Here is a 43,039-nt window from a genome sequence, read left to right as displayed (position 1 = left end):
ACTCGAGGCACCGGGTCAGGCCGCCCCGCCCCGGCGGTCCAGGCCGACATCGGCCGCCGGAGCCTGCTTGCCGGCGCCACGGCGCTGTCGGGTGTCGCGGCCAGCGGCGCGGTCCTGCCCGCCAACCTGCGCAAGATGCTCGCGGCCACCCCGCGCGACCTGCGCGGCCAGCTGTCCGACATCCAGCACATCGTGATCTTGATGCAGGAGAACCGGAGCTTCGACCACTATTTCGGCACGATGCCGGGGGTGCGCGGCTTCCGGGACCCGACCGCGATCACGCTGTCCACCGGCAATTCGGTGTTCTACCAGCCGGACCCGAGCCACGCCGACGGCTACCTCACCCCGTTCCACTACGACACCAAGAGCACCAGCGCCCAGGCGACTCCCGGGACCGACCACACCTGGCCGACCCAGCACGAGGCCTGGGACAACGGGGCCATGGATCAGTGGATCAAGGCCAAGGGCGAGTACACGATGGGGTACTTCACCGCCGGCGACATCCCGTTCCACTGGGCGCTGGCGCAGGCGTTCACGCTGTGCGACAACTACCACTGCTCGGTGTTCGGCCCGACCAACCCGAACCGGCTGTACATGTGGACCGGGATGATCGACCCGGCCGGCACAGGCGGCGGCCCGGTCATCGACGACACCCCCGCCTACAACAACGCGTACCTGTCCTGGACGACCTACCCCGAGCGCCTGCAGGCGGCCGGCCTCAGCTGGCAGGTCTACCAGGAGGAAGACAACTACGACGACAACGCGCTCGCCTGGTTCAGGCAATTCAGCAACGCGCCGGCGTCGTCCCCGCTGTGGCAGCGGGGCATGCAGAAGCGGGCCGCCGGCTGGTTCGAGAGCGACGCGCGGGCCGGCCGGCTGCCGCAGGTCTCCTGGCTGGTCGCGCCGACCGCGCAGTCCGAGCACCCGGACTACTTCCCGGCGGCGGGCGCGGAGTACATCGCGAGCAAGCTCGACGCGATCGCCGCCAACGAGGACCTGTGGCGCACGACGCTGTTCATCCTCTGCTACGACGAGAACGACGGCATGTTCGACCACGTGCCGCCGCCGACCGCGCCCGCGGGAACGGCGGGCGAGTTCGTCGACGGGCTGCCGATCGGCCTGGGCTTCCGGGTCCCGTGCACGATCATCTCGCCGTGGACGGCCGGCGGGAACGTCTACTCCGACGTGCTCGACCACACCTCGCTGATCCGCATCATCGAGGCACGGTGGGGCGTGCTCGAGCCGAACATCAGCGCCTGGCGCCGGCAGACCGCCGGCGACTTCACCAAGGCGCTGCGCTTTTCCGGCGTCCCGGCGGACTGGCCCCGCGCCAACCAGGCGATCAGCCTGGCCGCGGCCGAGGCCGGCTTCCTCACCGCCCAGCAGGAGGTCTTCAACAACCCCGCCCCGGCCATCCCCGCGGTCAACGAGCCCGTCCCGCAGCAGTAGGAAAACCATGATCACCCCGAACGGGCAGTGGCGACTCCGGCCGCCGCCCGTTCGGGCCCACTTGGGCGGGACACGCCCGGCCCGGCCAGGTCCTCGTCGAAGGCCATGACGCAGCGTAAGGTTGTCGACCGTAACTCGGGGACCGGGCCGGTCGCGATTTGGGGCTGTTACCGAGGCGCCACGGAGTGTTACCGTCGGATTGGGACACGACAGATTCGGGGGGTCTGCGCATGGTTGTCGCCGAACTAGTCACCCTGCGCGCTGAACGCCTAGCTCGGCGCGATTGGAGGACGTCAGCCGCTTGCCGGACCGCGGATCCGGAGCTGTTCTTTCCGGTGTCGTCCTTCGGCCGCGCCCAGGACGACATCGCCCAGGCGAAGGCGGTCTGCGGATCGTGCGAGGTACGCCGTCAATGCCTGCAGTTCGCGCTGGCGACGCACCAGATGTACGGGGTGTGGGGCGGCACGACCGAGGAAGAACGCCGCGTGCGGGTCCGTGAGCAGCGGGAACGTGCACGGAGCACGGTAGGCGCAGGCACCGGCCGTTCCGTATAACCCGGATCCGTATAACCCGGATGGGTGGAAACCGGCGGCGGACGGGGGACCGCCGCCGGGCTTGCGTCCGGTGGCGATGGCAGGGGGCGCCACCGCCACCGGACGCCCCGCAACCAGGCCCCCGGCGCCGCCGGCCAGACAACGGGAAAGATCCTCGGCCCCCCGACTCCGACGATCCTTCCCGATAATTGCCCCTGTTATGGAATGTAGTACAAGTGCTATCTTCCATATGAGGTGTCTGATCTAGTTGCCGAAGTGCGCGACCTGAGGATGCGGTACGGGACCAGGGAGGTCCTGGCCGGCCTCGACTTCGACGTCCGCGCCGGCGAAGTGGTCGCCATGCTCGAGCCGAACGGCGCGGGCAAGACCACCACGATCGAGATACTCGAGGGGTTCCGGATGCGGTCCGCGGGGCACGTCAGCGTGCTCGGGACCGACCCGGCGCACGCGGGGGAGCAGTGGCGGGCCCGCGTCGGCCTGGTGCTGCAGTCCTGGCGGGACCACGCGAAGTGGCGGGTGCGGGAACTGCTCGCGCACGTGGGCGGGTACTACGCGCGGTACGCCACGCCGGAGATCCCGCGGCCGTGGGATCCCGATGAGCTGCTGGACCTGGTCGGGCTCAGGGCGCAGGCGGCCGCCAGGATCGGACGGCTGTCCGGCGGGCAGCGGCGGCGCCTGGACCTGGCGATCGGCATCGTGGGCCGCCCGGAACTGCTGTTCCTCGACGAGCCGACGACCGGTTTCGACCCGGCGGCGCGGCGCGAGTTCCACGACCTGGTGCACCGGCTGACCGACAGGGAGCGGGCCACCGTGCTGCTGACCACGCACGACCTGGCCGAGGCGGAGAAGCTCGCCGACCGGGTGCTGATCCTGGCCGGGGGCCGCCTCGTCGGCGACGGCTCGCCCGACGAGCTGGCGCTGCGCATGTCCGGGCAGGCGGAGGTGCGCTGGAGCCGGGACGGGCAGCGGTTCGTGCACCCGACCGACGAGGCGACGAGGTTCACCAGGGAGCTGTTCGCGCAGTTCGGCGAGTCGGTGGAAGATCTCGAGTCGGTGGAAGATCTCGAGGTGCGCCGGGCGAGCCTGGAGGACACGTACATGTCGCTGGTGCGGGAGTACGAGCAGTGCGGGCCGTGACGACCGTGCGGGGCACGGGCCCGGTGCGGCTGGGTATCGCGCGGGGCCGGATCGAGCTGAAGCACAGCCTGAGCTACTGGCCGGACATCGTGCAGACGGTGGTCTTCGCCGCCGTCTCGCTGCTGGTGCTGTTCCTGCTGCGCGGCCATCACGTGCCAGGCACGTCGTTCTCCCTCGGGTCCCTGACGCTGCCGAGCCTCATCGGGATGAACCTCGCGTTCAGCGGGGTGCTCGGGGTGTCAGTCACGTTCACGTCGTGCACCACCGTGATCGCCCTCGCGATACTGCTTGCCGTGGGGCGGCTGGCGTTCCCCGGCCTGTCCGTGACCGCCGCCGGCTGGCTGACGATGGCGTGGGTGGTGGCGCTCAGCCTGCTCGCGACGATCCCGATCGGGATCGCGCTCGGCTCGCTGCTCCCCAACCCGCAGTACATCCCCCTGGTCATGCTGCCGTTCGGCGCGCTGACCGCGATCTCAGGGATCTTCTACCCGATCACCCACCTGCCCGGCTGGCTGCAGGGGATCGGGCAGGTGTTCCCGATGTACTGGGCGGGTCTTGGGATGCGCTCTGCGCTGCTGCCGTCGTCGCTGGCCGCGGTGGAGATCGACGGCTCGTGGCGGCACTGGCTGGTGCTGCTCGTGCTCGCCGCGTGGGCGGTCGCCGGGCTGCTGGCCGCGCCGCCGATGCTGCGCCGGATGGCGCGGCGCGAATCCGGGTCGCGGGTCGCGGCGCGCCGCGAGCGGGCGCTGGTGCGGCCCAGGTGAGGCCCAGGTGAGCGAGACCGTCTACAACCGGATCGCGATGCTGCGCGCCGAGCGCGGCGTCTCCAGGCGCGAGCTCGCCGACGCGCTCGGCGTGCACTACCAGACGGTCGGCTACCTGGAGCGCGGCGAGTACAGCCCGAGCCTGTACCTGGCGCTGCGCATCGCCGAGTACTTCGAGGTAGCGGTCGGGGTGATCTTCTCGACCACGCCGTTCCCGCGGCTCGGCGCCGCGGACCCGGCGGACCACCGCAGCGCCTGAGGCGGACCCCAGTACACCGGCGCTTCACTCATAGGCCGATAAATCGCGATCAGACAGACTGCTCAGATCTACCGTCAGGCAACCTTCCGTTCAATGTCCTTCGCCACCATGCACTTGTCTAGCCAAGATGACAAGTCCGTCCCCCACCAGGCGGGCGGCATGGGAGGGCAACCTTGCGCGCAACCAGGGCGATCGTGGCGCTCAGTGCCACGGTCGCGACTATCGTTCTCGCCGCCGGCTGCAGCAGCTCAAGCAGTTCAAGCAGCTCAAGCCCCAGCGCGAGCACCACTCCGGCGTCCAGCAGCTCCGCCGCCAGCACGACGAACTGGGCCACGTGCACCTCGGCCGCCGCCTGCGGCGGGATGAACGCCCTGATCGCCGCGGCCAAGAAGGAAGGGCAGCTGAACGTCATCACGCTGCCGAGCAACTGGGCCAACTACGGCACGATCATGGCCGACTTCACCAAGCTGTACGGCATCCACATCACCGACGCGAACCCAGAGGGCTCCAGCCAGGACGAGCTGAACGCGATCGCCCAGCTCAAGGGGCAGAGCCGCGCGCCTGACGTCGTCGACGTGGGCGGCTCGTTCGCCGTCACCGGCGAGACGGACGGCGACTGGGCGCCGTATGAGGTGGCGACCTGGAGCGACATCCCGGCCGCGGCCAAGGCGGGGAACGGCGACTACTACGCCGACTACGGCGGTTACGTGGCGATCGGCTACAACCCCAAAGAGGTGAAGGTCGCACCGACAAGCTTCAAGTCCCTGCTCAACCCGATCTACAAGAACCAGGTGGCGATCGACGGCAACCCGACCCAGACCGGCTCGGCGTTCGCCGCGGTGTACGCGGCGGCGCTCGCCAACGGCGGCTCGCTGTCCGACATCGCCCCTGGCGTCGCCTACTTCAAGCAGCTGCACTCGGTCGGCAACTTCGTGCCGGTCGAGGGCACCCCGGCCACCGTGGAAAGCGGCCAGACCCCGATCCTCATCTGGTGGGACTACCTGCTGGCCTCCGAGGTCAAGGCCGTCGTCCCCGGCCTGAAGATCGTCATCCCGTCGGACGCCCAGTACGCCGGCTACTACTACCAGGCGATCAGCAAGTATGCGCCCGACCCCGCGGCCGCCCGGCTGTGGGAGGAGTTCCTGTACTCCACGCAGGGCCAGAACCTCTGGCTGCAGGGCGCGGCACGGCCGATCGAGATGAGCGCGATGATCGCGTCCGGCACGATCAACAAGACCTGGGAAGCGGCGCTGCCCGCGGTGCCGGGCAGCGGCACGCTCGTGCTGCCCACCGAGGCGCAGGAGACCACCGCGGAGAACGTCGTCGCCCAGCAGTGGCCGAGCGTCACGAGCTGACGACGTGGCAAGGACCGACACGGTCGACGTGGCCCCGGGGTCCCTCGCGGACCCCGGGGTTACCCGCGTCAGGACCGTACGCACTGTCGGCCGGGGCATCACCAGGCTCGCCGGGATCGTCCCGTTCGCCGTCTACATATCCCTCGGCCTGCTCATCCCGATGATCGCCATCGCGGTCGGCGCGTTCAAGAACCCGAACACCGGCGCCTTCACGTTCTCCAACGTCGACATCGCCACGCACGGGGTCTACCTGACCGGGATCAGGCAGTCCGTCATCTTGTCGGTGCTGGCCTCCGTCATCCCCGGCATCTTCGGGGCGCTCGTCGCCTACGCGATCTTCACGGCCAAGCGCGCGTCGCTGCTGCGGCAGGTGGTGATCACCGCGTCCGGGGTGTTCGCCAACTTCGGCGGCGTGCCGCTCGCGTTCTTGTTCATCGCCTCGTTCGGCTCGAGCGCGCTCGTCACCGGCTGGCTGAACGACATCGGGCTCAACATCTACAACGACGGCTTCAGCCTGTACACGCTCAGCGGCGTCGCGCTCGTCTACATGTACTTCCAGATCCCGCTGATGGTGCTGGTCATCCTGCCCGCGCTTGAAGGGCTGCGCCCGGCGTGGCGGGAGGCCGCGGAGAACCTCGGCGCGCGCACCTGGCAGTACTGGCGCTACGTCGGCGGCCCGGTGCTGATGCCCTCGTTCCTCGGGTGCGTGCTGCTGCTGTTCGGCAGCGCGCTGTCCGCGTACGCCACGGCCGAGGCCCTGACCGCCGGAACCATACCGCTGACCTCGATCCAGATCGCCTCGTTCCTGAACGGCAACGTGATCGCCGGGCAGGAGAACGTCGGCAAGGCGCTCGGCCTTGGCATGGTGATCATCATCGCGATCGTCATGGTGTTCTACGTGCTGCTGCAGCGGAGGGCCGCCAAATGGCTCCGCTGAGCGCGCTCGCGGTGGGCCGCAGGAAGCCGGGCGCGGGCGGCGGCGAAAGCGCCGGCAGGCGCCGCCGGACCAGCTTCCCCGTCTGGCGGTGGATCATCCTGCTCATCGCCGGCGTGTACTTCCTGCTGCCGCTGTACGCGGCGCTGCGGTTCGCCGGCATCCACGCGTTCGGCACCGTGTTCGTCCAGCCCGGGTTCTGGCCCGCGCTGTGGCTGTCGGCCCGGCTGGCGATCATCACCACGGCGATCACGCTGGCGCTCATGGTGCCGACCGCGGTGTACGTGCACCTGCGCCTGCCGGGACTGCGCCGGCTGCTTGAGGGGATCACGATCCTGCCGATCGTCATCCCGCCGGTCGTGCTGATCGTCGGCGTGCTGCAGGTCTCGCCCGGCGCGCTGAAGGCCAGCCCGTGGCTGCTCGGCCTGGAGTACGTGATCCTGGGCATGCCGTTCGCCTACCGCGCGATCGACGCGGGGCTGCGCTCCCTTGACCTCAAGACGCTGACCGAGGCGTCGAGCTCGCTCGGCGCGGGCTGGCTGACCACGCTGTGGCGGGTCCTGCTGCCGAACCTGCGCACCGCGCTGCTGTCGGCGACCGTGCTGGTCGTGGCGCTCGTGTTCGGCGAGTTCACCATGGCCAGCCTGGACCTGTTCGTGACGTTCCCGGTATGGATCGTCCTGTTCGACCAGCTGAACGCGAACATGTCGGTGGCGGCCTCGATCTTCGCGCTGGTCGTGGTCTGGCTGCTGCTGATGCTGATCGTCGTGGTCGGCACCCGCCAGTCCCGCCGCACCGGCGGCGGCCAGGTGAACCTGTTTACCGCAGCCCGCACTGACACGAAGGGGAACTGACGGCATGGCAACCAACGCCGCCGACGCGGCCACGAACGACTCGGGCGTCGCCGGGATCGGGGGCGCCGCGCCCGCGCGCGCCGCGCGCGCCGGGACGAGCGTGTCGCTGCGGAACCTGACCCGGGTGTTCGGCAAGACCAGGGCGCTGGACGGGATGTCGCTGGAGATCGCCCCCGGTGAGCTCGTCGCGCTGCTCGGCCCGTCCGGCTGCGGCAAGACGACCGCGCTGCGCATCGTGGCCGGGTTCGAGACCGCCGACCACGGCGAGGTGCTGATCGAGGGCAAGGACGTCTCCCCGGTGCCGGCCGCCAAGCGGGACATGGGCATGGTGTTCCAGAGCTACAGCCTGTTCCCGAACATGAACGCCCTGGACAACGTGGGCTTCGGGCTGCGGATGCGCAGGATGGGCGCCGGCCGCCGCCGCCAGCGCGCCGCCGAGCTGCTCGAGATGGTGGGCCTGTCCGACCAGGCCAGGCAGTTCCCGCACCAGCTGTCCGGCGGCCAGCAGCAGCGGGTCGCGCTCGCCAGGGCGCTGGCCATCGAGCCCCGGGTGCTGCTGCTCGACGAGCCGCTGTCCGCCCTCGACGCCAAGGTCCGCCTCCAGCTGCGCGAGCAGATCCGCAACCTGCAGCAGCGGCTGGGCACCACCACGCTGTTCGTCACGCACGACCAGGAGGAGGCGCTGTCCATGGCCGACCGGGTCGGGGTGATGCGCGGCGGCAAGCTGGAGCAGGTCGCCGCGCCCGACGAGCTGTACTCCCGGCCGGCCACCGCGTTCGTCGCCGAGTTCGTCGGCACGATGAACCGGCTGCCCGGCGACCTGACCGGCCGCGGAACCGTCACGGTCCTCGGCGGCACCGTTCCCGTGCAGGACGGCGCCCCTGAACCCGGCCCGGTCGACGTGCTTGTCCGCCCGGAAGGCCTGACGATCACCCCCGTCCGTGACGGCAACGGCATCGTGTCCAACCGCACGTTCCTCGGCGCGAGCACCCGCGTGACCGTGCTGATCTCCGGCGACACGGAGATCCAGGTCGACGTGGCGAGCACCGCCGCCGCCGCGATGGTGCCTGGCACGGCCGTGCAGGTCGCGCTGCCGCCCACGCCGGTCCTCGTCGCGCCACGGAACACGTGAGCCTCGGGTTCCCGGCGGTCTGGCTGCGGCACAACTGCCCGTGCCCTGACTGCCGGGATCCGGGGACTGGCCAGCGGTTCATCGAGATAACCGATATCCCGAACGGGATCGCGGCGACTGTCACGGCGCAAACGTCGGACGCGGTGGAGGTGACGTTCGCCCCGGGCGGGCACCGCGGCGTGTTCAGCCGCGCCTGGCTGGCGGCGCAGGCACGAAAGGAGCCGGACCCGCGCACGTGGTGGCGGCGGTCGCCGAGACGCTCGGGTACGTGCGGGAGACCAACTACGGGCGGGTGTTCGACGTCCGGGCCGAGCCGTCCCCGGCGAACCGGCGTTCACCAGCCGCGAGATATCCCCGCACACGGACAACCCGTACCGGAACCCGGTGCCGACCCTGCAGCTGCTGCTCTGCCTGCGCGACGCCGCCGCGGGAGGCGAGACGGGCCTGCTGGACGGGTTCACGCCGTGGCCGTTCGGATATAGCGATGACGACACGGAGCTACGGGCCTGCCAGCCCCTCATCGGCCTCAGCCCGCGCGGCCGGATCCGCGAGGTGCGGTTCAATCACCGGTCGATGCTGGCGCTCCGGCTGCCTGCCGCCGAGGCCGGGGCCGCGTACGCGGCGTACCGGGCATGGGCGGAGCTGCTCGCCCGGCCGGAGTTCCTGCTGCGCCTTCGGCTGGCGCCTGGCGACTGCCTGATCCTGGACAACACCCGGGTGCTGCACGCCCGCTCCGCGTTCTCCGCCGCGGGGGAGCGGCACCTGCAGGGCTGCTACGCCGACCTGGACAGCCTGCTGGGTACGCTCGCCGTCCTGCGCCGCCGAGGCCGGTAACCCCTGCGCCGGCTTGAGCGGAACGTAGGCGTTGGCTTCCCACGAGAAGATGAAGAACTCTTCCGCCGGCCGGGTCCGCGCCCAGCGGATCACCTCGTCTCCCTCCCCCTCGAAATCCTCGACGCCTGCCCCCGGCTTCCCGTCGCTGACCTCCTTGTCCAGGTAGTCGTCCTGCCACGAGGCCGACCACTCGCCGTAGCGGTCGCACAGTACGAAGACGCGGCCGTGCCCGGGTCGCGGGTTGCCGAGAAGCTGTTCACCCATTGCTGTATCCGCTCCCCGCCGGGTCTTTTGCCGACGTCGTCGAACTTAACGCTCTTCGCCCAGAAGTACCAGGTGCCAGGATAGTCCGCCATGTTCCAGCTCCACTCATGCCACACCGGACTGCTCAGGAGCCTTGTTGTAGAACGCCTTATAGCCGTTGGGCGTCCACTGGACCGTTTCCCCCGCCGGGACGTTGCCGGCGAGGTGGCTGTTGCCCGCTCCGCCGACGGGGAGCCCGGCCGGGTATTTCTGGTGTATAGGAGCCGGTTGCCTTCGAAGATTAGGTTTACGACGGCGGCCGAGGACTCGAACCTGACCGGCTTCGATCTGGACTGCGCACCCTTCAGTGTCACCTCGAAGTAGAGGTGCACCTCGCCGAGCAGCGTCTCGCCGTATCCGAAGTAGCCGCTAGCACTGTAGCCAGATGCTTCTACTGCATAGACGTACCAGCAGCCTTGTATCTTGCAGTATCCGCTCTCGGGTGTTGCGGTGCTAGCGGTGACCTGCTTAGCCGCGCACAGCCAGTTTCCGGTGCGTTCGGCCAGCGGCTACTGCTGAACTAGCGCTGAACTGCGGCGGTTCACTAGGCAAGGTCTTTTGGGACCACGCGGCGTAACTGCGGGCGTCCAGATTGGTAACATTAACCACCGGATGATTGCCGAGTCCGCTCGGGAAATTTCCGCCAGTCCAGTGCGGAGGCACATTATGGCCAGTGGCGTTTACGAATGCCGCGTAATCATTATTGGTTGTCGGGTAGACGTCGATGTAGAATGCCGACAGCCAGAGCGCCTGATTATTTGGCCCAGATAGGAAAGAGCCGCGTCTATTAACACCATTATCTTTCCGTCTATGGGATGAGTAATCCTGCGAGGATAGCCCGTCTCATTACTCGCACTAGGTGCACGCGGCTGGCTCGCCGCGGTACCCGGCCCGATACCGAGAAGTAGCTCGAACCGATCGCGCGCTTCCGCCGAAGCCCTTTCAAGTGCGGTATCCAGCATTGCCTGTGAACCTGGACGAGGGACCATCTTCTCGCCGTCGGCTTCCCATTTGGAGACGGCGCGGTCACTGACCCCAAGATGCGCGGCAAAACCCCGTACGCTCATGCGCATCGCCTCACGTAGCACACGAGCTTCGCGGCCGGTCCACTTCTGAATCGCTGTCACATCCGAAGCCCCTTGCGAACCGCGCAAGTAAAGTTGCTGAACCGTCTACGCCCGGTAATAGTACTGGCTACCTGCGGATCTTAGCGATGCTCCGCTGGGTTAGCTGACTGCCTCGTGGCGCCACCAGGGACCGGGCTGCCAGTCTAGGCCGTCCCAGGCCTCGCGGGCGCTGGCGAACGGGTCGGCGGCCAGCCGCGGGCCGTCGAGGCCGAAGATCATAGCCTCGCGCCGGTCCGTCGCGTACCGCGCCCAGCCGGGGTCGCCGGCGGTCGCGAACGCGCCCCAGGCGTCGTGCAGCAGCCGCGCCAGGCCGTCGCCGCCCTGCCAGATGCCGGTGCCGTCGCCGCCGTGCGCGCCGTAGAGCAGCTTCTCCAAGGGCGCGAACTCGGGGTCGTCGGCGATGCCGGTGTACGGGCCGTCGTAGCGGGACCGCCACACGGGCGCGTGCCTGCTCTGCGCGTCGGCGAGGCGGCCGACCCGGACGACGTACCGCTCGTCGGTCATGATCGCGACGCGCAGCGCGGCCTCGTCGAGTTCGGGGTGGCGGGCGGCGTAGGCGGCGAGCAGGGCGTCTTTCACCGCCCCGCCGAAGTACCCGGTGAGCACCCGGTCCGCCTGCTCGGCGGCGTCGGGGGCCATCAGCTGGTAGAGGGCGCACTCACGGGAACAGGTCTGCGCGAGCAGCGGGATCCCGGCGGCCGCGCCCGCCTCGATCGCGCGCAGCGGGTGGCCGGTGAGCGCGGTCCCGTCGATGGACGGCCGCCAGGTCCACACCGAATGCGGCGGCACCCCGATCGCCTGCTGCGCCTGCAGCACGTCGTCCGCGCCGACCTGGCGGATGGCCTGCGGTGCGGCGCCGAGCTCGCGGAAGAACCGGGTGGCCAGATCGCGCGCCTGGGACTGGCTCTTCACGTGGTCGCCGCCGCTTGAGGACGCGGCGCGGCGGATCATGCCGGTGGTAAGCGGGGAGGCGAGCAGGTTCGTCACCGTCTTGCCGCCCGCCGACAGGCCGTACACCGTGATCTGCCCGGGGTCGCCGCCGAAGCCCGCGATGTTCTGGTGCGTCCAGCGCAGCGCCGCGATCTGGTCGTGCAGGCCAAGCGCCCCGGTCGGGTCCTCGCCGGGGACGTCGAGGAAGCCGAGCGCGCCCAGGCGGTAGTTGAACGTCACGACCACGAGGCCGTGGCTCGCGGCGAACGCCGCGCCGTCCCCCGCCTGGTCGGTGCCGCTGCCGGACTCATAGCCGCCGCCGTGCACCCAGAACAGGACCGGGCGCGCCTGCGCGCCGGCCGGGGCCGTGACGTTGAGGTACAGGCAGTCCTCGTCGAACGGCGGACCAGGCTCGGGGAACTGCGCGGGCGGCTGGAGGGACCGGTTGCCGTATTCGGCTGCGTCCCTGACGCCGCTCCAGGCCTGCGGCGGCTGCGGCGGCCGAAGCCGAAGCTCGCCTACCGGCGCCCGCGCGTACGGAATGCCGCGCCACGCGTAGACGCCGTCGGCGATTTCCGTGCCGTTAACTTGCCCATAAGCGGTGGCACGTACGATCACGCCATGATCATGTCACCGGTGGACCAGATCGCGGAACTGTTTGACTCCGCGGCGGCGCGCGACTACCTGGGGGAGCCGGTCACGGTGGCGGCGCACCTGCTGCAGGCGGGCGCGCTGGCGCGGGCGGCGGGCGCGCCGGCTGCGCTGGTGGCGGCCGCGCTGCTGCACGACGTCGGGCACCTGCGCGGCGCCGACCCGGCGGTCGCCGAGCCGAGCGGCCGGGAGCTCATGGCGGGCAGCGACAACCGGCACGGCGAGCGGGGCGCCGCGTGGCTGGCTCAGTGGTTCGGCGAGCAGGTGACCGAACCCGTCCGGCTGCACGTGGCGGCCAAGCGGTATCTGTGCGCGGCGGAGCCGTCGTACTTCGCGCTGCTGTCGCAGGCATCGGTGTACACGCTGTCGGTGCAGGGCGGGCCGATGAGCCCGGCGGAGGCACGCGAGTTCGAGGCGCTGCCCTACGCCGCCGGCGCGGTGGCGGTGCGCCGCTGGGACGACCAGGCCAAGGACCCGTCGGTCGCGGTCCCGGGTTTCGAGCACTTCCGCGCGCTCCTCGGTGAATTCATTCTGAACGGGTGATGTCTGCCAGATTACGGCGCCGGAGGATGCCCGCATCGGCCACGGTCAGACCAGGAGGTGGGGACCGATGACGGTGCAGGAAGCGCGGCGGACAGGGCGCCCGGACGTCGACGAGCGCCTGGCCAGGGGCAGGGAGGCGGCCGGGCTGACGCCGCCGTCGATCCACGCCGGCTGGAAACCCGCCGACGACCGTCCCGACCCGGTTGCCCTGCTCGAGGCGCAGGACCTGACCCGCGAGCCGGACCTGGTGCCCGTCAGGCACGGCCGGATGATGGCATCGCCGTTCACGTTCTACCGCGGCGCGGCCAAGATCATGGCGGCCGACCTGGCCGACACCCCGGTGGCCGGCCTGAACGTCCAGCTGTGCGGTGACGCCCACCTGTCGAACTTCGGCGTGTTCGCTTCCCCGGAACGGCGCCTGCTGTTCGACCTCAACGACTTCGACGAGACACTGCCCGGGCCGTTCGAGTATGACGTCAAGCGCATGGCGGCCAGCTTCACGATCGCCGCGCGGAACAACGGATTCGCCAAGGCGGACGCCCGCGCGTCGACGATCGCGTCGGTCACGGCATACCGGGAGGCGATCGCGAGCTTCGCGCAGATGCGGACGATGGACATCTGGTACGCGGCCCTGGACGAGGACACGATCATGCGGGCGATCCGCGGCGCGGTCGAGGAGACGAAACAGCCGAAAGACGACAAGGCGAAGAAGGGGAAGGACGCAAAGAACAAGACCGAGCGCAAGCAAGCGGAGCGGGCCGCGAAGACGGCGGCGAAGACCGCGGAAAAGGCGCACACCCGCGACAGCCTGCACGCGCTGAGCAAGCTCGCCGAGCTGGTCGACGGCAAGTACCAGATCGTCAGCCAGCCGCCGGTCATCGTCCCCGAGCGGGACCTGGCCGGCACGTACGGCCTGTCCGGCGAGGAGGCCGACCACGCGATCCGCGAGCAGTTCCGGGCGTACCGGGCCACCCTGCAGGACGACCGCAGGCACCTGCTTGAGAGCTTCGAGATCGTGGACGCGGCCCGCAAGGTCGTGGGCGTCGGCAGCGTCGGCACCCGGGCGTTCATCGTCCTGCTCGAGGGCCGCGACACGAAAGACCCGCTGTTCCTGCAGATCAAGGAGGCGACCGCCTCGGTGCTCGAGGAACACCTGGGCAAGAGCAAGTACCGCCAGCACGGCGAGCGGGTGGTGCAGGGCCAGCGGCTGATGCAGGCCGCCAGCGACATCTTCCTCGGCTGGACCAAGGGACTGGACGTGCGGCGCCACTTCTACTGGCGCCAGCTTCGCGACATGAAGGGCTCGGCCCTGGTCGAGGCCATGACCCCGATCGGGCTCGGCTTCTACGGGCGCATGTGCGGCTGGACGCTCGCCAGGGCGCACGCCAAGTCCGGCGATCCTGTCGCGATCGCCGGGTACCTGGGCGAGACCGCGGCGTTCGACGACGCGATCACCGACTTCTCCGCCGCCTACGCGGACCAGAACGAGGAGGACTACGAGGAGTTCGTGACCGCGGTCCGGGCGGGGCGCCTCACGGCAGTCGAAGGCGTCTGAACGGCCGCCCGGCTTCCCGGCACGGTCGCCCACCTCACTCCCCGCGGGGGATGCCCCCGGTGCTCGCCCGATCCAGCATTGTCACTGACAGCCAGACAACAGACGCACGGGGGGACGCCGATGGGCGCCGAAAGCGAGCGGGTGGCCGGGTTCGGCAAGCTCGAGGACGGGCTTCGCCAGGCAGGCGACTGGTACCGGTGGGGGCCGTACCTCAGCGAGCGGCAGTGGGGGACGGTGCGCGAGGATTACAGCGCCTACGGTGACGCGTGGGACTACGTGCCGTACGACCACGCCAGGTCCTACGCCTACCGGTGGGGCGAGGACGGCATGGCCGGCTTCAGCGACATCGAGCAGCGGCTGTGCCTGAGCCTGGCCCTGTGGAACGGCCGCGACCCGATCCTGAAGGAGCGGGCCTTCGGCCTGACCGGAGAGCAGGGCAATCACGGGGAGGACGTCAAGGAGTACTGGTGGTACCTGGACGCGATACCGAGCCACGCGTGGAACCGATGGCGCTATCACTATCCGCAGGGCCCGTTCCCCTACCAGGACCTCATCGGCGAGAACTCGCGCCGCAACAGGTACGAGCCGGAATACGAGCTGCTCGACACCGGGGCGTTCGACGACAACAGGTACTGGATCGTCGAGGTGCGCTACGCCAAGGCCGGCCCCGACGACCTGCTGATGGCGATCTCGGTGACCAACGCGGGCCCGGACGCCGACACGCTGCACGTGCTGCCGACCGCGTGGTTCCGCAACACGTGGTCCTGGGAGTCCGACGGGCACCGGCCCGCGATGGCGGCGACGAGCGACATATCCGTCGGGATCGAGCACCCGTTCACCGGGACACTCGAGCTGCTCGCCGACCAGGGCCCAGACGGGGCGACGCCGGAGATCCTGTTCTGCGAGAACGAGACGAACATGGAGCGCCTGTACGGCGTGCGGTCGGCCACGCCGTATCCCAAGGACGGCATCAACGACCACGTGGTCAGCGGCGCGGCCACCGTCAACCCCGAGCGCGCAGGCACCAAGTGCGCCTTCTGGTACAAGGTCACCGTCCAGCCCGGCCAGACCGCGCGGCTGCGGCTGCGGCTGCGGCCGGCGCAGACGCAGGCCGCGTTCGGCGACGCGTTCGACCGGGTGCTCGCGCTGCGCGAGGCCGAGGCGGACGAGTTCTACGCCGAGCTGACCCCGGCCGGCGCGAGCGCCGACGAGGCGATGGTGATGCGGCAGGCGTTCGGCGGGATGCTGTGGAGCAAGCAGCTGTTCGACTACGACGTGAGCCGCTGGCTGGACGGCGACCCGGCCGAGCCGAGGCCCCCGGACCAGCGGCTGACCGGGCGCAACGCTCGCTGGCGCCACTTCAGCGCCTTCGACATCATGTCGATGCCGGACAAGTGGGAGTACCCCTGGTTCGCCTCGTGGGACATGAGCTTCCACTGCGTGGCGCTCGCGCACGTCGACCCGGCCTTCGCCAAGTACCAGCTCATCTTGCTGTGCCGGGAGTGGTTCCAGAATCCGGACGGGCAGCTGCCGGCGTACGAGTGGGACTTCGGCGACGTGAACCCGCCGGTGCAGGCGTGGGCCGCCCTGGAGGTCTTCGCGATCGACGGCGGCCGCGACATCGACTTCATCAGCCGGATCTTCGACAAGCTGCTCGTCAACTTCACCTGGTGGGTCAACAGGGAAGACGCCGAGGGCAACAACCTGTTCGAGGGCGGCTTCCTCGGACTGGACAACATCGGCCCGATCGACCGCTCGCACCTGCCGGTCGGCGGCATCCTCGAGCAGTCCGACGCCACCGGCTGGATGGGCTTCTACGCGATCGCCATGGGCACCATGGCCGTGGTGCTGAACCGGTCCGGCCGGCGCCCCCACCAGGACCTGGCCCTGAAGTTCCTCGAGCACTTCGCCGCGATCAGCGACGCCCTGGAGGACCTGGGGCTGTGGGACGACACCGACGGCCTGTACTACGACCGGCTCAAGACGCCAGGCGGGGACACCGTGCCCGTGAAGGTCCGGTCGATGGTGGGCATCATCCCCGCGATAGCGGCGGCCGTCGTCAGCGAGGACGACGTCCGGCAGTCGCTGGCCCTCGGCAAGGGGTTCGCGGGCTTCATGATCAGGCACGAGATGACGGACCGGCAGAAGCTTGCCGAGCGCGGCGTGCTGCGCGGGGAAGCCGGCGACCAGCGGCTGCTGCTCAGCCTGTGCGGGCCGGACCGGCTGGAGCGGCTGTTCACCAAGCTGTTCGACGAAAGCGAGTTCCTGTCCCCGCATGGCCTGCGGGCGCTGTCCGCCTATCACCGCGACCACCCCTACCAGCTGCAGGTCGAGGGCCTCACGGCGACGATCGACTACGAGCCCGCCGAATCCACCACGCCCATGTTCGGCGGCAACTCCAACTGGCGCGGTCCCGTCTGGTTCCCGCTGAACTACCTGATCGTCAGCGCCCTGGAGCGCTACCACCGGTTCTACGGCGACGACCTCACGGTCGAGTACCCGGCCGGGTCCGGGCACCAGCTGACCCTGGACAAGGTAGCCGACGACCTGTCGGACCGGCTGATCTCGATCTTCACCGCCGGCCCTGATGGCCGGCGAGCCTGCTTCGGGGGGACGCAGATCATGCAGTCCGATCCGGCCTGGCGCGACAACCTGATCTTCAGCGAGTACTTCCACGGCGACAACGGCGCCGCGATCGGCGCGTTCCACCAGACCGGCTGGACCGGAGTGGTCGCCGACCTCATCCGCCGTCGGCACGGGGAGGTGCCGATGCTCGGAGACGTCATCAGGCGGATCGGGGCGCAGCCAGGGCACTGAGCACGCGGGCATAGGGCAGCGGTAAAGTTAGTTGCACAAAGCAAACTAATCCCCGTCCTGGAAGGGGTCCGCGCTGCCCGAACTGAGCCGCCGGCGCCGCTACCTGGTGCTGGCCATCTGCTGCCTGAGCCTGTTCATCGTCGGGCTCGACGTCACGATCGTGAACGTGGCGCTGCCGGCCATCGGCAGGGACTTCCGCGCGCCGGTCTCCGGGCTGCAGTGGACGATCGACGCGTACCTGCTGGTGATCGCCAGCCTGCTGATGCTGTCCGGGTCGACAGCGGACCGGATCGGCAGGCGGCGGGTCTTCCAGACCGGGCTGGCGCTGTTCACCCTCGGCTCGCTGGCCTGCAGCCTCGCGCCCGGGCTCGGCGCTCTGATCGCGTTCCGCGCGCTGCAGGCGGTCGGCGGGTCGATGCTCAACCCGGTCGCGATGGCGATCATCTCGAACACGTTCACCGACCCCGCCGAGCGGGCGCGGGCGATCGGGATGTGGGGCAGCGTGTTCGGGCTGTCGCTGGCGCTCGGGCCGGTCGTCGGCGGTGCGCTCGTCGACTCGGTGGGCTGGCGCGGCGTGTTCTGGGTGAACATCCCCGTCGGCGTGGCAGCGCTCATCCTGACCGCCCTCTTCGTGCCGGAGTCAAGGGCGGCGCTGGGCAGACGGCTGGATCCGTTCGGGCAAATATTGATCATCATGCTGCTGGGGACGGTCACCTACGGCATCATCGAGGGACCGGCGTACGGGTGGGGCTCGGCGCGGATCGTGGCCTGCTTCGCGGTGGCCGCCGCGGCGCTGGCGGTCTTCCTGTGGTACGAGCCCCGCCGCACCCAGCCGCTGGTCGACCTGCGGTTCTTCCGCAGCCTGCCGTTCTCGGGGGCGGCGGTGACGGCGGTCACTGGGATGTGCGCGTTCGCCGGCTTCCTGTTCCTCATGACGCTGTACCTGCAGGATGTCCGCGGCGTGCGGCCGTTGGTCGCGGGGCTGTTCCTGGTGCCGATGGCGGTGGTGATGGCCGCCTCGGCGCCGCTGGCGGGGCGGGTGATCGCACGGCGGGGGACGCGGATCCCGCTGCTCATCTCCGGCGCGGGGATCATCGGCGGCGGCCTGCTCCTTGTGTTCCTCACGCCGTCGTCGCCGGCCTGGTACGTCATTGCGTGCTGCCTGGTGTTCGGCGTCGGGCAGGGGTGGCTGAACGCGCCCATCACGACCAACGCGGTGGCCGGCATGCCGCTGTCGCAGGCCGGCGTCGCCGCGGGCATCGCGTCGACGGGCCGGCAGGTCGGCTCCTCGCTCGGCGTGGCGATCGTGGGTTCGGTGCTCGCCGCGAACCTGCACGGGCCGCTCGCGGCCGGGTTCACCGCGGCCACGCGGCCCGGCTGGTGGATCGTCACCGCCATGGGGGTCGTCGTGTGCGCCCTGGCGCTGGTCACCACCGGCCGTGCCGGGAAGGCGAGCGCGGCCCGCGCGGCCTCGCTGGCCGCCGGCGAGCAGGGACCGATCCCGGTTCGCGCCGGGTGAGCGGCGTCGCGGCGGCGCCCGGCCCGCCCGGGCAGCTGTGCGCCGGGCGGGCCCGTACCTGGACAGCAGTAATCCGGGCTTTAAGCGGCATTCCAGAAGTTCTGCTCGTAACGAGGCGGTAGCCAGGGGCTGGTCCAGGGCGCGGCGGTGTCGAGCATCTGGTCTGGTGAGCGGCTGCGGAAGAAGGAGTGGATCTGCCGTAGCCGGGCAGGCCAGCTGACGGCGGTGTTGGCCACGTAGTTCTTCAGCCCGCCCCAGATCCGCTCGACGGGATTGTCGTGCGGGCTGTACCGGGCGCCGTACAGCAGTTCCAGCCAGGGGTGCTGCTGCAGGTAGGCGGTGACCTTGCGGCGTGATGGATGCTGTCGTTGTCGAGATCATGACGATCGCCGGGGCGCGGGGGAATGCTGCCAGCACCTGCTCCAGCAAGGCGATGAAGTCCGCGGCGCAGCGGCGGCCCAGCCGGCACACCCAGACGCCGGCGGTCACCTCGAGCGCGCCGAATACCGTGACCTGCCGGTTTTTCCCCGGCGTGGGAACCTCTGGCCGGCTAGCGCGCAGCGCCCAGCTGGCCCGCACGTGCGGCAGCAGGTTCAGGTGCGTCTCGTCCTCGGCCAGCACCACCGCCTTGCGCGGCAGTTCGATCAGCCGGGCCACGATCGCGGCCACCACGTGGTCGTGGTGCGGGCCGCCGCACGCGGTCAGCCTGGGCCGCCGCCAGATCGCGACCAGCCGGACCCGCCGGTACAGCGTGCGCGGGCTGACCTGCGGCCAGCCCAGGTAGCGGCGGATCCGCGGCAGGGTCCACGGCCCGGGGCGGGCCAGCAGCCCGGCGATCCGCCCCGTCAGCCGGCGGCCGCCCAGCGCTGGCCACCCGGACCGCGGCCGGTCCGCCAGTCCCGCCATCCCCTCGCTGTTGAACCGGGTGATCCAGCGGCGCACCGTGGCCGGGTGGCAGTCCAACAGCTCCGCGATCTGGGCAGGTGGTAAACCATGCGCCGACAGCAGCACCATCACCGCCCGGGTGGCCTGCCGCCACCGGCCCCGCAGGCTGGCCTGCAGTTCCTCCATCTCGCGGCCGGGACGGTTGGCGAACACGCTGACCGGGCGCATACTGATCACGACCTCGCCCTGATCACGACCTCGCCGGCCGGGTGGATGATGTGCCAACTTCAATCCAACCCCCGGCGAGGCTGCTGTCAACGTGCCTTACCCGCTGGACTCACAGCAGCGTTACGCGTGGAACTTATGGATAGGCGCTTAACGTCACATGACGGGCTGGGCACTGCCCTACAGACCGGCAGATGAAGGCGCTGAACATCGTCATACGCAAGACGGTGTGGGACGCCGTTAACCAGCTCAGTAACCCCGGCAAGAACGCGGCGCCCATTGCCTTCGCGCTGCTCACGCGCAATGACTACATGGAAGCACCCGGCTCCCCGGAGCTGGACGCCGCGTTCGCGGCGGTTGAGGCGGGCAGGTTCGACCCGCCGGGGTCCGTGCCTGACTGCACGCGGGACAAGCCGTAGGCTGAGGCGACCGAGCCGCCATGGGCGAGAGCACCCGGCACACGGAGCGAGCCACTTCGGGAGGAGCGCACCTACTAGAGCAGCACCCCGCCGGGCAACCGGCGGGGTGCTCTGCGGCGAGCGCCGCCTGACGAACGTCCCCGTTCCCTGCCCGGCGGCGGCGCGCCGAGCTGCTGCTTGAGCTGCGGTTCTTCCGCAGCGCGCCGTTCAGCGGCGCCAGCGTGATCGCGGCGGCCTCGTTCATCGCGCTCGCCGGATTCCTGTTCGTCATCACGTTGTACCTGCAGCGGGTCCAGGACGACCCTCCGCTGCGGGCCGGGGCTGGCGCTGCTCCCCGCGACGGTGGTGATGGCGCTATCCGCGCTGGTGGCGGGGCGCCTGGTCGCGCGCCGTGGCCCGCGGGTTCCGCTGGTCCTCAGCGGTGTCCTGACCGCCGTTGGCAGCTACTTGCTCGTCGGCATCTCGCCGGCGACCTCCTACCCCCGGCTGGCCGTCGAGCTTGCGGTGCTCGGCGCCGGCCTCGGGCTGGTCAACCCGCCGATCACCAACATCGGCGTCAGCGGGATGCCGCCGGAGCAGGCGGGAGTGGCGTCCGCGGTGATCTCGGCGACCAGGCAGATCGGCAAGGTGCTGGGCGTCGCGGTGCTGGGCGCGATGCTCACCAGCGGCTACCACGCGCGGCTGGCCGCCGGGATGCCGACCGCCTGGGCGCTCAGCGCGGCCACGCGCGCCCCGTGGCTGCTCGCCGCGGCGTGCGGCGCGCTCGTCGCGGTGACCGGGTTCGTGACGACGGCCTCCTGGCGTCCTGCGCGACCGTGACCTGCGCCTGAGTCAAGAGGCGCGGCCCGGCGCTGCCGTGCCTGTTACGCCAGTGAGCGGAAGACCTGCGTGAGAGCTAGGTGGCTGTCGGCGGAGGTGGCTACCTCAACTGAGCAGAGAAGTTGGCCGGGGGCCAGTAGCTCCCACCACATCCCACGGACCTCGATCACAGTGGCGCTTGCGTTGAGCGAGCCCGGACGTACCGCTGCCTGGGCAGCCACGGTCTCCGCGGCCCGCCGGACTGCTTCGTATCCGAACAGCAGGAGAGGAACCCGGCGCAGGACCAGTGATTGACGCACCTGATCAGAACGGCCTTCCTCGTATGCGGCAACGACCGCCCGGCGGAGTCCGGTACGGTCGGCCAGTGAATCCCACTCAGGCGGGTCGAATGCCAGGTCCTGCCGCCGCGCTCTCGCAAGCGCCGGGCCAGGGCCATGCCCGGCTCCCTCTACTCCGGCCTCTAGCCTGATGACTGCTTCCCACCATCCGGCCCATTCGGCGCCCGCCTGTCTGCGTATAGCCGGGTCCAGCCGCTGCGAGAGATCAGGCACATCGCGCACGGGCCGCGGCGGGACCGCCTGCGACCCGGTCTCCAGCCTTAGCGCATCGCGGACGAACAGCGCCACGTGCGCAAAGGTAGGCACCGACTCCGCGAAACGCCAGGATTCCGTTCCAGCCTGCTGCGTGCCAGAGTCCCTTGCTACCAGCACCCGCGGAGATCGTCCGCCGTCAGGCAGAGCCGAACCGTTCGATCGAAGACCTCAGCCTGAACTACAAATCGGGTCCCTGCGACGGCTACGACGACAGCCTCGCGACCCTCGAACGGCCCGTTAGCGATCATCACGGAATCCCCGATTGTGAAGCTCATCGTGAAAGGTTAGTCACCTAGACGATCTGGGCGCCAGCGTTCTCACTGTCCGCGGCTAGTCCCACTGCCGGGGAGTTGAGGCAACTGGGCCGTTGGCGCAGCTGGCCCGATACAGCCGGGCCGTTGGCGCAGCTGGCCCAGTCAGGGAGGCCGGGGCAGCGGCCGCAGGCACCAGGCGGCCGGGTACCGCGCTCCGGCGGCCCGGCCTGCCCGCAACAGCAGACGCGGGCGCTGCCAGCGCTGTACCAGGCGCTGCGGATCGCCATCACCGGCGCCATCCAGGCCATCCCGGGCGCCGGCCCCGACCGGGCCAGCTGCCAGGTCGCCGCCGAAACCGCCCAGACCATGGTCACCGGCATCCGCACTGTCCCGTTATCTGCGCCAGAGCCCGACATTAGAGCTGCCCGCCGCGGGAGTCGTCTGCCAGATGACCGTCGGTGGCGGGAAGAGAACGGGTCCCGCCAATGGCGGCGCTGCGCGGTGCCACAGTAACGGGGCACGGGCAGGCGCCCCGGCTCGTTCGGGATAATGATTTCGATTTTTTCCTGAGCCGGGGGCGCGGGCGGCTTGTGTGCCTGGCGCGCCCGCAGCGGCGCCCGCACCACCGGCCGCGGCGCGGCAGTCGCGCCTGCGGAGCCGAATCATCCTGGCGGGGTGATGCGACGCGGCCGCGCGGCGGGCGACCGTGGCGGGGTAAGCGCGACGCAGCGGCGAGGAGATAGTCGTGGAACGCTACCCGAACATCAGCGATCACGGGATCATCGGCGACCTGCAGACGTGCGCGCTGGTGTCCACCGACGGGACCGTGGACTTCTTCTGCTGCCCGCGGTTCGACTCCCCGAGCCTGTTCGCGTCGCTGCTTGACGCCGAGCGGGGCGGCCACTTCTCGATCAAGCCGGTCAGCGATGGCTATGTGTCCAGGCAGCTGTACTTCCCCGACACCGCGATGCTGATCACCCGCTTCATGACCCCGGACGGCGTCGGCGAGGTGCTCGACTTCATGCCGGTCATCGAGAGCGGGGCGACCCCCACCGACCGGCACCGGCTGGTCAGGCACCTGCGGGTGGCCCGGGGCACCATGCGGTTCGAGATGGAGATCCAGCCCCGGTTCGACTATGGCCGCGCCGGGCACACGGTCGAGATCTCCGCGGACGGCGCGGTCTTCCGCCAGCACGGCGGGATGCACCTGACGCTGCACACCGCGGGCAGGCGCGACGCGGCCGAGGAAAGGGCGTCGGTGGAGCGGGCCGGCGACGGGCTGCGCGCGACCTTCACGATGCGGGAAGGCGAAAGCGGCCGCGGGGTGGTGCTCGAGTCCATGGGCGGTGCGCCGCGGGCCATGACGGCGGCCGAGCTCGACCAGCTGGCCGAGGAGACGGCGGCCTTCTGGAAGGAGTGGCTGGGCCGTTCGACCTACATGGGACGCTGGCGGGAGGTGGTCAACCGCTCCGCGATGACCCTCAAGCTGCTGACTTACGAGCCGGCCGGCGCGCCGGTCGCCGCCGCCACGTTCGGGCTGCCCGAGCAGGCCGGCGGCGAGCGGAACTGGGACTACCGCTTCACCTGGATCAGAGACGGGTCGCTGACCATGCACGCCCTGGCCGGCCTCGGCTACCTGGTCGAATCGGCCAGGTTCAGCTTCTGGCTGCGGGACCGGGTGTCCGAGCACGTCGGCGGCGCCTCCGGACCGCTGAAGATCATGTACCGGGTCGATGGCAGCTCTGAGCTGAGCGAGGAGAACCTGGACTTCGAGGGCTGGCGGGGATCGCGGCCGGTCCGCATCGGCAACGGCGCGGCCGACCAGCTGCAGCTCGACATCTACGGCGAGGCCATGGACGCGCTCTACGACAGCGCCGGGCAGGGCCTGCCGATCGCGCACCGTGGGTGGCAGGAGCTCACCAAGATCATCGACTGGGTCGCCGACCACTGGGACCAGCCCGACGAAGGCGTCTGGGAGACTCGCGGCGGCCGCCAGGACTTCACCTACGGCCGGTTCCAGTGCTGGGTCGCCCTGGACAGGGCGATCCGGATGGCCGAGCACACGGGCCGCCCGGCCAACATCGCCAAGTGGGCCATCGAACGGGACCGGCTGTACAACCAGATCATGGAACGCGGGTGGAATCCCGTGGCCCGCGCCTTCACCCAGCATTACGGCACCGACGTCGTGGACTCCTCGCTGCTGCTCATGCCGCTCGAAGGCTTCGTCGCGCCCCAGGATCCGATGTGGCTGTCCACCTTGCGCGCCATCGACAGGCAACTCGTCTCAGACAGCCTCGTCTACCGCTACAACCCGGCCGCCTCTCCCGACGGGCTGCACGGAGACGAGGGCACCTTCTCCCTGTGCACCTTCCTGTACGTCGACGCGCTCGCCAGGAGCGGACGGCTGGACGAGGCGGTGCTGACGTTCGAGAAGATGCAGACCTACGGCAATCACCTGGGCCTGTTCTCCGAGGAGATCGGGCCCACCGGCGAGCAGCTCGGCAATTTCCCGCAGGCGTTCACGCACCTGTCGCTGATCAACGCCGCGATCACGCTCAACCGCGAACTCGACCGCCGCGCGGCGCACCCGGACCGGGTCGCCGCCATCGAACAGATCGTGGCGGCCGTATAGCGAGGTCCGCGGCCCTGGCCGGGGACGACGATCCTGACATCACCAGGAGGCAGTCGTGGCAGAGGACTTCGAGGTCATCATCGTCGGGACGGGGGCGGGCGGCGGGACGCTGGCGTACACGCTCGCGTCGACCGGGAAACGGATCCTGCTGCTGGAACGCGGCGACTTCCTGACCAGGGAGGTGGAGAACTGGGATCCAGGGCCGGTGTTCGTCGACGGCAGGTACATATCGACCGATACCTGGTACGACCGCGACGGGACGCCGTTCCAGCCGCAGGTGCACTACTTCGTCGGCGGGGCGACCAAGCTGTACGGCGCCGCGCTGTACCGGCTGCGGCCGCAGGACTTCGGCGAAATCCGGCACGCCGACGGCATATCGCCGGCCTGGCCGCTCGGCTACGAGGAGTTTGAGCCCTGGTACACCAAGGCGGAATGGCTGTACCAGGTGCACGGCGTGCACGGCAAGGATCCCACCGAGGGCCGCTGGTCGCGGCAGTACCCGTGGCCGCCAGTCTCCCACGAGCCGCGAATCCAGGCGATCTCCGACGCGCTCGAGGCGGGCGGCTACCATCCGTTCCCTGCTCCCTGTGGCATCCTGCTTGACGAGGCCCACCGGCCCGCGAGCCGGTGCATCCGGTGCGCCACCTGCGACGGTTACCCGTGCCTCGTGCACGCCAAGGCTGACGCCGACATCATCGCCGTCCGGCCGCTGCTCGACATGCCCAACGTGACCCTGCTCACGGGTGCCGAGGTCGTGCGCCTGGAGACCGACCCGTCCGGCCGGACGGTCACCGGCGTCATCGTCGACCGGGGCGGAGACGGCAAGGAAGAGACCTACGGCGGCGACATCGTCGTGCTGGCGGCCGGGGCCACGAACACGGCCAAGATCCTGCTCAGGTCGGCGTCCGACGCCTGCCCGGCCGGGCTGGCCAACGGATCGGACCAGGTCGGGCGCAACTACATGTTCCACAACAGCAAGGCGGTGGTGGCGCTCGGCAAGGAACCCAACGACACGGTCTTCCAGAAGACCCTGGCGATCAACGACTTCTACCTGCCCGGCGACGAGCGGGAGTGGCCGCTGGGCAACATCCAGCTGCTCGGCAAGTCCAACGCGATGGCGATGAAGGGCGAAGAGCCGCACCTGACCAGGCTCGCCCCGACGCTCAGCCTGGAGGAGGTCGCCGCGCACGCGGTGGACTTCTGGCTGACCACCGAGGATCTCCCCAAGCCCGGCAACAGGGTCACGCTCGACAGCGACGCGAACGTGCACCTCGCCTACACCGACAGCAACGACACCGAGGCGGCGGGGCTGTACGCCGAGTTCAAGAGGATCCTCAACCACATCGGCATGGCCGAGCACCACGTCCTGCACAAGAACTTCTACATGAGCATGAACGTCGCGATCGCCGGCGTCGCCCACCAGGCGGGAACCTGCCGGTTCGGCTCCGACCCGGCCACCTCGGTGCTTGACGTCAACTGCAAGGCGCACGAGGTGGACAACCTGTACGTGGCGGACACGAGCTTCTTCCCGAGCATCGGCGCGGTCAACCCCGCGCTGACCGCGATGGCCAACGCCATCCGCGTCGGCGAGCACATCGCGGAGCGGCTCGGCGTGACCGCCAGCGCGCTGGCCTGGGCGCCCGCGCCGCGGCGGGCGCAGGCGGAGACGGCGCAGACCTCCCCCTCGGCCGGCGAGACGAGCTGAGAGGAGCCCCGCGTGCAGGAGACCCTCGCCCGCTGGCAGTTCGCGTTCACCTCGGTCAACCACTTCTTCTTCGTCCCTGTGACGATCGGGCTCGCCTTCGTCACCGCGATGCTGCAGACCAGCTGGTACCGGCGGCGGACCCCCGAATACCTGCGGCTGACCAGGTTCTTCGGCACGCTGCTTGTGATCAACGTCGCGATCGGCGTCGTCACCGGCCTGGTGCAGGAGTTCCAGTTCGGGATGAACTGGTCGGCCTACTCGCGGCTGGTCGGCAACGTCTTCGGCGCGCCGCTGGCGATGGAGGGGCTGGCCGCCTTCTTCCTCGAATCCACGTTCCTTGGCCTGTGGCTGTTCGGCTGGGACAAGCTTTCCCGGCGTGTGCACTTGGCCACCATCTGGCTTGTCTTCCTCGGCAGCGTCCTGTCGGCGGCATTCATCATGGCGGCCAACTCCTGGATGCAGCACCCGGTCGGGTACGTCATGGTGCACGGCTCGCCGCAGCTCAACGACATCTGGGCGCTGTTCACCAACCCCGTGTTCGTATGGGGGTACGCCAAGGTGGTCCTCGCCGCGATCGTGACCGGCGCGGCGGTCATGCTCGCGGTGTCCGCGTGGCAACTGCGGCACGGCGGCGACCGCGCCGTGTTCCTCATCCCGGCCCGGCTCTCGCTCGCCGTGCTGGTCCCGGCCATCTTGCTGACCATGCTGGTCGGCGACGAGCTCGGCGTGATCGAGGCCCGCTACCAGCCGATGAAGATCGCGGCCGCCGAGGCGCAGTGGACCACCTGCCAGCCGTGCTCGTTCTCGCTGTTCCAGATCGGCGGCGGCAACAACGACCAGACGCCGACCGAGATCATCGCGATCCCGCACCTGCTCTCCCTGCTCGCCACCAACCACTGGAATGGCAAGGTCGTCGGGCTGGACCCGCTGCAGTCGCAGTACACCAAGCAGTACGGGCCCGGCTACTACGTGCCGAACGTGTTCATCCAGTACTGGAGCATGCGGGTCATGGCCTACCTGGCCGTCATCGTCTTCCTCGTGGGCTTGTGGGGGCTCATCCTCGCCCGCAGGAAAAAGCTGGCCACCTCCCGGCGCTTCCTGTGGTGCGCCATCTGGATGGCCGTGCTGCCCTTCGTGATCAACACGGCGGGCTGGCTGCTCACAGAGAGCGGTCGCCAGCCGTGGATCGTGCAGGGCATCATGCTGACCAAGAACGGCCTTTCACCGACCGTCAGCACCACGTACCTGATCATCAGCCTGGCCGTCTTCGTCCTGCTCTACGGCGCTTTGGGCACCGTCGACCTGATCCTCATGCTGCGCTACTCGCGCAGGCAGCTCGAGAGACCGCAACCGGAACAGGATGTCGACACGCCCGTTCCCGCGATGCAGTACTGAGGTGAGCGATGGCACTGGTTCCGTTCTGGTTCATCCTCATCACGATCTTGTGGACGGGGTTCTTCATCCTCGAAGGGTTCGACCTGGGCGTCGGCATGCTGCACGGAGCAGTCGGCCGTGACGAGGCCGGGCGCAGGGCGGTCATCAACACGATCGGCCCGCTGTGGGACGGGAACGAGGTCTGGCTGATCACGGCCGGCGCGGCGATGTTCGCCGCGTTCCCCGGCTGGTATGCCACCTTGTTTTCCGGCATGTACCTGGCCGTGGTCCTCTTGCTCTGCGGCCTGATCCTGCGCGGCGTATCGTTCGAGTACCGCGGGAAGGACCCGGACAAGCGCTGGCGCGGCACCTGGAGCTGGGCGCTCGGCGTCGGCAGCCTGATCGTCCCGCTGGTCATCGGCATCGCGCTCGGCGATCTCCTGCACGGCCTGCCGATCGACTCAAGCCACGAGTACACGGGCACCTTCTGGGGCCTGTTCCAGCCGTACGCGATCATGACCGGCGTCATGCTGGTGGCGCTGTGCCTGCTGCACGGCGCCACGTTCATCACGATGAAGACCACCGACGAGGTGCGCTCGCGCGCCTGGCGGACGGCCAGGACCGTAGCGCCGGCGACCGGGCTGCTCGTGCTCGCGTGGGTTGGCTGGACCCATGTCGAGGCCCACGAGGGCGCCTTCTTGAACCTGATCGAGCTGATCGCCTGCCTCGCCGTCGTCGCGGCCGTCTGGGAGGCCTGGGGAGAGCATCAGGGCTGGGCCTTCTCCGCGACCACGGTCACGATCGCCAGCTGCATCGTGACGTTCTTCGTCGACCTGTATCCCCGGGTCATGGTGTCCTCGACCAACCCCGCGTACTCGCTCACCGTGCACAACTCGGCGTCGCCCACGTACACGCTCCAGGTCATGACGGTGATCGCCGTTGTCCTGCTGCCGATCGTGCTCGCCTACCAGGCGTGGACGTATTACGTGTTCCGCCGGCGCGTCAGCGCGCAGCAGTTCCGGCCCGCCGCGCCCGCGCCCGCGCCCGCGTCCCCGTCCCCGCCCCCGTCCCCGTCCCCGCCGGCGCCGCGGTCGCCGGCCGCGCAGGAAACATCGACCGTCCCCACGACCGCAGCCAGGCCCGCCCCCGCCAGCCCTGTGCCGGCCGGACCGCGGACCGGCCGGCACAGGCGGTGGCGGAGGTAACCACGAGCCAACGGAGGCAGACATGACAGACGGCAAAGCGGACGCCCTGGTGATCTTCGGGGCGACCGGCGACCTGGCCAAGCTCGAGACATTCCCCGCGCTGGTCGGGCTGGTCGAGCGCGGCGTGCTGGACGTTCCCGTGATCGGGGTGGCGAAAAGCGGCTGGGGTCTGGCGCAGTTCCGCGACTACGCTGCCGCGTCGCTGAAGCTCAACGGGATGGATCCCGCCGATCCGGCGGCCGCCAGGATGATCGGCCTGCTGCGGTACGTCGACGGTGACCTCGGCGACGACGCCACCTACAAGGCCATGTCGGATCAGATCGGCGCCGGCAGCCGGATCCTGTACTACATGGAGGTGCCGGCTCAGCTGTTCGGGCGGATCGCCCAGGGAATCGCCGCGGCCGGCCGGGCGCGGGGCGCGCGGGTCATGGTGGAAAAGCCGTTCGGCACCGACCTGGCCAGTTCCCGGCGGCTTAACGACACCATGCACGAGTACTTCCCTGAAGACGCGATCTTCCGGGTCGACGACTGGCTGGCCTTCGACCCGGTGGAGAACGTGCTCTTCGTCCGCTTCGCCAACTCGGTGATCGAGCCGCTGCTCAACAGGAACTACGTCGAGAGCATCCAGATCACCATGGCGGAGGCGTTCGACGTCTCCGACAGGGGCCGGTTCTACGACCGGACCGGTGCCATCCGCGACGTGCTGCAAAACCACATGCTCCAGGTGCTGGCGTCCGTGCTGGCCGAGCCGCCGTCAGGGACCGGCCTGGAATTGTGGCTCGACGCCAAGGCGCAGGTGGTGCGCGGGCTCAGCCGGCTGACGCCCGAGCACACGGTTCGCGGCCAGTACGAGGGCTATCACGAGGTCGACGGCGTCGAACCGGACTCGACAGTGGAAACCTACGTCGCGGTCAGCCTTACGGCCGATACCTGGCGGTGGTCCGGGGTGCCGATCCTGATCCGGGCGGGCAAGTGCATGCCCGTCACGGCCACCGACATCACGATCACCTTCAAGCAGGCGCCGCACGACGTGTTCGGGATCGAGCCCGTGCTGCCCCAGGACAGGCTGAGGTTCCGGATCTGGCCCGAGACCCAGGTCAGCTTCACCGTGCACGGGAAGAAGCCGGGTGCCGGGTGGGAGCCGCAGGCGGAGGAGCTCGCGTTCGCGCAGCAGCCGGGATCCGACATCCGCCCCTACGACCGGCTCATCGGCGCGGCGCTGGACGGCGACCGCTGGCTGTTCGCCCGGCAGGACACCGTGGAGGCCGCGTGGCAGATCGTCGACCAGGTGCTCGGCGATGCCGTCCCCGTCCACCCCTATCCGAAGGGCGGCTGGGGCCCCAAGGAAGCCGACCGGCTGCTGCCAGCCCGCGAAACCTGGTACGACCCGGCCTGAGCGCCGGCCACACCGATGTGCGACGAACAGAAAGGGGTGCCGGGATGACCGGACAGCCTGACCATGGCCGGGTCGTGATCGTCGGCGGCGGCTTCGCGGGTCTTTTCGCCGCCCGGGCGCTGCGCGACGGACCGTTCTCGGTCACGCTTGTCGACCGCTCGCCGCAGCACGTGTTCCAGCCGCTGCTCTACCAGTGCGCGACCGGCATCCTGTCAGAAGGGCAGATCACCGCCCCGCTGCGCCGGATCCTGCGCCGCCATCGCAACGTGCGATGCGTCACGGCCAAAGCCGTCGACGTCGACCCAGCCGGCCGGACGCTGACATGCCTGCGGCCGCTGGGCGAGCGGATAAGCATCGCTTACGACCATCTGATCGTGGCCGCCGGGGTCAGCCAGTCCTACTTCGGCCATGACGAGTTCGCCACGTACGCGCCCGGCATGAAGACCATTTCCGATGCGCTCACGATCAGGCGGCGCGTCTTCGGGGCGTTCGAGATGGCCGAGACCGCCGCCGACCCCGCGCAGCGGCGCAGGTGGCTCACGTTCGTCCTCGTCGGCGCCGGGCCCACGGGCGTCGAGCTCGCCGGGCAGATCCGCGAACTCGCCACCAAGACGCTGCGCGACGAATACCGGCAGGCGAATCCCGGGGACGCGCGCGTGCTCCTGTTCGACGCAGGGGCGGCTCCGCTGGCGATGTTCGGTGACCAGCTGTCCGGCAAGGCCGCGCAAACGCTGCGGAACCTGGGTGTCGAGCTGCACATGGGATCGATCGTGACGAGCGTTGACGCCGACGGGATCATCGCGCGTGACCATGAGGGCAACGAGACGCGGTATGACGCCATGACCGTGCTGTGGACCGCCGGGGTGGCGGCCCCGCCGTTCGCGGCGGCGCTCGCGGCGGCGACAGGAGCCGAGCGGGACCGGGCCGGCCGGATCGTCGTCAGGAACGACCTGACCATCCCCGGGCATCCCGAGATCTCGGTGGCCGGCGACATGATGAGCCTGCGCGACCTGCCCGGCGTCGCCGAGGTCGCCATGCAGTCGGGGCTGTACGCGGGCCGCCGGGTCAGGCGCGAGCTGGCCGGCGACGGCCCGCTGAAGCCATTCACCTACCACGACCTAGGCTCGGCCGCTTACCTGGCGCGCGGCCGGGCGGTCGTCTCGGCGGGGCGGCTGCAGCTGAGCGGCTTCCCTGGCTGGGTCGTCTGGCTCTTCATCCACATCGCGTTCCTGACCGGGTACCGGAACCGGGTCGGCGCGATCCTCACCTGGTGGGTCGCCTTCACCCGCGACATCCGCCGCGAGCGCGCCTACACCACCCGCGAGGTCGGGGTCATGCGGGATGTGTACCAGCCGGCGGGCGAGGCCGGGGCGCCCGCCGTGCCGCCGCAGCCGCGAGCCGCCGGCGACAAGCCGAGCGAGTCACGGCCGGGCGCGTCATCGGGTTAGCTCACCCGTCACGGGTGTCGCCGGCGGCCGTGACCCGGGAGACCCTGGAGGCATATGCGACCGCTCGACCCGCGGCTGTCCCGGCATGCGCACGCCGCCGCAGGCTGCCTGCTGACCACGATCGTTCTCGGCCTCGCCGCCACCGCACTGGTACTCGCCCAGGCGGGCTTGCTCGCACATGCCCTGGCGAGCGCGGCGCGCGGCACCGGCCTGGGTGCGCTGCGCGGAACTCTGCTTGCGCTGCTGCTCGTGGTGGCCGGGCGGGCGGCCGTGGCGTACGGCGGCGAGGTGGCCGCGCTGCGCGCCGCCGCCCGGATCAAGTCTGCGCTGCGCCGCGGGCTGGCTGCGAAGGCGCTGCGGCTCGGGCCGTCGTGGCTGGCCGGCCAGCGGGCGGGCGAGATCACCACGCTGGCCACCACGGGGCTGGACGCGCTCGACGCGTACTTCGCCAGGTACCTGCCGCAGCTCGTGCTCGCCTGCCTGGTGCCGCTGGCTGTGCTGGCCAGGGTGACCGCGGCCGACTGGATATCCGGCCTTGTCATCGCCGTGACGCTGCCGCTTGTCCCGCTTTTCGGGATCCTCATCGGCAGCTACGGCAAAGCGCGCACCCAGCGGCAATGGCAGCTGCTGGCCCGGCTCGGCGGGCACTTCCTCGACGTCGTCGAAGGCCTGCCGACGCTCAAGGCGTTCGGTCGTGCCCGGGCCCAGGCCGAGGTGATCAGGAACGTGACAGGCGAGCACAGGACCGCCACGATGGCCGCGCTGCGGGTCACGTTCCTGTCCGCGCTCGTGCTGGAACTGGCGGCCGCGCTGGCGACCGCGCTGGTGGCGGTGGAGGTAGGGCTGCGGCTGCTGTACGGGCACATCGGCTACGAGACCGCGCTGCTCGTGCTGCTGCTGACGCCCGAGGCCTACCTGCCCCTGCGCAACGTAGGCGCCCAGTTCCACGCCAGCGCGCAGGGCACCGAAGCGGCCCAGCGCGCGCTCGATATCCTCGAGCTCGAAGACGATCACGGGCAGCCCGACAGGCCCGGTCAGCCTCGCCCGGCCGTGACCACGGTGCCCGGGAAGGAAGCCGACCTGCGCAGCCAGCCGATCACGCTGACCGGCGTCGTGCTGACCTACCCGGGCCGGCCCGCCGCGGCGCTCGACGGGATCTGCCTGACGATCAGCCCGGGGGAGCGGATCGTCCTCACCGGGCCGAACGGAGCGGGCAAGAGCTCGCTGCTAGGGCTGTTGCTGCGGTTCTGCGAGCCGGCATCCGGCCGGATCGACGTGGGCGGCACCGAGCTGCGCGCGATCCCGGTGCGCTCGTGGCGCCGCCAGATCGCCTGGGTGCCGCAGCGTCCGTACCTGTTCGCCGGCTCGGTCGCGGAGAACATCGCGCTCGGCGATTCCCGCGCCAGCCCGGCCGCGATCAGGCGGGCCGCCGGGCTGGCTGGCGCCGAGGAGTTCATCGACGCGCTGCCCGGCGGCTTCGGCGCCCAGCTGACCGAACGAGCGCTCACCCTCTCCGCCGGCCACCGGCAGCGGATCGCGCTGGCCCGCGCGTTCTTGTGGGACGCCCCGCTGGTGTTGCTTGACGAGCCCGCGGCGCACCTGGATCCGGCGGCCGCCCGTCAGCTCATGGCCGTGATCGGGACGCTGCTTGCGGGCCGTACCGTGCTGCTGGTCAGTCACAGCCAGCAGGCCGGGATCCCGGCGGACCGGGTGCTGCGCCTCGACCGGGGCAGGCTCGTCCCGGCCGGCCAGCCAGCCCTCCTGGCGGCCACCCGGTGACCGGCCACCCGGTGACCGGCCGGCCATTGAGCGGCCGGGACCCGCTCATGCGAACGCTGCGGCTGGGCCGGATGGTCCGCGGCCGGCTCCTGCTGGCCGCCGCGGCGGGCGCCGCGGCCACCGGCTGCGCCGTCGCGCTGCTGGCCGTCTCTGGCTTCCTGCTGGCCCGGGCGTCGCAGCACCCGAGCATCGTGGCCATCAGCGGCGCGGTCGTCGCGGTGCGCGCCTTCAGCGTCGGCCGCGGTGTGTTCAGGTACGGCGAGCGGCTGGCCTCCCACGACGCCGCGTTCCGCGTCCTGGCGGACACGCGGGTGGCGGTCTTCCGCCGGCTCGCCCGGCTGGCGCCGGCCGGCCTCGCCGAGTTCTGGTCGGGTGACCTGCTCACGCGGCTGATCTGCGACGTGGACAGCGCGCAGGACCTGTTCATCCGCGGCATCGCCCCGCCGCTGACCGCGGCTCTCGTCGGCGCCGGGGCGGTGACCGTGTGCCTGCTGATCCTCGTTCCCGCCGGCGGCGTGCTCGCGGCGGGGCTGCTGCTCGCGGGCGCCGCCGTCCCTGCCGTCGCCGCGGTCGCCGACCGGGCCTCGCGCCGCCGGACCAGCCCCGCCCGCGGTGAGCTGGCCGCCGGCCTGGCCAACATGCTGGCGGGCGCCGCGGACCTGCACGCGTTCGGTGCCGAGGACGCGAGCCTGGCGCGGATAACGGCCAGGGACGGCGAGCTCACCGGGCTTGCCCGCCGGTCGGCCGCGGCCACCGGCCTGGGCACGGGCCTGACCGCGCTCCTTTCCGGCCTGACCGTCTGGGGCGTCCTCGTCCTCGGGGTCGCGGCCGTCGGGGCGGGCGCCTTCAGCCGCGTCCCGCTGGCCGTGCTGACGCTTACGGCCCTGGCCGCGTTCGAGGCGGTCAGCCCGCTGACCGGGGCCGCGCTGCAGATCGGGCAGGCGCGCACGGCCGCCAGGCGGGTCTTCGCCGTCCTCGACACCCCCGACCCTGTGCGGGAGCCGGACAATCCCCTTCCGCCGCCGTCCCCGCCCGTCACCGTCACGCTGCGCGGTGCCCGGGTCCGTTACCTGCCGGACGGCCCGTTTGCCCTGGACGGGGTCGATCTCGACCTCGAGCCGGGACGGCGGGTCGCCCTCGTCGGCCCGAACGGGGCGGGCAAATCCACCGTGGCGGCCCTGCTGATGCGCTTCGTCGACCTGGCCGGCGGCACCGCGACCCTGTGCGGTCGCGACCTCGCCCGCTACGCCGCCGACGACGTGCGCCGCGTCATCGGCGGCTGCCTGCAGGATCCGCACATCTTCGACACCACGATCGCCGGCAACCTCCGCCTCGCCAGCCCGGACGCGAGCGACGACGACCTGGCCGCTGCCGCCGCGCGGGCCCGGCTGCTGCCCTGGATCGACTCGCTCCCTGACGGTTTGCATACGCTTGCCGGCGCGCACGGCGCGGCGATCTCCGGCGGCGAGCGGCAGCGGCTCGCCCTGGCCAGGGCCCTGCTCGCGGACCCGGCGCTGATGATCCTCGACGAGCCGACGGCCGGCCTCGACCCGGACGCGCGCCGGGCACTGACAGCCGACCTGCTGGACCTCACCGCAGGACGGGCCACGCTGCTCATCACCCACCAGCTGGACGGGCTCGACCAGGTCGACGAGATCGTGGTCCTGCAGGCCGGCCGGGTAGTCCAGCGTGGCACCCACAGCGAACTGCTGCTCGCGGGCGGCCTGTACCGCTGGATGTGGGACCGCCGGACCTGACCGCGGCCCGTCCCCGCATCACCCCCGGCGGGTGGAGCCAGGCAGCGCCGGGCACGGTCAGATGGGCGCGGGGAGAAAGGCGCGAGGAGGGCAGGCAATGGCAACCGACACGGCGGACGCCCTGGTCATCTTCGGGGCGACCGGCGACCTCGCCAAGCACGAGACCTTCCCGGCGCTGGTCGGGCTGGTCGAGCGCGGCGCGCTGAACGTCCCGGTGATCGGCGTCGCCCATAGCGGCTGGGACCTTGCGGAGTTCCGCAGCTTCGCGGAGGACTCGCTGCGGCGCAACAACATCTACCCGGGGACCCCAGCCTCGTCCGCGATGCTCGGGCTGCTGCGGTACGTCGACGGAGATCTCACCGACGAGGCGACCTACGCGGCGCTGGCGCGGGAGCTGGCCGGGGGCCAGGCCCTGTTCTACCTGGAGGTGCCGCCGGCGCTGCTCGGCCGCGTCGCGCGGGGAATCTCCGCGGCGGGCATGGCGAAGGACGCGCGGGTCATGGTCGAGAGGCCATTCGGCACCGATCTGGACAGCGCCCGGCTGCTCAGCGCGACGCTGCACAGCTATTTCACCGAGGACCAGATTTATCGTGTCGACAACTGGCTCGGGCTCGAACCGGTGGAGAACGTGCTGTTCGTCCGGTTCGCCAACTCTCTCATAGAGCCGGTGCTTGACCGCGATCACGTGCACAGCATCCAGATCACGATGGCCGAGACGTCCGACGTGGCCGGCTATGGATGGTTTTACGAAAAGACCGGCGCGATCAGGGACGTGATCCAGAACCACATGCTGCAGATCGTGGCCTCGCTGCTGGCCGACCCGCCGGACGGCCGGGGCCTGGCATCCTGGCGGGACTCGAAGTCCCAGCTCATCGCGGCTCTTCAGCCGCTGACGCCAGAGGACGCGGTGCGCGGGCAGTACGACGGGTATCTGGACGTCGAGGGGGTGGCCCCCGGCTCCACCACCGAGACCTACGTGGCGGTGCGCCTGCACGCCGACTCCTGGCGCTGGGCGGGCGTGCCCATCCTGATCCGGGCCGGCAAGTGCATGCCCGTCACCGCGACCGAGATCGAGATCAGGTTCCACCGCCCGCCGCACGATGTGTTCGGCCTTGAGCCATCCTCGGTCGGCAACTGGCTGCGGTTCCGGATCTGGCCGCAAGCCAGGGTCAGCATCGGGATGATCGGCAAGAAGCCAGGCGCCGGCTGGGCGCCGCAGCAGGAGGACCTGCTGTTCACCGACTATCCGGGATTCGACATGCTGCGACCCTATGACCGCCTGATCGGCGCCGCGCTGTCAGGCGAGCGGTGGCTGTTCGCCCGGCAGGACACGGTGGAGGCCGCGTGGCGGGTCGTCGATCCGGTGCTCGGCGACACCGTGCCGGTCCACCCCTACCCGAGGAACAGCTGGGGACCCAAGGAGGCGGACAGCCTGCTTCCCGACGGCGTTCCCTGGCACGATCCGGCCGCGTAGCCGCGGCTCCTACCGGGCGAGTTCGCGCAGCAGCCGCTCCTCCTCGGCGGCGGACAGGCCCTCGTCTCCGGGAGCGGGGCCGCCCCGTGCCCGATCCCAGGCGAGCGTGTCGCGGATCGTGTCGGCCACCGGGCGGCAGGCCAGGCCCGCGGCGACGGCCCGGGAGCTGTCCACGTTGTTGACCCCGTCCGAGCCGGACTCGCCGACCCACAGCGGAATGCCCATCCAGGGCTCGACGCCGGCCGCGAGCAGCCGGCCGGAGGGAATCCAGGTCAGCTCCGCGTCACTGTAGGTCGCCGTCTTGCAAAGGCCAAGCATTATCCCGAACGGTTCCGGGGTTCCCGTCACGTTGAACACCCCGTGGCGCCCGTGGTGGCAGGCGTCGGCGAGCCACGACGCCAGGTCGCGCACGTCGATGAACTGCACCAGGTCGGCCTGGTCGCCGGGCGCGAGCACGCGGCCGCCGCGCGCGATACGGCGCGGCCAGTAGGGGAACCGGTCGGTCGGGTCGTGCGGGCCGACGATGAGCCCGGGCCGGGCGATGAGCGCCCGGTCGCCGTAGACGTCCCGGACGACCCGCTCGGCCGCCGCCTTGCGCGCGCCGTACAGTTCGCCGAAGTCCTCGATCCCGTCGCGCAGCTCAAGCAGCCCGGCGTCTTCCAGCTGACCCTCGCGCGTGCTCTGGTCCGCGTACACCGACACGGTGGAGACGAACACGTACTGCCCTGTCCGCCGCGCCAGCGCCCGCGCCGACCGCCGGACCACCTCAGGCTCGTAGGCGGCCACGTCGACGACCGTGTCCCATTCCCTGCCATCGAGGGCGGACAGGTCCACGGTCCGGTCGCCGGCGACGGTCTCCACGCCCGGGTAGAGCCCGGGGTTGGTCTTGCCGCGGTTGAACAGCGTGACGGTGTCGCCGCGGCCGAGCGCGGCGTCGACGAAGGCGCGGCCGAGGAACCGGGTGCCGCCGAGAACGAGAATGCGCACCCGCTCATCGTGGCACGCTGTTCGTCCGGGGGACGACCCCCCTGGACCCCCCTGCGACCCCCCGGACGGGGGGCTCCGCGCGCCCCCACCCCTTACCGCGTCAGTGTGACTCGCGGGGCACCTCGTGCCCGCTGGCGCCGACGAGGAAGTCCAGGTCGGCGCCGCTGTCCGCCTGCCGGACGTGCTCGGTGTAGAGCCTGGTCCAGCCGCGGCTCGCGGGTGGCGGCGGCGGGGCCCACTCGGCACGCCGGCGGTCCAGTTCGCCGTCGGTGATCTCGAGGGTCAGCGTGCGGGACGGGACGTCCAGGATGATCCAGTCGCCGGTGCGGACCAGGGCCAGCGGCCCGCCGGCCGCTGCCTCGGGCGCGACATGCAGCACGACCGTGCCGTACGCGGTGCCGGACATCCGGCCGTCGCAGATCCGTACCATGTCCCGGACGCCGCGCTGCAGCAGCTTGGCGGGCAGCGGCACGTTGGCGACCTCCGGCATGCCGGGGTAGCCCTTCGGGCCGCAGTACCTGATCACGAGCACCGTGTCCTCGTCGGCGTCGAGGCCGGGGTCGGCGACGACCGCGTAGTAGGCCTCGGGGGAGTCGAACACGAGCGCGCGCCCGCGGTGCTTCATCAGGTGCGCCGCGGCCGCGGACTGCTTGATGACCGCGCCGTCCGGCGCGAGGTTCCCGCGCAGCACGGCGGTACCCGTGCCGGCCGCCTGGAAGGGGACGTCCAGCGGGTGGATGACGTCGCGGTTCCAGCACGGCGCGGCGGCGACGTTCTCCGCGACCGTGCGCCCGGTGACGGTGACCGCGCTGCCGTGCAGCAGCCCGCCGAGCTCGCGCATCACCGCGGGCAGCCCGCCCGCGTAGCAGAAGTCTTCCATCAGGTACTTCCCGTTGGGCTGCAGGTTCACCAGCGTGGGCACGTCCTGGGCGAGCTCGTCGAAGTCGTCGAGAGACAGCCGGACACCGAGCCGGCCCGCGATCGCGAGCAGGTGGACCACGGCGTTGGTCGAGCCGCCGATCGCCGCGTTCACCCGGATCGCGTTCTCGAACGCCTCGCGGGTCATGATCGCCGACGGGCGCAGGTCGCTCTCGACAAGGTCCACGGCCACCTGGCCGGCCCGCTGCGCGGTCTCGTACCGGCGCGAGTCCACCGCGGGCCAGGTGGCGGAATACGGCAGCTGCATGCCCAGCGCCTCCGCCATCGACGCCATCGTGGACGCCGTCCCCATCGTCATGCAGTGGCCGTTGGAGCGGGCCATGCACCCCTCGGCGAACGCGCACTCCTGCGCGGTCATCCGGCCGGTCAGCATCGCCTCCTCGAATCGCCACACCGCGGTGCCCGAGCCGACGTCGGTGCCCTGGTATTTGCCGTTGAGCATCGGACCGCCGGTGACCATGATGGCCGGCAGGTCGACGCTCGCGGCCGCCATGAGCAGGCCGGGCGTGGTCTTGTCGCAGCCGGACAGCAGCACCACCCCGTCCAGCGGGTTCGCGCGGAACAGCTCCTCGGCCTCCATCGCGAGCAGGTTCCTGTAGAGCATGGCGCTCGGCCGCAGCAGCGTCTCGCCCAGCGCCATCGCAGGGAACTCCAGCGGGAAGCCGCCCGACTGCCAGACGCCGCGCTTGACGGATTCGGCGACCCGGTGCAGGTGCGCGTTGCACGGCGCCAGCTCCGACCACGTGGTGGCGATCCCGATTACCGGGCGTCCATCGAACACCTCGGGAGTGAAGCCCTGGCTACGCATCCACGACCGGTGGTTCATCCCGGCCCGCCCTGTCGCCGCGAACCACGCCGAGCTTCTCCTAGCAGCGTTTATTGTCATATCTCTATATGTAGTACAGCGACCGGGTCCAGGGGAATACGCCGGCCCAAGACTGTCGCGGGCGGGTGCGCTCAGGCACGTGATCGTAACGGTCCGCACACCGCGACGGATTTACGCGACATTTGAGGTCCGGAGAATTTTCATTCCGCCTGCCATGTCTCGGTGAAGACGGAGCCTCGCGTTAGAGGAATGGAGCATTGTTTTCGGCGATGGGCGTCGCTAAGGTCCGAAACATACCCGCCGGAAAAGGCGGACGTTCATCCCGCGCAATGTCTCTTCAAGGAGGCACGTGATGAGAATTGCCCGATTGTGGGCCCTAACCGGGGCGGTTGGGCTGGCGATATCGTGCACGGCGGCGGCCGCATGGCCATCGCCCGCGACGCACGCGTCCGCGGCGCGCGCGAGCTTGCGCGGGTCGCTGACGCCCGCCGCCGAGCGCTCGCATCCAGCCGGAAAGGTGCCGGCGACCGCCGCGGTCAGCTTCGACCTGCTGCTGACGCTGCGCGATGCCGCCGGCTTGCAGGCGTTCGTCAAGGACGTATCGACCCCGGGCTCGGCTGAATTCCACCACTACCTCACCGACGCGCGGTGGAATGCCCGCTACGCGCCGACCGCGGCCGAGGTCGCGAAGGCTAAGGCGTGGCTGCGCGGCGAGGGGTTCTCGGTCGGCGCGCTGCCGAAGGACCGGCTGTACATTCCCGCCTCGGGATCGGCCGCCCTCGTGGAGAAGGCGTTCGGCGTGACGCTCGGCTACTACGAGGTGAACGGCGAAACGGTGCGGCTTGCTAACGGCACGCTGTCCATCCCGGCGTCGCTGGCCGGCGTCACGGCCGGGGTGGTCGGGGTCAACGAATACCTCGCGACGCCGGAACTGGCCACCCGCAGCACGGCGGCGACGGCGGCCAAGCCGAAGCAGGAGCCGCCGCCGCCCGCGGGCTACCGCAACCCCCCCGTGTGTTCGCAGTACTGGGGCCAGCTGTACGACACCGCGGACTCGGCCTCGCTCTACACGCCGTACTGGCGCCCGCTGCCCTATGCCGTCTGCGGCTACGTCCCCAGCCAGTTGCGCGGGGCCTATGACGTGGCCGACCCGGTAGCCGCTGGCGACGATGGCTCAGGCGTGGCGGTCGCGATCGTGGACGCATACGACTCGCCGACACTGCTCTCGGACGTTCAGGAGTACTTCAAGCTCAACGATCCCTCCCATCCGCTGCTCTCCTCGCAGTTCTTCAACGTGACCCCGCCGACCGTCGATGACGTGACAGAGTGCGACGGCAGCGGCTGGTACCCCGAACAGGCTCTTGACGTGGAGTCCGTGCACACGATGGCCCCCGGCGCGGACATCCTGTTCGTCGGGGCGCAGGACTGCCAGGACACCAGCCTCCTCGCGGCGCTTACCACCGCGGTCACGAGCGGCGCGTCCGTCGTCACCGACTCGTGGGACGACACCCTCGGTGACGTCTTCGACGACGTCGCCACTCACACCGCGTACGACGACACGTTCATGCTCGCCGCCGCCACGGGCGTCAGCGTCCTGTTCTCCTCGGGCGACAGCGGCGACAACTTCTCCTCCTTCGGGCTCGCCATTCCGAACTACCCGGCCAGCAGCCCGTTCGTCACCGCCGTCGGCGGGACCACGCTCGAGATCAACCAGGACAACCAGCGCGCCGCCGAATACGGCTGGTCGACAGCCAAGCAGGTCCTGTGCACCCCCAGCACGACGAACTGCGGTTCGGCGACCACGGCGGCGAGTTCCCTCGCCTACGACTACGGCGACGGCGGCGGGACGAGCTACTACTACACGGAGCCCTACTACCAGGTCCCCGTGGTGCCTGCCGACCTCGCGCTGCGCAACGAGGCGCTCTTCGGGCCGGTACCCGCGCGGGTCCTCCCGGACATCTCGATGGACGCCGATCCCCAGAGCGGGATGCTGATCGGCCTGACCCAGACGTTCCCGAACGGCACCTACTACAGCCAGTTCAAGGAAGGCGGGACGAGCCTCGCCTCACCGCTGCTGGCCGGCGTGATCGCGGACGCCGACCAGGCGGCGGGAATCTCGCTCGGCTTCCTGAACCCAGTGCTCTACAAGGCCGATCTCGACAACGGGTCGGCGTTCTACGACATCCTGCCGCCCTCGAACCCCGATTCGGCGGCCGTGATCCGTGTTGACTACACCAACGAAATCGACTCGTCGCAGGGCTACACGATCAGCCTCAGGACGATCGGCTACGCGGGTCCCGAAACCTACTGCGACGGCACGAACAACTGCGCGACCCGTCCCGTCACCCTCACCGCCGGGCAGGGCTTCGACAGCCTCACCGGAATCGGATCAGTCGGACCCGATTTCCTGAGCGTGCTCTCGAAGTTCTGACCCGCTAGTAGCGGAGTCCGTGCCGCCCGGACGCGTCCGGGCGGCACGGCGGACAGCTCGAAGCCCCCAGGCTGCTGAAGGCCTCCCCGTCCTCTCACCACCCCTAGCAGCCGGGCGTCAGGCCCTCGCGACCGGTGTACGCCAGGTACTCCGCCAGCTCATCATTCAGGACCGCCGCGTCCGTCGGCGTCAGCAGGGTCTGCATTATCCCCGCCAGGTCGTCACCCGAGGCGGCGAGCATCTGCTCACGGTTGGATTCCAGCTTGACCCGGGCCGCGGCCGGGTCGCTCAAGTGCCGGCGGAAGTCATCGGCGTTTTCCTGCCCCATGCCAATCGAACCAGTCCAGCCCCTTGGCGCTGGCCGGAGCCGGCGAGGCGAGCGAGGCGGCCGCGATCAGATCGGGAAGCAGCGCCGCGCAGGCCAAGAGATGGGGACCGCCGCCGGAAATGCCCCACATCCCGAGGCGGCCGATGCCGAGCTCGGCGCAGATGGCCCTGACATCGGCCGCGCAGTCGGCGACGAACCGGCCCGGGTGCGGTGTCGAGCCGCCGTAGCCGGGCCGGTCGTAGCTGATCAGCCGCAGACCGCGGGCGGCAGCGTCGGCCGCGTTCGGGCCGTAGAAGTGCCGGGAGTTCGGCGTACCGAAGTGCACGAGCACGGGTCGCCCGCCCGGGTCCCCGGCTTCCTCGACGGCCAGCACCCGGCCATCCGGGGTATGGACATTTCGCTGCATAGCCCGCATTAAATCGCGTAGACGGTGGGCGTGGTGGTGTAGACACGTCCGGCTGGGGTGGTCCAGCGCATGTGGCCTGGTTCGGGCTGTTCGAGCCTCCACCCCGGGGCTTGCTTGCACCGGTGGTGGCGTCTGCATAGGGGTGCCAGCTCGCATTCGCAGGTGATGCCGTCCGGGTAGGGGCGGGTGTGGTCCAGGTCGCAGTAGTAGGCCTGGGCGCCGCAGCCGGGGGCCGGGCAGGTGGCGGTGCGGGCCCGGGTGAGGTGCTTGAGCGTGCGGCTGGGGGTGTAGCGGTCCTCGCGGTGCCGGTGGTCGCAGCTGCCGGCGGCGATCGGCTCGAAGGTGACGTTCAGCCGGCGCAGCAGGTCCGCCAGCTGTGCGGCCTGGCCGGGGGTGGGCCCGTCGCGCCCGCCGCCGGGTCCGGGCCCGTCGCGCCCGTT

The 43,039-nt window shown here is 70.4% G+C and carries 34 protein-coding genes and 3 pseudogenes; 27 read left to right on the top strand and 10 right to left on the bottom strand.

Annotated elements, in window-relative coordinates:
- The 5 genes from Q1N79_RS22570 to Q1N79_RS22550 form a co-directional block, all read left to right on the top strand.
- Nucleotides 1-1,449: alkaline phosphatase family protein (locus tag Q1N79_RS22570; RefSeq protein ID WP_300612132.1), on the top strand; the 1,449-nt coding region annotated here is incomplete at its 5' end.
- Nucleotides 1,450-1,679: 230 nt separating this feature from the next.
- Nucleotides 1,680-2,003 (top strand): WhiB family transcriptional regulator, encoded by a 324-nt coding sequence (locus Q1N79_RS22565; protein WP_300612130.1) that lies wholly within the window; start codon nucleotides 1,680-1,682, stop codon nucleotides 2,001-2,003.
- Between the two features lie 270 nt (nucleotides 2,004-2,273).
- On the top strand, nucleotides 2,274-3,140 hold the full coding sequence (locus tag Q1N79_RS22560) for an ABC transporter ATP-binding protein (protein WP_300612140.1): 867 nt from the start codon (nucleotides 2,274-2,276) through the stop codon (nucleotides 3,138-3,140).
- Nucleotides 3,137-3,904, top strand: a complete 768-nt coding sequence (locus Q1N79_RS22555) for an ABC transporter permease (RefSeq protein ID WP_300612128.1) — start codon at nucleotides 3,137-3,139, stop codon at nucleotides 3,902-3,904. Before Q1N79_RS22560 ends, Q1N79_RS22555 begins: the two co-directional genes overlap by 4 nt.
- 37 nt (nucleotides 3,905-3,941) lie before the next feature.
- On the top strand, nucleotides 3,942-4,163 hold the full coding sequence (locus Q1N79_RS22550) for a helix-turn-helix domain-containing protein (RefSeq protein ID WP_300612138.1): 222 nt from the start codon (nucleotides 3,942-3,944) through the stop codon (nucleotides 4,161-4,163).
- 118 nt (nucleotides 4,164-4,281) lie between these two features.
- Here the strand turns inward: Q1N79_RS22550 and Q1N79_RS22545 are convergent, their stop codons facing one another.
- Nucleotides 4,282-4,551 carry a hypothetical protein gene (locus Q1N79_RS22545; RefSeq protein ID WP_300612126.1) on the bottom strand — a complete coding sequence of 90 codons (270 nt, stop codon included), beginning with the start codon at nucleotides 4,549-4,551 and terminating at the stop codon, nucleotides 4,282-4,284.
- On the opposite strand from Q1N79_RS22545, the gene Q1N79_RS22540 reads away from it, so the two are divergent.
- The 6 genes and pseudogenes from Q1N79_RS22540 (at nucleotide 4,526) to Q1N79_RS22520 (ending at nucleotide 9,272) form a co-directional block, all read left to right on the top strand.
- Nucleotides 4,526-5,518 carry an ABC transporter substrate-binding protein gene (locus Q1N79_RS22540; protein ID WP_300612125.1) on the top strand — a complete coding sequence of 331 codons (993 nt, stop codon included), beginning with the start codon at nucleotides 4,526-4,528 and terminating at the stop codon, nucleotides 5,516-5,518. The two genes, Q1N79_RS22545 and Q1N79_RS22540, sit on opposite strands and share 26 nt — an antisense overlap.
- Nucleotides 5,519-5,522: 4 nt before the next feature.
- Nucleotides 5,523-6,455: an ABC transporter permease subunit gene (locus tag Q1N79_RS22535; RefSeq protein ID WP_300612124.1), complete on the top strand. Its 933-nt coding sequence runs from the start codon at nucleotides 5,523-5,525 to the stop codon at nucleotides 6,453-6,455.
- Nucleotides 6,443-7,306 (top strand): ABC transporter permease, encoded by an 864-nt coding sequence (locus tag Q1N79_RS22530; protein WP_300612122.1) that lies wholly within the window; start codon nucleotides 6,443-6,445, stop codon nucleotides 7,304-7,306. Before Q1N79_RS22535 ends, Q1N79_RS22530 begins: the two co-directional genes overlap by 13 nt.
- Nucleotides 7,307-7,310: 4 nt before the next feature.
- Entirely contained in the window at nucleotides 7,311-8,438 is a 1,128-nt protein-coding gene (locus Q1N79_RS22525) for an ABC transporter ATP-binding protein (protein WP_300612120.1), read from the top strand.
- Nucleotides 8,435-8,626, top strand: a pseudogene (locus Q1N79_RS30815) (gamma-butyrobetaine hydroxylase-like domain-containing protein); the annotation flags it as partial. The gene Q1N79_RS22525 and the pseudogene Q1N79_RS30815, both read left to right, overlap by 4 nt.
- A 160-nt stretch (nucleotides 8,627-8,786) precedes the next feature.
- Nucleotides 8,787-9,272, top strand: a complete 486-nt coding sequence (locus Q1N79_RS22520) for a TauD/TfdA family dioxygenase (RefSeq protein WP_300612136.1) — start codon at nucleotides 8,787-8,789, stop codon at nucleotides 9,270-9,272.
- Nucleotides 9,273-10,043: 771 nt separating this feature from the next.
- Here Q1N79_RS22520 and Q1N79_RS30810 read toward each other — a convergent pair.
- Together Q1N79_RS30810 and Q1N79_RS22515 are read right to left on the bottom strand one after the other, a co-directional pair.
- Nucleotides 10,044-10,328 (bottom strand): annotated as a pseudogene (locus Q1N79_RS30810) (formylglycine-generating enzyme family protein); the annotation flags it as partial.
- A gap of 473 nt (nucleotides 10,329-10,801) precedes the next feature.
- Nucleotides 10,802-12,250 carry a carboxylesterase family protein gene (locus Q1N79_RS22515; RefSeq protein ID WP_300612119.1) on the bottom strand — a complete coding sequence of 483 codons (1,449 nt, stop codon included), beginning with the start codon at nucleotides 12,248-12,250 and terminating at the stop codon, nucleotides 10,802-10,804.
- A 3-nt stretch (nucleotides 12,251-12,253) separates the two neighbouring features.
- On the opposite strand from Q1N79_RS22515, the gene Q1N79_RS22510 reads away from it, so the two are divergent.
- The 4 genes from Q1N79_RS22510 (at nucleotide 12,254) to Q1N79_RS22495 (ending at nucleotide 18,717) form a co-directional block, all read left to right on the top strand.
- Entirely contained in the window at nucleotides 12,254-12,826 is a 573-nt protein-coding gene (locus Q1N79_RS22510; protein ID WP_300612118.1) for an HD domain-containing protein, read from the top strand.
- 67 nt (nucleotides 12,827-12,893) lie between these two features.
- A complete protein-coding gene (locus Q1N79_RS22505; protein ID WP_300612117.1) occupies nucleotides 12,894-14,381 on the top strand; it encodes a DUF2252 domain-containing protein in 1,488 nt (495 codons plus the stop codon).
- Nucleotides 14,382-14,501: 120 nt separating this feature from the next.
- The gene (locus tag Q1N79_RS22500; RefSeq protein ID WP_300612116.1) at nucleotides 14,502-17,198 is read left to right on the top strand and encodes a hypothetical protein; all 2,697 of its coding nucleotides are present in this window, start codon (nucleotides 14,502-14,504) and stop codon (nucleotides 17,196-17,198) included.
- Between the two features lie 106 nt (nucleotides 17,199-17,304).
- The gene (locus Q1N79_RS22495; RefSeq protein ID WP_300612114.1) at nucleotides 17,305-18,717 is read left to right on the top strand and encodes an MFS transporter; all 1,413 of its coding nucleotides are present in this window, start codon (nucleotides 17,305-17,307) and stop codon (nucleotides 18,715-18,717) included.
- An 80-nt stretch (nucleotides 18,718-18,797) separates the two neighbouring features.
- Here the strand turns inward: Q1N79_RS22495 and Q1N79_RS30805 are convergent.
- Nucleotides 18,798-19,830, bottom strand: a pseudogene (locus Q1N79_RS30805) (IS630 family transposase).
- Nucleotides 19,831-20,021: 191 nt separating this feature from the next.
- On the opposite strand from Q1N79_RS30805, the gene Q1N79_RS22480 reads away from it, so the two are divergent.
- Both Q1N79_RS22480 and Q1N79_RS22475 read left to right on the top strand, forming a co-directional pair.
- Nucleotides 20,022-20,246, top strand: coding sequence for a hypothetical protein (locus tag Q1N79_RS22480; RefSeq protein WP_300612108.1), 225 nt, complete (start codon nucleotides 20,022-20,024; stop codon nucleotides 20,244-20,246).
- Between the two features lie 321 nt (nucleotides 20,247-20,567).
- Nucleotides 20,568-21,065: an MFS transporter gene (locus Q1N79_RS22475; protein ID WP_367185132.1), complete on the top strand. Its 498-nt coding sequence runs from the start codon at nucleotides 20,568-20,570 to the stop codon at nucleotides 21,063-21,065.
- 700 nt (nucleotides 21,066-21,765) lie between these two features.
- On the opposite strand, the gene Q1N79_RS30800 is transcribed toward Q1N79_RS22475, so the two are convergent.
- Complete coding sequence (locus tag Q1N79_RS30800) at nucleotides 21,766-21,933, bottom strand: KOW motif-containing protein (protein WP_367185131.1); 168 nt, start codon at nucleotides 21,931-21,933, stop codon at nucleotides 21,766-21,768.
- Between the two features lie 724 nt (nucleotides 21,934-22,657).
- On the opposite strand from Q1N79_RS30800, the gene Q1N79_RS22470 reads away from it, so the two are divergent.
- The 9 genes from Q1N79_RS22470 to Q1N79_RS22430 all read left to right on the top strand — a co-directional run bounded on the left by Q1N79_RS22470 (nucleotide 22,658) and on the right by Q1N79_RS22430 (nucleotide 36,682).
- Nucleotides 22,658-24,544 carry a glycoside hydrolase family 15 protein gene (locus Q1N79_RS22470; RefSeq protein WP_300612106.1) on the top strand — a complete coding sequence of 629 codons (1,887 nt, stop codon included), beginning with the start codon at nucleotides 22,658-22,660 and terminating at the stop codon, nucleotides 24,542-24,544.
- Between the two features lie 55 nt (nucleotides 24,545-24,599).
- Nucleotides 24,600-26,249, top strand: a complete 1,650-nt coding sequence (locus Q1N79_RS22465) for a GMC family oxidoreductase (protein ID WP_300612104.1) — start codon at nucleotides 24,600-24,602, stop codon at nucleotides 26,247-26,249.
- A 12-nt stretch (nucleotides 26,250-26,261) separates the two neighbouring features.
- Nucleotides 26,262-27,644, top strand: a complete 1,383-nt coding sequence (locus tag Q1N79_RS22460) for a cytochrome ubiquinol oxidase subunit I (RefSeq protein WP_300612102.1) — start codon at nucleotides 26,262-26,264, stop codon at nucleotides 27,642-27,644.
- An 8-nt stretch (nucleotides 27,645-27,652) separates the two neighbouring features.
- Complete coding sequence (gene cydB / locus Q1N79_RS22455) at nucleotides 27,653-28,828, top strand: cytochrome d ubiquinol oxidase subunit II (protein ID WP_300612100.1); 1,176 nt, start codon at nucleotides 27,653-27,655, stop codon at nucleotides 28,826-28,828.
- A gap of 22 nt (nucleotides 28,829-28,850) precedes the next feature.
- A complete protein-coding gene (locus Q1N79_RS22450; RefSeq protein WP_300612098.1) occupies nucleotides 28,851-30,224 on the top strand; it encodes a glucose-6-phosphate dehydrogenase (NADP(+)) in 1,374 nt (457 codons plus the stop codon).
- Between the two features lie 44 nt (nucleotides 30,225-30,268).
- Nucleotides 30,269-31,672 (top strand): NAD(P)/FAD-dependent oxidoreductase, encoded by a 1,404-nt coding sequence (locus tag Q1N79_RS22445; RefSeq protein WP_300612096.1) that lies wholly within the window; start codon nucleotides 30,269-30,271, stop codon nucleotides 31,670-31,672.
- Between the two features lie 54 nt (nucleotides 31,673-31,726).
- Nucleotides 31,727-33,451 carry a thiol reductant ABC exporter subunit CydD gene (cydD, locus tag Q1N79_RS22440; RefSeq protein ID WP_300612095.1) on the top strand — a complete coding sequence of 575 codons (1,725 nt, stop codon included), beginning with the start codon at nucleotides 31,727-31,729 and terminating at the stop codon, nucleotides 33,449-33,451.
- 47 nt (nucleotides 33,452-33,498) lie between these two features.
- Nucleotides 33,499-35,208 (top strand): thiol reductant ABC exporter subunit CydC, encoded by a 1,710-nt coding sequence (gene cydC, locus Q1N79_RS22435; protein WP_300612094.1) that lies wholly within the window; start codon nucleotides 33,499-33,501, stop codon nucleotides 35,206-35,208.
- Between the two features lie 97 nt (nucleotides 35,209-35,305).
- Nucleotides 35,306-36,682, top strand: a complete 1,377-nt coding sequence (locus Q1N79_RS22430; RefSeq protein WP_300612092.1) for a glucose-6-phosphate dehydrogenase (NADP(+)) — start codon at nucleotides 35,306-35,308, stop codon at nucleotides 36,680-36,682.
- Nucleotides 36,683-36,691: 9 nt separating this feature from the next.
- Here Q1N79_RS22430 and Q1N79_RS22425 read toward each other — a convergent pair whose 3' ends face one another.
- Complete coding sequence (locus Q1N79_RS22425) at nucleotides 36,692-37,669, bottom strand: NAD-dependent epimerase/dehydratase family protein (protein ID WP_300612090.1); 978 nt, start codon at nucleotides 37,667-37,669, stop codon at nucleotides 36,692-36,694.
- 100 nt (nucleotides 37,670-37,769) lie between these two features.
- A complete protein-coding gene (locus Q1N79_RS22420) occupies nucleotides 37,770-39,494 on the bottom strand; it encodes an IlvD/Edd family dehydratase (RefSeq protein ID WP_300612088.1) in 1,725 nt (574 codons plus the stop codon).
- 292 nt (nucleotides 39,495-39,786) lie between these two features.
- Between Q1N79_RS22420 and Q1N79_RS22415 the strand changes: the two genes are divergently transcribed.
- On the top strand, nucleotides 39,787-41,865 hold the full coding sequence (locus tag Q1N79_RS22415; RefSeq protein ID WP_300612086.1) for a S53 family peptidase: 2,079 nt from the start codon (nucleotides 39,787-39,789) through the stop codon (nucleotides 41,863-41,865).
- Between the two features lie 103 nt (nucleotides 41,866-41,968).
- On the opposite strand, the gene Q1N79_RS22410 is transcribed toward Q1N79_RS22415, so the two are convergent.
- The 3 genes from Q1N79_RS22410 to Q1N79_RS22400 all read right to left on the bottom strand — a co-directional run.
- Nucleotides 41,969-42,193, bottom strand: a complete 225-nt coding sequence (locus tag Q1N79_RS22410; RefSeq protein ID WP_300612084.1) for a hypothetical protein — start codon at nucleotides 42,191-42,193, stop codon at nucleotides 41,969-41,971.
- Nucleotides 42,171-42,599, bottom strand: coding sequence for an alpha/beta fold hydrolase (locus Q1N79_RS22405; protein ID WP_300612082.1), 429 nt, complete (start codon nucleotides 42,597-42,599; stop codon nucleotides 42,171-42,173). Before Q1N79_RS22405 ends, Q1N79_RS22410 begins: the two co-directional genes overlap by 23 nt.
- Before the next feature lie 8 nt (nucleotides 42,600-42,607).
- On the bottom strand, nucleotides 42,608-43,039 hold a 432-nt coding region (locus tag Q1N79_RS22400), incomplete at its 5' end, for an HNH endonuclease signature motif containing protein (protein WP_300612081.1).

The organism is Trebonia sp., assembly GCF_030042015.1.
Taxonomy (GTDB): domain Bacteria; phylum Actinomycetota; class Actinomycetes; order Streptosporangiales; family Streptosporangiaceae; genus Trebonia.
The sequence above is the reverse complement of the archived record's forward strand: the minus strand, read 5'-3'. Positions and strand labels throughout refer to the sequence as shown.

What these genes read in the sequence shown, in the direction of transcription:
- Q1N79_RS22565 (WP_300612130.1), top strand. Translation starts at nt 1,680, where the DNA reads ATGGTTGTCGCCGAACTAGTCACCCTGCGCGCTGAACGCCTAGCTCGG.
- Q1N79_RS30800 (WP_367185131.1), bottom strand. Translation starts at nt 21,933, where the DNA reads ATGAGCTTCACAATCGGGGATTCCGTGATGATCGCTAACGGGCCGTTC.
- Q1N79_RS22540 (WP_300612125.1), top strand. Translation starts at nt 4,526, where the DNA reads ATGAACGCCCTGATCGCCGCGGCCAAGAAGGAAGGGCAGCTGAACGTC.
- Q1N79_RS22405 (WP_300612082.1), bottom strand. Translation starts at nt 42,599, where the DNA reads ATGCAGCGAAATGTCCATACCCCGGATGGCCGGGTGCTGGCCGTCGAG.
- Q1N79_RS22415 (WP_300612086.1), top strand. Translation starts at nt 39,787, where the DNA reads ATGAGAATTGCCCGATTGTGGGCCCTAACCGGGGCGGTTGGGCTGGCG.
- Q1N79_RS22480 (WP_300612108.1), top strand. Translation starts at nt 20,022, where the DNA reads ATGAAGGCGCTGAACATCGTCATACGCAAGACGGTGTGGGACGCCGTT.
- Q1N79_RS22500 (WP_300612116.1), top strand. Translation starts at nt 14,502, where the DNA reads ATGGGCGCCGAAAGCGAGCGGGTGGCCGGGTTCGGCAAGCTCGAGGAC.
- Q1N79_RS22410 (WP_300612084.1), bottom strand. Translation starts at nt 42,193, where the DNA reads ATGGGGCAGGAAAACGCCGATGACTTCCGCCGGCACTTGAGCGACCCG.
- Q1N79_RS22550 (WP_300612138.1), top strand. Translation starts at nt 3,942, where the DNA reads ATGCTGCGCGCCGAGCGCGGCGTCTCCAGGCGCGAGCTCGCCGACGCG.
- Q1N79_RS22525 (WP_300612120.1), top strand. Translation starts at nt 7,311, where the DNA reads ATGGCAACCAACGCCGCCGACGCGGCCACGAACGACTCGGGCGTCGCC.
- Q1N79_RS22560 (WP_300612140.1), top strand. Translation starts at nt 2,274, where the DNA reads ATGCGGTACGGGACCAGGGAGGTCCTGGCCGGCCTCGACTTCGACGTC.
- Q1N79_RS22450 (WP_300612098.1), top strand. Translation starts at nt 28,851, where the DNA reads ATGACAGACGGCAAAGCGGACGCCCTGGTGATCTTCGGGGCGACCGGC.
- cydB (WP_300612100.1), top strand. Translation starts at nt 27,653, where the DNA reads ATGGCACTGGTTCCGTTCTGGTTCATCCTCATCACGATCTTGTGGACG.
- cydC (WP_300612094.1), top strand. Translation starts at nt 33,499, where the DNA reads ATGCGAACGCTGCGGCTGGGCCGGATGGTCCGCGGCCGGCTCCTGCTG.
- Q1N79_RS22510 (WP_300612118.1), top strand. Translation starts at nt 12,254, where the DNA reads ATGATCATGTCACCGGTGGACCAGATCGCGGAACTGTTTGACTCCGCG.
- Q1N79_RS22445 (WP_300612096.1), top strand. Translation starts at nt 30,269, where the DNA reads ATGACCGGACAGCCTGACCATGGCCGGGTCGTGATCGTCGGCGGCGGC.
- Q1N79_RS22530 (WP_300612122.1), top strand. Translation starts at nt 6,443, where the DNA reads ATGGCTCCGCTGAGCGCGCTCGCGGTGGGCCGCAGGAAGCCGGGCGCG.
- Q1N79_RS22505 (WP_300612117.1), top strand. Translation starts at nt 12,894, where the DNA reads ATGACGGTGCAGGAAGCGCGGCGGACAGGGCGCCCGGACGTCGACGAG.
- cydD (WP_300612095.1), top strand. Translation starts at nt 31,727, where the DNA reads ATGCGACCGCTCGACCCGCGGCTGTCCCGGCATGCGCACGCCGCCGCA.
- Q1N79_RS22420 (WP_300612088.1), bottom strand. Translation starts at nt 39,494, where the DNA reads ATGACAATAAACGCTGCTAGGAGAAGCTCGGCGTGGTTCGCGGCGACA.
- Q1N79_RS22430 (WP_300612092.1), top strand. Translation starts at nt 35,306, where the DNA reads ATGGCAACCGACACGGCGGACGCCCTGGTCATCTTCGGGGCGACCGGC.